The sequence below is a fragment of the uncultured Phyllobacterium sp. genome (genome assembly GCF_902479695.1).
Lineage (GTDB): Bacteria > Pseudomonadota > Alphaproteobacteria > Rhizobiales > Rhizobiaceae > Phyllobacterium > Phyllobacterium calauticae.
On sequence record NZ_CABSQF010000003.1, the window covers coordinates 113962 to 170468 of the forward strand.

The 56507-nt window shown below is 58.1% G+C and carries 57 protein-coding genes and 1 riboswitch (2 of these 58 only partly in view); of the genes, 31 read left to right on the forward strand and 26 right to left on the reverse strand.

Annotated features, from left to right (window positions below):
• Positions 1–280 carry the 5' end (the start) of a prephenate dehydratase gene (locus RDL77_RS02970; protein WP_288191752.1) on the reverse strand. It extends 584 nt beyond the left edge of the window, so the window shows 280 of its 864 coding nt (coding positions 1–280); its start codon is at positions 278–280; its stop codon lies beyond the left edge, outside the window.
• Positions 281–282: 2 nt separating this feature from the next.
• Entirely contained in the window at positions 283–1035 is a 753-nt protein-coding gene (locus RDL77_RS02975) for a 3-deoxy-manno-octulosonate cytidylyltransferase (protein ID WP_288191753.1), read from the reverse strand.
• Between the two features lie 165 nt (positions 1036–1200).
• Here RDL77_RS02975 and RDL77_RS02980 point away from each other — a divergent pair, with 165 nt between their 5' ends.
• The 8 genes from RDL77_RS02980 to RDL77_RS03015 all read left to right on the forward strand — a co-directional run bounded on the left by RDL77_RS02980 (position 1201) and on the right by RDL77_RS03015 (position 11396).
• Positions 1201–1839, forward strand: a complete 639-nt coding sequence (locus tag RDL77_RS02980) for a cytochrome c family protein (protein ID WP_223611997.1) — start codon at positions 1201–1203, stop codon at positions 1837–1839.
• Between the two features lie 200 nt (positions 1840–2039).
• Positions 2040–3881, forward strand: coding sequence for an extracellular solute-binding protein (locus tag RDL77_RS02985; RefSeq protein ID WP_288191824.1), 1842 nt, complete (start codon positions 2040–2042; stop codon positions 3879–3881).
• Positions 3881–5755 carry an extracellular solute-binding protein gene (locus RDL77_RS02990; RefSeq protein ID WP_374042653.1) on the forward strand — a complete coding sequence of 625 codons (1875 nt, stop codon included), beginning with the start codon at positions 3881–3883 and terminating at the stop codon, positions 5753–5755. The genes RDL77_RS02985 and RDL77_RS02990 overlap by 1 nt, the downstream gene beginning before the upstream one ends.
• Before the next feature lie 27 nt (positions 5756–5782).
• Positions 5783–6886, forward strand: coding sequence for a microcin C ABC transporter permease YejB (locus tag RDL77_RS02995; protein WP_223612000.1), 1104 nt, complete (start codon positions 5783–5785; stop codon positions 6884–6886).
• Positions 6886–8031 carry an ABC transporter permease gene (locus RDL77_RS03000; protein ID WP_288191757.1) on the forward strand — a complete coding sequence of 382 codons (1146 nt, stop codon included), beginning with the start codon at positions 6886–6888 and terminating at the stop codon, positions 8029–8031. Before RDL77_RS02995 ends, RDL77_RS03000 begins: the two co-directional genes overlap by 1 nt.
• Positions 8028–9659: an ABC transporter ATP-binding protein gene (locus tag RDL77_RS03005; RefSeq protein ID WP_223612003.1), complete on the forward strand. Its 1632-nt coding sequence runs from the start codon at positions 8028–8030 to the stop codon at positions 9657–9659. The genes RDL77_RS03000 and RDL77_RS03005 overlap by 4 nt, the downstream gene beginning before the upstream one ends.
• Positions 9656–10612, forward strand: coding sequence for a glyoxylate/hydroxypyruvate reductase A (locus RDL77_RS03010; protein ID WP_288191759.1), 957 nt, complete (start codon positions 9656–9658; stop codon positions 10610–10612). The genes RDL77_RS03005 and RDL77_RS03010 overlap by 4 nt, the downstream gene beginning before the upstream one ends.
• Positions 10613–10660: 48 nt before the next feature.
• Positions 10661–10823: riboswitch (FMN riboswitch) on the forward strand.
• Between the two features lie 81 nt (positions 10824–10904).
• Positions 10905–11396, forward strand: coding sequence for a 6,7-dimethyl-8-ribityllumazine synthase (locus tag RDL77_RS03015; RefSeq protein WP_223612007.1), 492 nt, complete (start codon positions 10905–10907; stop codon positions 11394–11396).
• 55 nt (positions 11397–11451) lie between these two features.
• On the opposite strand, the gene RDL77_RS03020 is transcribed toward RDL77_RS03015, so the two are convergent.
• The 3 genes from RDL77_RS03020 to RDL77_RS03030 all read right to left on the reverse strand — a co-directional run bounded on the left by RDL77_RS03020 (position 11452) and on the right by RDL77_RS03030 (position 14186).
• Positions 11452–12318 carry an NlpC/P60 family protein gene (locus RDL77_RS03020; protein ID WP_288191825.1) on the reverse strand — a complete coding sequence of 289 codons (867 nt, stop codon included), beginning with the start codon at positions 12316–12318 and terminating at the stop codon, positions 11452–11454.
• Positions 12306–12656: a MarR family transcriptional regulator gene (locus tag RDL77_RS03025; RefSeq protein ID WP_105736645.1), complete on the reverse strand. Its 351-nt coding sequence runs from the start codon at positions 12654–12656 to the stop codon at positions 12306–12308. Before RDL77_RS03025 ends, RDL77_RS03020 begins: the two co-directional genes overlap by 13 nt.
• A 156-nt stretch (positions 12657–12812) precedes the next feature.
• On the reverse strand, positions 12813–14186 hold the full coding sequence (locus RDL77_RS03030) for a M17 family metallopeptidase (protein WP_288191760.1): 1374 nt from the start codon (positions 14184–14186) through the stop codon (positions 12813–12815).
• 216 nt (positions 14187–14402) lie between these two features.
• Between RDL77_RS03030 and RDL77_RS03035 the strand changes: the two genes are divergently transcribed.
• Complete coding sequence (locus tag RDL77_RS03035) at positions 14403–15161, forward strand: tetratricopeptide repeat protein (RefSeq protein ID WP_308526356.1); 759 nt, start codon at positions 14403–14405, stop codon at positions 15159–15161.
• 76 nt (positions 15162–15237) lie between these two features.
• Here the strand turns inward: RDL77_RS03035 and RDL77_RS03040 are convergent, their stop codons facing one another.
• The 9 genes from RDL77_RS03040 to RDL77_RS03080 form a co-directional block, all read right to left on the reverse strand.
• Positions 15238–16266: a type II secretion system F family protein gene (locus RDL77_RS03040; protein ID WP_223612010.1), complete on the reverse strand. Its 1029-nt coding sequence runs from the start codon at positions 16264–16266 to the stop codon at positions 15238–15240.
• A 14-nt stretch (positions 16267–16280) separates the two neighbouring features.
• Positions 16281–17294, reverse strand: a complete 1014-nt coding sequence (locus tag RDL77_RS03045; RefSeq protein ID WP_223612011.1) for a type II secretion system F family protein — start codon at positions 17292–17294, stop codon at positions 16281–16283.
• A 27-nt stretch (positions 17295–17321) separates the two neighbouring features.
• Positions 17322–18800: a CpaF family protein gene (locus RDL77_RS03050; RefSeq protein ID WP_223612013.1), complete on the reverse strand. Its 1479-nt coding sequence runs from the start codon at positions 18798–18800 to the stop codon at positions 17322–17324.
• Between the two features lie 18 nt (positions 18801–18818).
• Positions 18819–20102 (reverse strand): CpaE family protein, encoded by a 1284-nt coding sequence (locus tag RDL77_RS03055; protein WP_223612014.1) that lies wholly within the window; start codon positions 20100–20102, stop codon positions 18819–18821.
• 40 nt (positions 20103–20142) lie between these two features.
• Positions 20143–20796: a CpaD family pilus assembly lipoprotein gene (locus RDL77_RS03060; protein ID WP_288191762.1), complete on the reverse strand. Its 654-nt coding sequence runs from the start codon at positions 20794–20796 to the stop codon at positions 20143–20145.
• Positions 20797–20837: 41 nt separating this feature from the next.
• Positions 20838–22373 (reverse strand): type II and III secretion system protein family protein, encoded by a 1536-nt coding sequence (locus RDL77_RS03065; protein WP_223612017.1) that lies wholly within the window; start codon positions 22371–22373, stop codon positions 20838–20840.
• 25 nt (positions 22374–22398) lie between these two features.
• A complete protein-coding gene (gene cpaB, locus RDL77_RS03070) occupies positions 22399–23199 on the reverse strand; it encodes a Flp pilus assembly protein CpaB (RefSeq protein ID WP_223612019.1) in 801 nt (266 codons plus the stop codon).
• 186 nt (positions 23200–23385) lie between these two features.
• Positions 23386–23910, reverse strand: coding sequence for a prepilin peptidase (locus RDL77_RS03075; RefSeq protein ID WP_223612020.1), 525 nt, complete (start codon positions 23908–23910; stop codon positions 23386–23388).
• Positions 23911–23976: 66 nt separating this feature from the next.
• Positions 23977–24186: a Flp family type IVb pilin gene (locus RDL77_RS03080; protein ID WP_223612022.1), complete on the reverse strand. Its 210-nt coding sequence runs from the start codon at positions 24184–24186 to the stop codon at positions 23977–23979.
• 321 nt (positions 24187–24507) lie between these two features.
• Between RDL77_RS03080 and RDL77_RS03085 the strand changes: the two genes are divergently transcribed.
• Together RDL77_RS03085 and RDL77_RS03090 are read left to right on the forward strand one after the other, a co-directional pair.
• Positions 24508–24906 carry a pilus assembly protein N-terminal domain-containing protein gene (locus RDL77_RS03085; RefSeq protein ID WP_223612024.1) on the forward strand — a complete coding sequence of 133 codons (399 nt, stop codon included), beginning with the start codon at positions 24508–24510 and terminating at the stop codon, positions 24904–24906.
• Between the two features lie 138 nt (positions 24907–25044).
• The gene (locus RDL77_RS03090) at positions 25045–25644 is read left to right on the forward strand and encodes a TadE/TadG family type IV pilus assembly protein (RefSeq protein WP_288191763.1); all 600 of its coding nucleotides are present in this window, start codon (positions 25045–25047) and stop codon (positions 25642–25644) included.
• 19 nt (positions 25645–25663) lie between these two features.
• Here RDL77_RS03090 and RDL77_RS03095 read toward each other — a convergent pair whose 3' ends face one another.
• On the reverse strand, positions 25664–25819 hold the full coding sequence (locus RDL77_RS03095; RefSeq protein WP_288191764.1) for a hypothetical protein: 156 nt from the start codon (positions 25817–25819) through the stop codon (positions 25664–25666).
• Between RDL77_RS03095 and RDL77_RS03100 the strand changes: the two genes are divergently transcribed.
• The 13 genes from RDL77_RS03100 (at position 25818) to RDL77_RS03160 (ending at position 38611) form a co-directional block, all read left to right on the forward strand.
• The gene (locus RDL77_RS03100) at positions 25818–26315 is read left to right on the forward strand and encodes a hypothetical protein (RefSeq protein WP_288191765.1); all 498 of its coding nucleotides are present in this window, start codon (positions 25818–25820) and stop codon (positions 26313–26315) included. The genes RDL77_RS03095 and RDL77_RS03100 overlap by 2 nt on opposite strands.
• A gap of 98 nt (positions 26316–26413) precedes the next feature.
• Complete coding sequence (locus RDL77_RS03105) at positions 26414–27649, forward strand: phosphopentomutase (RefSeq protein WP_223612028.1); 1236 nt, start codon at positions 26414–26416, stop codon at positions 27647–27649.
• The gene (gene mutM / locus RDL77_RS03110) at positions 27642–28535 is read left to right on the forward strand and encodes a bifunctional DNA-formamidopyrimidine glycosylase/DNA-(apurinic or apyrimidinic site) lyase (protein ID WP_288191766.1); all 894 of its coding nucleotides are present in this window, start codon (positions 27642–27644) and stop codon (positions 28533–28535) included. The genes RDL77_RS03105 and mutM overlap by 8 nt, the downstream gene beginning before the upstream one ends.
• A gap of 13 nt (positions 28536–28548) precedes the next feature.
• Positions 28549–29322, forward strand: coding sequence for an enoyl-CoA hydratase (locus RDL77_RS03115; protein ID WP_288191767.1), 774 nt, complete (start codon positions 28549–28551; stop codon positions 29320–29322).
• 156 nt (positions 29323–29478) lie between these two features.
• A complete protein-coding gene (gene rpsT, locus RDL77_RS03120; protein ID WP_105736677.1) occupies positions 29479–29745 on the forward strand; it encodes a 30S ribosomal protein S20 in 267 nt (88 codons plus the stop codon).
• Between the two features lie 865 nt (positions 29746–30610).
• On the forward strand, positions 30611–32161 hold the full coding sequence (gene dnaA, locus RDL77_RS03125; RefSeq protein WP_374042655.1) for a chromosomal replication initiator protein DnaA: 1551 nt from the start codon (positions 30611–30613) through the stop codon (positions 32159–32161).
• Between the two features lie 186 nt (positions 32162–32347).
• Positions 32348–33466 carry a DNA polymerase III subunit beta gene (dnaN, locus tag RDL77_RS03130; RefSeq protein WP_223612033.1) on the forward strand — a complete coding sequence of 373 codons (1119 nt, stop codon included), beginning with the start codon at positions 32348–32350 and terminating at the stop codon, positions 33464–33466.
• 20 nt (positions 33467–33486) lie between these two features.
• Positions 33487–34650, forward strand: coding sequence for a DNA replication/repair protein RecF (gene recF, locus RDL77_RS03135; protein WP_288191768.1), 1164 nt, complete (start codon positions 33487–33489; stop codon positions 34648–34650).
• Positions 34651–34790: 140 nt separating this feature from the next.
• A complete protein-coding gene (locus RDL77_RS03140) occupies positions 34791–35495 on the forward strand; it encodes a glutathione S-transferase N-terminal domain-containing protein (RefSeq protein WP_288191769.1) in 705 nt (234 codons plus the stop codon).
• A 281-nt stretch (positions 35496–35776) separates the two neighbouring features.
• Entirely contained in the window at positions 35777–36091 is a 315-nt protein-coding gene (gene sugE / locus RDL77_RS03145) for a quaternary ammonium compound efflux SMR transporter SugE (protein WP_105736796.1), read from the forward strand.
• Between the two features lie 49 nt (positions 36092–36140).
• Complete coding sequence (locus RDL77_RS03150; RefSeq protein WP_288191770.1) at positions 36141–36923, forward strand: molybdopterin-synthase adenylyltransferase MoeB; 783 nt, start codon at positions 36141–36143, stop codon at positions 36921–36923.
• A 21-nt stretch (positions 36924–36944) separates the two neighbouring features.
• Entirely contained in the window at positions 36945–38201 is a 1257-nt protein-coding gene (locus RDL77_RS03155; RefSeq protein ID WP_288191771.1) for an aconitase X catalytic domain-containing protein, read from the forward strand.
• Complete coding sequence (locus RDL77_RS03160; RefSeq protein WP_288191772.1) at positions 38198–38611, forward strand: aconitase X swivel domain-containing protein; 414 nt, start codon at positions 38198–38200, stop codon at positions 38609–38611. The genes RDL77_RS03155 and RDL77_RS03160 overlap by 4 nt, the downstream gene beginning before the upstream one ends.
• A 26-nt stretch (positions 38612–38637) precedes the next feature.
• On the opposite strand, the gene RDL77_RS03165 is transcribed toward RDL77_RS03160, so the two are convergent.
• Positions 38638–39639 carry a D-glycerate dehydrogenase gene (locus RDL77_RS03165; RefSeq protein ID WP_223612408.1) on the reverse strand — a complete coding sequence of 334 codons (1002 nt, stop codon included), beginning with the start codon at positions 39637–39639 and terminating at the stop codon, positions 38638–38640.
• A gap of 185 nt (positions 39640–39824) precedes the next feature.
• Between RDL77_RS03165 and RDL77_RS03170 the strand changes: the two genes are divergently transcribed.
• Positions 39825–40382 (forward strand): SH3 domain-containing protein, encoded by a 558-nt coding sequence (locus tag RDL77_RS03170; RefSeq protein WP_374042648.1) that lies wholly within the window; start codon positions 39825–39827, stop codon positions 40380–40382.
• 75 nt (positions 40383–40457) lie between these two features.
• Here the strand turns inward: RDL77_RS03170 and irrA are convergent, their stop codons facing one another.
• On the reverse strand, positions 40458–40889 hold the full coding sequence (gene irrA / locus RDL77_RS03175; RefSeq protein WP_105736688.1) for an iron response transcriptional regulator IrrA: 432 nt from the start codon (positions 40887–40889) through the stop codon (positions 40458–40460).
• 223 nt (positions 40890–41112) lie between these two features.
• On the opposite strand from irrA, the gene fabA reads away from it, so the two are divergent.
• From fabA to RDL77_RS03195, 4 genes are all read left to right on the forward strand, one after another.
• Positions 41113–41628 (forward strand): 3-hydroxyacyl-[acyl-carrier-protein] dehydratase FabA, encoded by a 516-nt coding sequence (fabA, locus tag RDL77_RS03180; RefSeq protein WP_223612043.1) that lies wholly within the window; start codon positions 41113–41115, stop codon positions 41626–41628.
• Positions 41629–41665: 37 nt separating this feature from the next.
• Entirely contained in the window at positions 41666–42895 is a 1230-nt protein-coding gene (fabB, locus tag RDL77_RS03185) for a beta-ketoacyl-ACP synthase I (RefSeq protein ID WP_288191773.1), read from the forward strand.
• A gap of 11 nt (positions 42896–42906) precedes the next feature.
• Positions 42907–43722: an enoyl-ACP reductase FabI gene (fabI, locus tag RDL77_RS03190; RefSeq protein WP_223612046.1), complete on the forward strand. Its 816-nt coding sequence runs from the start codon at positions 42907–42909 to the stop codon at positions 43720–43722.
• Positions 43723–43830: 108 nt separating this feature from the next.
• On the forward strand, positions 43831–44184 hold the full coding sequence (locus RDL77_RS03195) for a hypothetical protein (protein ID WP_288191774.1): 354 nt from the start codon (positions 43831–43833) through the stop codon (positions 44182–44184).
• On the opposite strand, the gene RDL77_RS03200 is transcribed toward RDL77_RS03195, so the two are convergent.
• The 3 genes from RDL77_RS03200 to rpsO all read right to left on the reverse strand — a co-directional run bounded on the left by RDL77_RS03200 (position 44185) and on the right by rpsO (position 47965).
• Entirely contained in the window at positions 44185–45204 is a 1020-nt protein-coding gene (locus RDL77_RS03200) for a class I SAM-dependent methyltransferase (protein ID WP_288191775.1), read from the reverse strand. It abuts the gene before it with no gap.
• A gap of 132 nt (positions 45205–45336) precedes the next feature.
• Entirely contained in the window at positions 45337–47481 is a 2145-nt protein-coding gene (gene pnp / locus RDL77_RS03205; protein ID WP_223612051.1) for a polyribonucleotide nucleotidyltransferase, read from the reverse strand.
• 214 nt (positions 47482–47695) lie between these two features.
• Positions 47696–47965: a 30S ribosomal protein S15 gene (gene rpsO, locus RDL77_RS03210; RefSeq protein WP_105736700.1), complete on the reverse strand. Its 270-nt coding sequence runs from the start codon at positions 47963–47965 to the stop codon at positions 47696–47698.
• Positions 47966–48272: 307 nt separating this feature from the next.
• Between rpsO and RDL77_RS03215 the strand changes: the two genes are divergently transcribed.
• Positions 48273–49040, forward strand: coding sequence for a class I SAM-dependent methyltransferase (locus RDL77_RS03215; protein ID WP_288191776.1), 768 nt, complete (start codon positions 48273–48275; stop codon positions 49038–49040).
• A 38-nt stretch (positions 49041–49078) separates the two neighbouring features.
• Positions 49079–49408 (forward strand): gamma-glutamylcyclotransferase family protein, encoded by a 330-nt coding sequence (locus RDL77_RS03220; protein ID WP_288191777.1) that lies wholly within the window; start codon positions 49079–49081, stop codon positions 49406–49408.
• A gap of 14 nt (positions 49409–49422) precedes the next feature.
• Here RDL77_RS03220 and truB read toward each other — a convergent pair whose 3' ends face one another.
• The 6 genes from truB to rimP form a co-directional block, all read right to left on the reverse strand.
• Complete coding sequence (gene truB / locus RDL77_RS03225; protein WP_288191778.1) at positions 49423–50397, reverse strand: tRNA pseudouridine(55) synthase TruB; 975 nt, start codon at positions 50395–50397, stop codon at positions 49423–49425.
• Positions 50398–50871 carry a 30S ribosome-binding factor RbfA gene (gene rbfA / locus RDL77_RS03230; RefSeq protein WP_223612059.1) on the reverse strand — a complete coding sequence of 158 codons (474 nt, stop codon included), beginning with the start codon at positions 50869–50871 and terminating at the stop codon, positions 50398–50400.
• 94 nt (positions 50872–50965) lie between these two features.
• A complete protein-coding gene (infB, locus tag RDL77_RS03235; RefSeq protein WP_288191779.1) occupies positions 50966–53737 on the reverse strand; it encodes a translation initiation factor IF-2 in 2772 nt (923 codons plus the stop codon).
• Positions 53734–54375, reverse strand: a complete 642-nt coding sequence (locus tag RDL77_RS03240) for an RNA-binding protein (RefSeq protein ID WP_374042649.1) — start codon at positions 54373–54375, stop codon at positions 53734–53736. The genes infB and RDL77_RS03240 overlap by 4 nt, the downstream gene beginning before the upstream one ends.
• Before the next feature lie 31 nt (positions 54376–54406).
• The gene (nusA, locus tag RDL77_RS03245) at positions 54407–56008 is read right to left on the reverse strand and encodes a transcription termination factor NusA (protein WP_223612061.1); all 1602 of its coding nucleotides are present in this window, start codon (positions 56006–56008) and stop codon (positions 54407–54409) included.
• 63 nt (positions 56009–56071) lie between these two features.
• Positions 56072–56507 carry the 3' portion of a ribosome maturation factor RimP gene (gene rimP, locus RDL77_RS03250; RefSeq protein ID WP_223612063.1) on the reverse strand. 227 nt of this gene lie beyond the right edge of the window, so the window shows 436 of its 663 coding nt (coding positions 228–663); the start codon falls outside the window, past its right edge; it ends in the stop codon at positions 56072–56074.

The following is a 56507-nucleotide window of genomic DNA, read 5'->3' on the forward strand; positions in this document are numbered from 1 at the left end:
CCGGAAGAACCATCAGCTGAAAATGGATCGGCAGAAAGTATTCGCCGACAATATGCAGGCGCGATTCCGGCAAGAGGTGGTGGATGTCCGCGACACGTCCGGCGATCGTGTTCTCGATCGGGATCATCGCCAGATCAGCCGCACCACTTTCAACCGCATTGAACGCATCCTCAAAGGTCGGGCATGGCAACGGCTCCATGTGCGGAAACATGTTGCGGCATGCGGTGTCGGAATTGGCACCCGGTTCGCCCTGAAAGGAGATGCGGTTGGTCTTGGCCATAATCAATTGCCCTTTATTGAAGTAAGAATGTCACGTGCCCGCTCAAGATCTTCCTGGGTATCCACACCCAGTGGCACCGAATCAACGATCTCGACATCGATGCGCATGCCGGCTTCCAGCGCGCGCAGCTGTTCCAGCCGTTCGCGCTGTTCGAGCGGCGACGGGCCAAGGCTGACGAATCGCTGCAGAGCTGCACGGCGATAGGCATATAGACCGATGTGGTGGTAGAGCGGGCCGTTGCCGTAGGGAGCCGTCGCACGCGTAAAGTAGAGCGCCCGCATTTTCCCGGTGCCGATATCTGACCCGACGATCTTCACCACATTCGGATTGGTCTTTTCATCTTCCCTGGTGATCTCAACACACAATGTGGCGATATCGGCGGGACCTTCACGCAGCGGCAGGAGCGCGCGTTTCACCAATTCCGGATCAATGGTCGGCAGGTCGCCCTGGACATTGACGATGGCATCAACAGTGCCTTCCGGATCAAGTGCCAGCAAGGCTTCATAGATGCGGTCCGAACCCGATTCATGGTCGCTGCGTGTCATGACCACTTCAAGCCCGTGGGCTTCGACCGCCACCTTCACCTCGGCGCTATCCGTGGCAACAACGGCACGGCCAAGGCCGGCCGCCAGGGCACGTTCAGCCACATGCACGATCATCGGCTTGCCGGCAATATCGGCCAATGGCTTGCCGGGCAAGCGTGTGGAGGCCATGCGGGCGGGAATCAGGGTCAATATTTTCATCGTCATAAGCACCCTACGGTGTCAAAAAGTCTCAGGCAGAACTGCCCTTATATGTGTTGCAAGTCTTGAGCAAAAGACCTAGTTTCCGCGCGATCACGAGGGGACTCTCGTCAAGTTGTGCAGCGGTCTGCATTGACCAGATAATGAGAACCTCCGCAAGAGGAGCAATGATCGACAATGGATTCGAGCGCATTCAACAAATATGCCATGGCGTTCCTGGCAACAGTTTTCGTTGTCATGACAGCGGGCATCCTTTCGGATTTCTTATTTGATTCCCGTGCGCCCGAAAAACCCGGCTTTATCATCCAGGCCGCCGAAGCCGGCGGTGAAGGTGAAGCCGGCGCGCCAGCCGCAGCAGCTGCGGCCGTGCCGATCGCAACCCTGCTCGCATCGGCGGACGCAACGCGCGGTGAAGCGATTTTCAAGCGCTGCCAGGCTTGCCATACCGGCGAAAAGGGCGGCGCGAACAAGGTCGGCCCGAACCTCTGGGACATTGTCGACCGTCCCATGGCCACGCATGAAGGCTTCAGCTATTCCGGCGCCATCAAGGATTTCTCCAAGGGCGGCAAGGAACTCTGGACATTCGACCATCTCAATCACTTCCTGACCTCGCCCAAGGGCTATATCAAGGGCACTGCCATGGGCTTTGCCGGTGACAAGAAGGACAATGAACGCGCAGACCTGATCGCTTACCTGCGCACGCTCTCCGACAGTCCAAAGCCGCTGCCTGCTGCCGATGCCGCGCCAGCCGGCGGTGAAAAGCCAGCCGATGCAGCAAAGCCTGCAGATGGCGCTGCGCCGGCACCGACAAAATAAGTCAGCCGTCAATTCCAAGGGAAAGCCGGGTCCTGTGCCCGGCTTTTTTGTATCCGTCAGCCTGATCCTATCAAGACTGCGTGTTTTTTTGCCGAAGGTCTGTTCTCCGCCGCATTTTCTCTTAGACTGACCAAAAAAGAGAACCGTGGAGATCTGATTTGCAATTCCGTCCGCTCGTTGCCAGCCTCGCGCTCCTTGCCATGACAGCCGTGTTTCCCCTATCGAATGCACGGGCTGCGGATGCTGAATGGCGGACGGCGGTCAGCGCTCTGGGCAAGCCGAAATACGGGCCGGACTTCAAGCATTTTGATTTTGTGAATCCCGATGCGCCCAAAGGCGGAACCTTGAATCAAATTGCTCAAGGTTCATTTGACAGCCTCAACCCCTTCGTCGTCCAGGGAACGTCTGCGGCGGGGCTTCCGGGCGGAACTATCCTGGGTGGATATCTCTACGATACGCTTCTCAGCCGGGCGCTTGATGAGCCGGCAACAAATTACGGTCTTCTCGCAGAAGCAGTTGCTTACCCAGATGATTTTTCCTGGGTAAAGTTCCGCCTCAACCCCGCTGCAAAATGGCATGATGGACAACCCATCACCGTCGATGACGTCATCTGGTCGTTCGATACCCTGAAAGCGCAAAGCCCGATTTACAACAAGTATTATCATGATGTGACAAAGGCCGAGAAGACCGGGGACCGAGAGGTTACCTTCACGTTTGCGAGCGGCGGGAACCGTGAGTTGCCCAGCATTGTCGGCGAGTTTCCCGTCCTGCCAAAGCATTGGTGGGAAGGCACCGATCAATCCGGAAAGAAGCGCGACATCACCAAGCCCACGACGGAAATCCCCCTGGGCTCGGCTGCCTACAAAATCGAAAGCGTCGACTTCGGCAAGACCATCGTATGGAGCCGGGTAGCCGATTACTGGGGCAAGGATCTCCCCACCAATGTCGGGCGCAACAATTTCGATCTTATTCGCTATGAATATTTCCGGGACGCAAACGCCATGTGGGAAGCCTTCAAGAAGGGGGGATTCCAGGATTACCGCGGCGAGCCGAGCATCGGCCGCTGGATGCGTGGCTATGATTTCCCGGCATTCACCCGGGGTGATGTCGTCAAGGCCGTGTATCCACAGCGGTCGTCTGGTCGCATGCAAGGATTTCTCCTGAACACACGCCGCGACAAATTCAAGGATATCAAGGTACGCGAAGCCTTGAATTTCGCCTTCGACTTTGAATCCATGAGCAAGAATGCATTTTTCGGTCAATACAAGCGAATAGACAGTTATTTCTCCGGCACGGAACTCGCATCAAGCGGCGTCCCGACAGGCAAAGAGCTGGAGATACTTCAAGCGGTTAAAGGTGAAGTACCGGAAGGGGTTTTCAACGAGGAATTCAAGAACCCGGTTTCTGATACGCCGCAGGCGCAACGCGATAATTTGCGCAAGGCCGTCACGCTTTTGCGGGAGGCTGGTTATGATCAGAAAAATGGAAAGCTCGTCAATACAGCGACTGGTCAACCTCTGACCATCGAATTTCTGGCGGACGATCCGGGCAATGAGCGTACGATCGGACCGTTCATGACGAATCTGCGTAAGCTAGGCATAGATGCGCAAATACGAGCTGTCGATGCTGCCCAGTACGCGGCCAGGGTCAATGATTATGATTTTGACGTGATGGCAATCGCCGGGATCGGGCAAACGCTGTCGCCAGGCAACGAGCAACGCGATTTCTGGGGATCCAGCACCGCAGACACGCCTGGCGGGCGCAATTACATGGGCATCAAAAACCCGGCCATCGACAAGCTGATCGACAGGGTCATCTTTGCCAAGGACCGCGAAGAGCTTGTTGCGGCAACCCATGCGCTCGACCGGGTCCTGCTGTGGAATTACTATGTTGTTCCGCAGTGGTATGACGACAGGGTCAAGATCGCCTACTGGAACAAGTTCGGCATGCCTGAAAAACAACCGGATTATATCGGTGTCGACCCGCTTTCCTGGTGGATTGACCCTGCCAAGGAACAAGCTCTGAAAGCCCACGCGCAATGATGGCCGGGCGTCTCAATCGCCGCGATCTGCTGAAATACTCCAGTGCAGCGGCTTTGTCCGCCCTCACTCCGCGTCTGGCACTGGCGGATGTGAAGACGGATGTTCCGCTGCATGGTCTTTCCGCCTTTGGCGAGCTCAAATATCCGAAGGATTTCACGCATTTCGAATACACCAATCCCGATGCGCCGAAGGGTGGTACATTCTGCTTCTCGCCGCCGACATGGTATTTCAACCAGTCGACGCAGACATTCAACACGCTGAACGGTTTCGGGGCACGCGGCGATGCACCGCCACGTGTGGAATTGTGCTTTGATTCCTTGATGACATCAGCGCTGGACGAGCCCGATTCCATTTATGGCCTGGTTGCTGAAAGCGTTACGGTTTCCCCGGACAGGCGGACATTCATTTTCAAGTTGCGCCCGCAAGCGCGTTTTCACGACGGCTCCCCCCTGACGGCCCACGATGCGGTGTTCAGCTATGAGACGCTCAAGACAAAGGGGCATCCCGATCTCGTGGTGATGATGGCGGAGCTCACCGAAATTGTCGCCGAGGATGACCATACAGTGCGTCTGACCTTTTCCGGCAAGCATTCCGGTCGCGCCATTCTCGACATAGCGGCAGGGATACCGATCTTTTCCAAGGCGTGGTACGCCACGCGGGATTTCGGCGCATCGACACTGGAAGCGCCTCTCGGCTCGGGAGCCTATCGCGCGGGCATGATCCTTGCCGGTCAAACGATTGAATACGAGCGCGTTGCCGATTACTGGGCAAAGGATTTGCCGGTCCAGCGCGGCTCCAACCATTTTGACCGCATCCGCATCGAGTTCTTTCGCGACCGGCAACCGGATTTCGAATCCTTCAAGAAGGGCGATATTTACTGGCGCTCCGAATCCGTCGCGAAGACATGGGCGACCGAATACAATTTCCCGGCCATTCAGCAGAAGCGCGTCGTCAAACGTGAGTTCTCCAGCGAAAAGCGGCCGGTGATGCAGGCCTGGGCTCTGAATCAGCGCCGGGAACAGTTCCGCGATCCGAGTGTGCGCGAAGCCATCGCGTTGTGTTTTGATTTCGAATGGACCAGCAAGAACCTTTTTTACAATGTCTACAACCGGTCGCAATCGCTGTTTGAGAAATCGGAATTTCGCGCCGAAGGCAAACCTTCCGCCGAAGAGCTGGCCATTATGGAACCGCTGCGCGACAGGCTGCCGCCGGAGATTTTCGGCGATGCGGTCCTGCAACCCGTATCGGATGGTTCGGGCCGCGACAGAAACAATCTGCGCCGCGCGGTCGAATTGATCACCGCAGCGGGTTATACGCGGCAGAACGGCAAATTCGCCGATGCCGGCGGCAGACCACTCAACCTGGAAATGTTGATCCAGGCGGAAGTCTTCACACGCTCGTCGGCACCTTTCATCAACAATCTGAACGCCATCGGCATCAATGCCACCCTGCGACTGGTCGATCCGGCGCAGTATCAGGTCAGGCTGCAGGACTTTGATTTCGATATGATAGGCGCTGCCTACTCCCTTGGTTCCACGCCGACACAGGAGAGCCTGCAGGCCATCTTTGGATCCAAATCGGCTGCCATGCCCGGATCGACCAACTTCGCGGGTATTGCGGATCCGGCCATCGATGCGCTCATCCAGAAAGTCGGTGAGGTGAAGTCACGGGCAGAGCTGGTCACGATTATGCGTGTTTTGGATCGGCTCTTGCGTATAAGGCGTGACTGGATTCCAAATTGGTACAGTGCGAATCACCTCATCGCCTATTGGGATATGTTCGGCTTCAAGGAGCCCAAACCCGATTATGGCTTTCCGGTTGAAACGCTCTGGTGGCTTGACGAAGCAAAGGCAAAGGCAATTGGCAAGATTTAAAATGATATCTCCTGGAGCACCGTCTTAATGGGAGCCTATATTCTACGGCGTTTGCTTCTGATGATACCGACCCTGTTCGGAGTCCTGCTTGTCTGCTTCGTGATTGTACAGTTCGTCCCCGGCGGTCCGGTCCAGCGCATTATCGGCCAGCTCACCGGACAGGGCGGCAACGCGCTTGACCGCATCGGTGGCGGCGGTGCTGATTTTGGTCAGAGCCATGAATCGCTCGGCCTTGGTACGGCCAACTCGAAATATCGCGGCGCTCAGGGCCTCGATCCCGCTTTCATAGCCAGCCTCGAAAAGCAGTTCGGCCTGGACAAGCCGCCGCTCGAGCGGTTCCGTATCCTGGTATGGAACTACCTGCGCTTCGATTTCGGCAACAGCTATTTCCGCGATATCAGCGTCGTGCAGCTCATCAAGGAGAAACTGCCGGTCTCGATATCGCTGGGCCTGTGGATGACACTGATATCCTATGCCATTTCCATTCCGCTCGGCATTCGCAAGGCCATCAAGGACGGTTCTGCCTTCGACGTGTGGACCAGCGCCGTTGTCGTGGTTGGCTATGCGATACCGGGATTCCTCTTCGGCATCATGCTGATCGTGTTTTTTGCCGGCGGCTCCTTCTTCGACTGGTTCCCGCTGCGCGGTTTGACGTCCAACAATTTCGCCGAACTCTCGTTCTTCGGCAAGATCGTCGACTATGCCTGGCACATTGCCCTGCCGCTGACGGCCATGCTGCTGTCGGCCTTCGCCACGACGACCCTTCTGACCAAGAATTCGTTCCTCGATGAAATCCGCAAGCAATATGTCACCACGGCGCGGGCCAAGGGCCTGACCGAGCGCAAGATTCTCTATGGACATGTGTTCCGCAACGCCATGCTCATCGTTATTGCCGGTTTTCCCAGTGCCTTCATTTCGATCTTCTTCACCGGTCAGCTGCTGATCGAGGCGATTTTCTCGCTGGATGGACTGGGGTTGCTTGGCTATGAATCGATCATCAATCGCGACTATCCGGTGGTGATCGCCACGGTCTATATTTTCGCCCTTGTCGGCGTCGTCGTCAGTCTCCTGTCTGATCTTCTCTATACATGGATCGACCCGCGCATCGACTTCGAGCGGAGGGACGTCTGATGACCGATACAAGCATTGGCACCCAGCCCTCACCCGTTGCCGTTCGCCGCCCGCGCCTGTCGCCGCTCAATGCCCGGCGCTGGCAGAACTTCAAGGCCAACCGCCGCGGCTGGTGGGCCTTGTGGCTGTTCCTGTTCCTGTTCATTGGATCGCTGTTCGGCGAGTTCATTGCCAACGACCGGCCGATCCTTGTTTCCTACAAGGGGGAGATCCTCTTTCCCGTTCTCGTCGACTATCCGGAGGAGAAGTTCAACGGCTTTTATGCGGTGACCGACTATCGCGATCCGGTAATCCAGGATGAGATCAATACCAATGGCTGGGCCATCTGGCCGCCGATCCGCTATTCCTACCGCACCGTCAACAACGAGCTTCCCGATACGGCGCCGTCAAAACCGTTCTGGCTCTATACGCCGGAGGAGCGATGTGCCCGCTATCCGCAGGGTGTGAACGACGCCAACTGCACGTTCGGCAATATGAACATTCTGGGCACGGATGATCAGGCGCGCGACGTGTTTGCCCGGGCGCTCTATGGTTTCCGCATTTCCGTGCTGTTCGGACTGATCCTGACGGCAGCGTCTGCGGTTATCGGGGTGACGGCCGGCGCCATGCAGGGCTATTTCGGCGGCTGGCTCGATCTTCTGGCACAGCGCTTCATTGAAATCTGGTCTTCGGTGCCCACGCTCTACCTTCTCCTGATCATGGCTTCGATCCTGCCGCCCGGCTTCTGGATCCTGCTGTGCATCATGCTGCTGTTCTCGTGGGTGCATTTTGTCGGGATCGTTCGCGCTGAATTCCTGCGGGCCCGCAATTTCGAATATGTGAATGCCGCGCGTGCACTTGGCGTGCGTGACCGGACAATCATGTTCCGTCACCTTCTGCCCAACGCCATGGTGACCACGCTCACCTTCCTGCCCTTCATCCTCAACGGATCGATCACGACGCTCACCTCGCTCGATTTTCTCGGTTTCGGCCTGCCGCCGGGCTCTGCCTCGCTCGGCGAACTCCTGGCCCAGGGCAAGAACAACCTGCAGGCGCCATGGCTTGGCCTGACCGGTTTCGTCGTCATCTCGCTGATGCTGTCGCTGCTGATCTTCGTCGGTGAGGCAACCCGTGACGCATTCGATCCGCGCAAGGCTTTCAAATGAGTGCGTCCCCCCTCCTTTCCGTCCGTGATCTCTCGGTTGCCTTTACCCAGAACGGCCGCCAGTCGATTGCCGTCGATCATATCTCGTTCGACATCGCTCAGGGCGAGACGGTTGCGCTTGTCGGCGAATCCGGTTCCGGGAAATCGGTCTCGGCCCTGTCGATCCTGAAGCTTCTGCCCTACCCGCCGGCCTCGCACCCCTCCGGCCAGATCCTGTTCAACGGGCAGGACCTTCTGGACAGCGACGAGAACGATCTGCGGCGTGTGCGCGGCAACGACATCACCATGATCTTCCAGGAGCCGATGACCTCGCTCAATCCGCTCCATACGATCGAGAAGCAGATTGTCGAAGTTCTTAAACTGCACCAGGGCATGGCTGACAAACCGGCGAGGCAACGCACGCTTGCGCTTCTGCACGAAGTGGGCATCCGCGAACCGGAAAAGCGCCTCGATGCCTATCCGCACCAGCTCTCCGGCGGCCAGCGTCAGCGTGTGATGATTGCCATGGCGCTCGCCAACAAGCCGAAGCTGCTGATTGCCGATGAGCCGACCACAGCGCTCGATGTGACCGTGCAGGCACAGATCCTGCAACTGCTTGCCGACCTCAAGAAGGCACAGGGCATGTCCATGCTGTTCATCACGCATGACCTCGGCATCGTCCGCAAGATTGCCGACCGTGTCTGTGTCATGACCAAGGGTAAAATCGTCGAGACCGGCCCCACCAGGCAGATTTTCGACAATCCGCAGCATGAATATACGCGCCATCTGCTTGCCGCCGAACCCAAAGGCAATCCCCCCTCCGCTGATCTGTCCGCCGCGCCCGTCATGCGCGGCGAGCAGGTGAAGGTCTGGTTCCCGATCAAGCAGGGTTTCCTGCGGCGGACTGTCGATCATGTGAAGGCGGTCGATGGCATCGATGTGACCATCCGCGCCGGACAGACGCTCGGGGTTGTCGGCGAATCCGGCTCGGGCAAAACCACGCTCGGGCTTGCGTTGTCGCGCATGATTTCCTCCCAGGGGGTCATCCGCTTCGGCGAGAAGGACATCAACCAGTTCTCCTTCAAGCAGATGCGGCCGCTGCGCCGCGAGCTGCAGATCGTGTTCCAGGACCCGTTCGGCTCGCTGTCGCCGCGCATGTCGATTGCCGATATCGTGGCCGAGGGCCTTGCCGTGCACGAGCCGAAACTGTCGGCAGACGAGCGGGATGCACGCGTCGTTGCCGCACTGAAGGAGGTCAATCTCGATCCGGAGAACCGCTTCCGCTATCCGCATGAATTTTCCGGCGGCCAGCGCCAGCGCATTGCCATTGCCCGGGCCATGGTGCTCAACCCGCGCTTCGTCATGCTGGACGAGCCGACCTCGGCGCTCGACATGAGCGTGCAGGCACAGGTGGTCGACCTCTTGCGCGGATTGCAGCAAAAGCACAATCTGGCCTATCTTTTCATCAGCCATGATCTCAAGGTGGTGAAAGCGCTGGCCAATGACGTGCTTGTCATGCGCAATGGCAAAGCGGTTGAATATGGCCCGTCGGAGGAAATCTTCGCCAATCCGAAGAGCGATTATACAAAAGCACTGATGGCAGCGGCCTTCAGGATAGAAACGGCGGAACAGGGAGCAGTAAGCGAATGACCGGGACAAGCGACACGATTTTTCTGGCTGTAACGGGATGGGACCCGGAGGTCTGGCTATCGGAGTTTGCCAAGAACGCCCCGCAGCGCAAACTTGTCCTGAACACCGATACGGACAAGGAAAAGGTTCGCTACGCACTGGTGTGGAAACAGCGCCCCGGTTCCCTCGCGGACCTGCCGAACCTCGAAGTCATTTTCTCATTGGGCGCAGGTGTGGATCACGTCTTCCATGATGACAGGATTCCCGATGTGCCTATCGTGCGCATCGTATCCCCTGATCTGACGATGCGCATGACGGAATATGTGGTCTGGCAGGTGCTGGATCACCACCGCCTCGGCCTGCGCTACCGGCAGCAGCAGGCCGGCAAGGTCTGGCATGAGGACCGGCGCCAGCCGGCGGCGCATGAGGTCAATGTCGGCATTCTCGGCATGGGCGTGCTCGGCCGGGATGCGGCCTCGAAACTGCGAATGCTGGGATTCAAGGTCAGCGGCTGGAGCCGCCGTCCCCAGAGCGTCGAAGGCGTGACCAGCCATTTCGGCAATGATGGGCTGAAGGATTTCCTGAAGGATGCGGATATCATCGTTTCGTTGCTGCCGCTGACACCGGAGACCAAGGGTATCCTGTCGATGAGCCTTTTTGCCCAGATGAAGGCGGACGGGCCGCTCGGCGCGCCGATTCTCATCAATGCCGGTCGCGGCGGGCTGCAGAATGAGGCGGATATCCTGGCCGCGCTGGAACGTGGCATGTTGTCGGCTGTCACACTTGATGTGTTCAACAGGGAGCCCCTGCCGAAAGACAGCCCGTTATGGACGCATCCGCAGGTCATCATCACGCCGCATGCGGCCGCAAGCTCCAGCCCGTCGGCGCTGGTTCCGGAGATTGTCGCCCAGATCGAATCCTTCGAGCGCGGCGAGCCGCTTAAAAATATTGTCGACCGGAAAGCCCAGTATTAGAAAAATTTGGCTTTGACAGCCCAGAACCTTCGGATAGATTGCCCGCGCAAGTGTTCTCAGGGCGGGGTGCAATTCCCCACCGGCGGTAATCACTGGGTGTCGAAAGATGTCAGGTGCGAGCCCGCGAGCGCTTTCCGGTTTGCCGGAAAGGTCAGCAGATTTCGGTGCAATTCCGAAGCCGACGGTATAGTCCGGATGAAAGAGAACAACTGAAAGCAAGGGCTGCCTTTCCGGCAGTCCCTGACCGTTTTTGGTTGTGCCCTGATTCACGTCAACTCTTGAGGAGACCGACATGGATCAGTTCCAGAATAACAATACCCCACATTTCGCCCCGCGCATCGCCTTCATCCAGGCGCGATGGCATGCGGAAATCGTTGACCAGTGCCGTATCGGCTTTGAAGGCGAACTCAAAAGCCAGGGTGTCACTGCCGGGCGGTTTGACGTCTATGACGTGCCGGGATCGTTCGACATTCCCCTGCTGGCCAAGAAGCTCGCCGAAACCGGCCAGTACGACGCGATTGTCGCAACAGGTCTCGTCGTCGATGGCGGCATTTACCGGCACGATTTCGTCGCCGGAACTGTGGTCAATGCGCTTCTCACCGCCCAGATGGAAACCGGGGTTCCCATGCTGTCAGCCGTGCTGACACCGCATCATTTCCAGGAAACCGCCCAGCATATCGACTTCTTCACCGGGCATTTCCTGGTCAAAGGACAGGAAGCGGCGCGCGCTTGCCTGCAGATCATCCGCACATTCCAGCACGTGGCTGAGCTATCGGCGGCATAAGACGCAAGCGGAGAGCTTGTGGTTATCCCCCTCTGGCCCGCCAGAGGGGGTGAAATCAGAGCCGCCGTACCGCTGTCGGCTTGCCATAGAGATAGGCAATGCGTTCGATGGCATCGTGCAGAGGCTCAAGCGTCACGCTCATCGTATGACCGCTCGCGTGCAGCAGCATGGAATGGCTGGCCATCATCGCGGCATGGCCCTTCCAGAAAACAAAATCACCGCGCTTCAGATTGTTGTAATTTGCATCCGGCTCGATCGCATCGCCGATCGTATCAGCCTGCATGTCGGAGTCGCGCAAAACGGACTGGCCGGTCATCAGCAGTGACAACTGGACCAGACCGGAGCAATCAATTCCGAAACCGGACACGCCGCCCCACAGATAAGGCGTGTGCATCAGGGTCTCGGCAACCGCCACGTGATCGTCGGTGACTTCATCGATCGGAACGAGATGCTTGGCAATGATGGCCTCGCCGCTTGGCAGGATGCCGTAGAGCGTTCCACGGCGTTCCTCGCCGCCCTTTATCGTGACGAGCGATCCCATGGACAGTGCATTGGTTGGCGGGAACTTCAGGTCAGATCCCGGATAGACAAACGTGCGCGGCGCAATGACGATATGCGTCGGCTCGTCATAGCGCTTGTCCAGCGCCGTATCGACGACATAGCCGACATACCCATCCCGTTCGTTCTGGACCCAGCACCAGCCATTGCTGTCTTCGAACACCAGGACGTCATCGCCGAACAGGAACTGTGTGGTTACACCGGCATCGCCGCGCGCTGCGCCACGCACATCAACGACCGGATCGGCAATGCGCATGGGCTTGCCTTCCACGAAGTGTTCCGCCTCTACCTGCCCACGCAGGCTTTCGTCCGCCAGATCGGGACGGAACGCGTTCAACCGTTTATCCAATGTCACAGGGGTAATCCTCTTGCCTTGGCGATGACGAGATCGCCGAGCTTTTCAACATAGAGCGCACCTTTTACCGTTCTCTTGACGAGAACGTTGCGCTTGTCTTTTTCATCACGGTGCCGGTCCACCAATCCATAGCCACCCATTGTATCCAGCGCGCGGGTAATCACCGGCTTCGTCACCTTGAGCTTGGCAGCCATACCACGAATCGTGTGCGGCGGCGGCTCCAGATAAACCGTCAGCAGCACCGCCAATTGCCGCATCGTCAGGTCATGCGCATCATCCCGCACTTCGGAGACGGCAATTTCCTTCCACAATGTCAGCGCCTGAAACGGCTTCAACTCAATCTGCATGAACGGCTTCCGAGATCATTTCGGTTCCGTATCATTTTATTCCTCGCGGTGCGAAGTGCAAGCCGTCATAATCGGTCGGCGGCTTCTTGGCCGGGCGCAGGTGTATCCGACAGCATTCGATAAATTTGCCGCCGGACGCAGACTGACGAATCTCCGTTATTTCCCAGCGGGAAAACGCGCCTTCAACACATGGTAAAGCGCCCTGATGGCCTGCGCTTCCCCGCCAACGGGAGAATGCGGCTTCTCCACCGGGTTCCAGCCATAGATATCGAAATGACCCCAGATTCTGGTCTTCTCGACAAAGCGCTTCAGGAACAGTGCCGCTGTCACCGATCCGGCAAAGCCATCGGTCGTCACATTGTTGATGTCGGCCACGCGGGATGAAAGCCTTGCTTCGTAGGGCTGCCACAACGGCATGCGCCAGACGGGATCGGCCACGGCTTCGGACGCCTTGGCCACATCAGCCGCAAAGCTCTCATCGGTCGCATAAAAGGGCGGCACATCCGGACCAAGTGCAACACGCGCTGCGCCCGTCAGTGTCGCCATGTCGATCAGGATTTCCGGCTCTTCCTCATCGGCCAATGCCAGTGCATCGGCGAGGACAAGGCGTCCCTCCGCATCGGTATTGCCGATCTCGACGGTGATGCCCTTGCGGCTCGTCAGAATATCGCTCGGACGGAATGCGTTGGCCGAGATGGAGTTCTCCACCGCGGGAATGAGGACGCGCAAGCGGACCGGCAGTTTCGCATCCATGATGATGCTCGCAAGGGCCAGCACGTTGGCGGCGCCGCCCATGTCCTTCTTCATCAGAAGCATGCTGCTGGCAGGCTTGATATCAAGACCGCCGGTATCGAAGCAGACGCCCTTGCCCACCAGGGTTACCTTCGGAGCATCCTTCTTGCCCCATTCCAGATCGATCAGCCTCGGCTCCTCGCTTCCGGCACGGCCGACGGCATGGATCATCGGAAAATTCTTCTTGAGCAGCGCATCGCCCTTGATCACGCTGACAGACGCCTTGTGCTCATCGCCGACCTTGCGCACGGCAGCTTCCAGCGCCTCGGGGCCCATATCGTTGGTCGGCGTATTGATGAGGTCACGCGCGAGCGTCACCGCCCTCGCCTGCCGCTTCACATCGGCCTTATCAGCGCCTTCCGGCAGCATCAGCGCGATCTCCGCATCATCCTTCTTCGTGTACCGGGTGAACTTGTAACCACCGAGCAGGAAACCGAGAGCGGCCAGATCAGGCGCGCTGACAGGGCCTGCCAGATGCCAGGCGCCCTTCGGCAAAGCCTGCGCGAGTTTGCCTGCCGCCAGAGGATTGTCATCCTTGCCGGTCCCAAGCAATGCGCCGGCGATCTGGCCGTTTTCGCCGGGAACAATGAGTAGCCGGCCGGCCTGCCCTTCGAACCCGTTTGCCCTGGCCCAGGCAAGTGCTGCCGGATCAAGTCCAAGCGCTTCCAGCCCGCCCTTCGCCACGAACCAGACAGGCTTGCTATCCGATGATTTTTGTTTGGTGATTTCGGCAGGCATGATCGTTTGCTCCTGGTGTCAATTTTCTGCTTTTGCGCCGGCAAAGGCGACATCATTAACGGTCCGTTAGGGTTAACAGAATATTTCTTTCACATGGGATTGGTTAACGCACCAATGGATGTGCGCTGGGATCTGACGGGGCAAACTATGACAAGCGCAGGGATTATTCAACGCAACCGCAGGCTCATTTTTTCCGTAACCGTGGCTGCCCTTGCGATGAGCATTTCCGGTTGCGCCACCACCGACAAGACAACCACCGGCTCCATTGCGCCAGCGGCATCGACAGCAAGTCCCACGGGCAATTTTGATCATATGAACGCGCAGCAGCTTGCGCAGGCCTCCACCAGCCTGGGAGCGCGGTATCAAAGCAACCCGAAAGACAAAGCCACAGCCATGAATTTTGCTTCGGTGCTGCGCATGATGGGGCGAAACGATCAGGCGCTTGCAGTCATGCGCAGCCTTGCTATCGCCTATCCGAAGGACCGCGAGGTTCTGGCCGCGTACGGCAAGGCATTGGCAAGCAGCGGTGAATTCGAAGCGGCGCTTGACGCAGTTCGCCGCGCCCAGACGCCTGAATATCCGGATTGGAAACTGCTTTCCGCTGAAGCTGCGATCCTCGACCAGCTTGGCAAAACCGGCGAAGCCCGTGACATCTACAAGCAGGCCATGGACCTCAATCCGAACGAGGCATCGCTGCTTTCCAATCTCGGAATGTCGTATGTGCTGTCAGGCGAATTGAATACAGCCGAAACCTACATGCGCAGGGCGGTCAACGCACAGGGTGCCGACAGCCGCGTCCGGCAGAATCTGGCGCTCGTGGTCGGACTTCAAGGACGGTTTCCCGAAGCGGAAACGATTGCGAAGCAGGAGCTTTCGCCGCAACAGGCGGAAGCCAACGTCAAATATCTGCGGTCCATGCTCGCCCAGCAGAACTCCTGGACGATGCTCAAAGACAAGAAGAAGCCCAACAGCTGACAAAGCAGGAAAAAGGCCGCTCGGATCAGACGTCCTTTTCTCTCGGATTGCGGGCAGGCCTCAATCTTATTTGATCTTATTTAAGGGCCGTCCCGAAGAGCCCGCCCTGCGCCGAGACCTGGATCACAGCGGGCCCGAGAATAACGGCAAAAAGCACGGGCAGAAGAAACAGGATCATCGGAACCGTCAGTTTGGGCGGCAGGGCTGCCGCCTTCTTTTCCGCCGCGTTCAGCCTGGCTTCGCGGCTTTCATCAGACAAGACACGCAATGCGCCACCAATGGACGTACCATAGCGCTCCGACTGCGTCAGTGCCTGAACCACGGCCTTGACCGACTCAAGCCCCGTCCGCATGGCAAGGTTTTCGTAGGCCTGCCGCCGCTCGGGCAGGAAGGACAATTCGGCGTTCGTCAGGACGAACTCTTCCGCCAGGGCGGTCGACTGGACTCCGATCTCCTCGGAGACTTTTTTGAAGGCAGCTTCGATGGACATACCGGATTCAACGCAGATCAGCATGAGATCGAGCGAGTCCGGCCACGCCATCTGGATCGAATGTTTGCGCTTGCTGCCTGCGTTGCTCACATAAAGATTGGGCGCGTAAAAGCCGGCATAACCGCCGATGAGACAGACGAGTATTCGGACCATCGTCGGGTATTGGATCAGGCCATTCATGCCGAACACCCAAAAGGCAGTCAGGCTGAGTGTCAGGAATGGCAGACCGAAGCGCGCCGCCAAGAACAGATTCAAAGCATTCTGTCCGCGAAACCCGGCCGTTCGCAGGGATGCCAGTGTTTTTTCATCGGCAAGCGCCCGCTGCAGGTCCAGCTTTTCCACGAACTGGCGAACGCCCTGCCTCTGCACCATGCGCAGGCTACCCTGCGACGCGGCCTTATGGCGGCTGATACTTTCCGTGGCAAGGCGGGTTCGATCCTTGGCGCGCAACTGGTCACGCTCCAGTGCAACCGATTTCATCCGCGTCTTCAACACGGAAGTGCGAAGCTTTGGCAGGAAAACCGTTACCACCGTTGCAAAGGCTGAGATTGCAACAAGGGCGGTCCGGACCGTATCCGGATTGTCCTGCACGGCTTTGAGAAGGGAAGAGAACACCGCGCTTACTCCGCTCAGAACTTGAAGTTGATCATTTTGCGCATCACGGCGATGCCAATGGACATCCATATCCCGGCACATATTATGATCATGTTGCCCATATCGGTTGTGAACAGAACCATGATGTAGTGAGGACTGGACAAGTAGACGAGGCATGCAACCACGAAAGGCAAGGCGCCGATGATATAGGCGGACGCTTTGGCTTCCATCGACAGGGCCTGAACCTTTGCCTTCATTTTCTTCCGATCCCGCAGCACTCTGGAAAGATTGCCAAGTGCTTCCGACAAGTTACCGCCTGCCTGCGATTGAATCTGAATGACGATGCCGAAGAAGCTTGCTTCCGGACAGGGCATGTATTCCGACATCCGCATGGCCGCCTCCGGAATACTCACCCCAACCTGTTGCATATCCACAATCCGGCGAAACTCGGTGCGAACCGGTTCATGGGCTTCCTGCGCGATCAATCGAATACCGTCATTGAGTGGCAGACCGGATCGGATGGCGCGAACAATGACATCGATGGAATTGGGAAATTCATGCAGGAAAGCCGCCACGCGCCGCCGCCGCCTGAAATAGACGAATGCACGCGGCAACCCCAAGGCACCGATCAGGAAAAAGCCTGGCGCCAGATAAAGCGGGGCGCCGAAGAAGGTGCGGAGCACAACCAGCAGCAACCCGACGATGCCCGAGTAAATATAGAACCGCTTTACGGTCACCTTCATGCCCGCTTGTTGCAGCAGCATTTTCAGCGGCGGAGACTTGATGTTCTTGTCACGCAGTTTTTGCCGCTGGTCGATATCGTTCAGCGTGTCCTGTACCGACTTGCGGCGCCTTGTTGCTTCAACCTGCTTGTCCCTGGCTGTTGATTTGCTCAAACCGTCGATCGCGGCCAGCTTGACCGATTTCAGCCGTTCATCTGACTTTTTCTGCTGTTCAATGTTGTCGAAAACGAAGAAATAGGCGAGCGCCGCAACCGCAGTCGTTGCGAGCAACACGAAGGTGAGTTGTTCAAGATCAAGCCCGAACATGATGGGTCTCCCGCCGTGCGGTGTGCATCATGACTGCAATTCCATTGTATCGATGGCTTTGGCGAGCCTGTGCTCCTCATTGTAATAACGGGCACGATCCCAGAATTTCGGCCGGCTTATGCCAGTCGAGACATGTTTTCCAATGAGCCGGCCATTCGCATCTTCGCCCTCGATATCGTAAAGCATGAGGTCCTGCGTGATGATGACATCCCCTTCCATGCCGACAACTTCGGTCACATGCGTGATGCGGCGCGAACCGTCGCGCAGACGGGCGGCCTGAATGATGACATCGACAGAACCGACAATGATCTCCCGCACCGTGCGCTGAGGTAGGGCAAATCCACCCATGGCGATCATGGATTCCATGCGGTTGAGGCATTCCCGCGGGCTGTTGGCGTGGATGGTGCCCATCGACCCGTCATGACCGGTGTTCATGGCCGACAGAAGGTCGAACACCTCCGGTCCGCGGACTTCACCGACGATGATCCGTTCAGGACGCATGCGCAGGCAATTCTTGACCAGGTCACGCATGGTGATCTCACCTTCCCCCTCCAGATTGGCAGGGCGCGTTTCAAGGCGCACCACATGCGGCTGCTGGAGCTGAAGCTCGGCCGAATCCTCGCAGGTAATAATGCGCTCATCCCGGTCGATATAATTCGTCAGGCAGTTCAAAAGCGTGGTCTTGCCCGAGCCCGTGCCACCGGAAATAACAATATTGCAGCGCACGCGTCCGATAATCTGAAGCAGTTCGGCACCGGGTGGCGAGATCGCTCCCAGGCGCACCAACTGATCAAGGGTCAGTTTGTCTTTCTTGAACTTGCGGATTGTGAGAACCGGTCCATCGAGTGCAAGGGGCGGCGCAATGACATTCACGCGCGAGCCATCCGGAAGACGCGCATCGCATATGGGGCTGGATTCATCGACGCGGCGGCCAACCTGGCTGACAATGCGTTGGCAGATGTTCAGCAGTTGCTGGTTGTCGCGAAAACGGACCCCCGATTCCTGGACCTTGCCAAGGACTTCAATGTAGGTTTTGCGCGCCCCGTTGACCATGATGTCGGCGATATCGTCACGGGCAAGCAAGGGCTCCAGCGGACCATAGCCGAGAACATCATTGCAGATATCGTCGAGCAATTCTTCCTGCTCGGCAATCGACATGGCAAAATTCTTGATGGCGATGATATCGTTGACGATATCGCGAATTTCCTCACGCGCCACATCCGGATCGAGTTTGGACAGCTGGGAGAGATCGATCGTATCGATCAGGGCCGTAAAAACCTGCGATTTTGTATCGTAGTAGCTCTCGTTCTTTTCGCGCTGTGGTGCGGCCGGCTTTGGCGGCTGCTCGACAACCGCCAAACGCTTTACCTCAGCAATATCCCGAGGGAGCTTTGCCGGTTCCGCGGCGAGCGAGGCATGATTCGTGGGCAACGCCGTCTCAAGCGCAAGCGCCCGGAACTCCTGGACCGGGCGGCCTTCCCCCGTACTTCCGCGTTTGCCGAACATGGGTCTATTCCTTCAGTCTCATTTCTTGCGCTTCAGCTTGGACAAGACCGTGGAAAGCACCGGCTTCTTCTTGGCCTTCAGCTCCAGCCGTCCCGTCAGGATGTGGGCAATCTCATTGATGTTCTGGACAATTGCATTGGACGAATCGGTCTCCGCAAGCATCCGCCCATTGTTTGACGCGTTCCCGAACAATGCGGGTTCGAAAGGGATCACGCCGATCGGCGCAATCCCCAGCGGGCTGCAGAAATCTGCGGGTGCGATCTCCGGCCGTTTGGGAATGCCGACCTGATTGAGAATGAGACGCGGCGGCCCGTCATTGGGGCGAAGCTGTTTCAACGTGTCCAGCAGGTTCTTTGTGTTGCGCAAATTGGCCAGTTCCGGCGACGCTACAATCACGATCTCGTCCGCACGCGCCAGGGTTGTGCGGGTCCAGCCGTTCCACGTGTGCGGAATATCCAGAATCACATGCGGAACGGACCTTTGGGCCACATCAATCAGATGGGCAAAGGAATCCTCGCGGAAATCGAAGACGCGATCGAGGGTCGACGGCGCTGCAAGCAGTGACAGGTTTTCGGCGCATTGCGCCAGGAGCCGGTCGAGGTAAACATCATCGATGCGTTCGGGCGAGAATACCGCTTCCGCTATGCCTTGCGGCGGGTCCTGGTCAAAATTGATGTTGGCGGTGCCGTAAGGCAGATCCATATCGGCGATGACCACCTCGTTCTTGAACAGCGAGGAGATGCACCATGCGATATTATGCGCCATTGTCGAGGCGCCGACACCGCCCTTGGCGCCGATGAATGCGATGGAGCTTCCCAGCGGCTTTGCGTCGGGATCAACAAAGAGACCGCCAATCACACCAATGATATCGGCCAGATTGACCGGCGCGACCATATATTCAGAAATGCCGTTGCGGATCAGCTCGCGGTAAAGCCAAACATCGTTGTAATGTCCGATGACCACCACCTTGGTGCTTGGATCGCAAACCTCCGACAGGGCAGCGAGTTGTTCCAGCATGTCACGCGGGGCAGCCGATGATTCCAGAACGATCAGATTGGGTGTTGGCACGGTCTGAAAGAGTTCGACAGCCGTTGCTGTTCCGCCCATGTGAAGTTGTGCGTGGGTCTTCGCCATGCGGCGATCTTCGCTTGCACGCGATATCTGCTGCGCAACAGCGTCGCTTTCGCAAAATGCCTGTATCGAGATCCGGGGAATTGGCCGGAAGGCATGCAGCCCCGTACCGGCCGGCCGGCCCTCGGCATCCCCGAATTGATTGTCTGTTTCAAAGGCCAGCTGGCTCATTTTAGCATTCCGCGTTTTGTCGAAAGGTCTGTTTCAGCACCTAATATTGCACTTCCTGCGTGACGATCGGGGGCGGCTGTGTGGCATTTCTGTACGCATCGATAACCTTGCCGCGACGCTCTGCATCGATTGTCGTCGACGCCCTCGGCCCGAGAAGATCCGCTGGATTGGCTATCTGCGCCGCCAGATTGTTCTGGCTGGCACAGCCAAAGTTCGCATAGTGCTTGTTATCCGCTGTTTCGAGGAGATCCTTGGGCCACTGACCGCAAGGCCCGGTCGAGGCCGTCATTGCCGAGTAGGATAGGCGGATCGGCGCCGAATCAGCCGGGTCAGCCCGATACCGCTCGCTGGAAATATTGAACGGTTTTACCCCGCTCCTGCGCAACACAGCGACAATGTCATCGCGCAGGCGGCTCGCCGCGTGCTCGTTCGGCGTACCCGACGGCAGAAGTATGTGAATGACGCCCGAACCGTTGGCGTGATAATTGGTCAGAACATTCTGAACGATGCTGCGCTGGGTGATCGACAGCCTGTTGTCTGCATGGCCGACCGGAATATCGGCAACCTGCTCTTTTTCTGAGATGACAATAGGATGATTGGTCCGGTAATCGTCCGGGATGCTGCCGACGGTTGTACCGCGATCCGCACATCCCGCAAGCAGAGCAACAGTGAGAAGCGCAAGCACCGGTTTCATCGGTTTCAATTTCCTCAGGGCTGACATGGCAGGGTCCTTGCTCATTTGTAGATGTATCCGACAACACCCTCATACCGGCCGGTGGGCGGGGTGGCAGCTTTTGTCCCATAGACCCGGTTGACTTTTCCGAGGAACATCCCGGCCGCATCGCTGGCAAGATTGAGATTATCGTCGGGCCGGGCAAGGGCGCTACGGGCAACCGGCCGCACCAGATAGGGTGTGACGATGATGACAAGCTCAGTCTCGTTGCGCACGAATTCGCGGCTGCGGAACAGCGTGCCAAGGACGGGTATTTTGGAGAGCCCGGGAAGACCGGAAATAGCCTGTCTCGCATCATCCCGCATCAAGCCGGCAATCATCATGGATCCGCCGGAGGGAAGCTCCACGGTCGTGTCAGCCAGGCGTTTGCGAATGGAAATGACGTTGGTCGAAGGCTTTGTCTGACCGATACTCAGAGAAACCGACCCTTCCATGGTTGGTTCTGATACGGACGTACGCACTTTGAGACTGATACGCCCCGGAGAAAGAACCACGGGCACAAATTCAAGGCCGATGCCGTAATCGATCTTTCCAATGTTGTACGTGATTTTTCCCTTGTCATCGACATCGGAGCCATTGATCATGTTATATTCGCCGCCCACGCGGAACGTGGCTTTTTCACCCGAAATCGCCGTCAGCGTCGGTTCGGCCAGGGTTTTCATCACACCGGCCAGTTCCATGGCGTTGATATAGGAGTCGATCGTCGCACTGCCGATCGATATGGGAATGCTTGCGCCTGAACTGCTTAGCCCCTTGCCGACAAGGGAAGCCAAATTCTCCGAGCCGAACAGAATGCCGTCGGATTTCGTGGATCCGACCATGTTGACGCCCAGCTGCTTCATCACGGAACGGCTGACTTCCGCAACCGTGACCTTGAGCGTCACCTGATCTTCACCGGCAATCTGGATAAGGTTGACGATCTTGCTCTTCTGCCGCGCTTCGTTCTGGTCACCAATGATAACGCTGCTACTGCCATTGCCGCCGGCGGTGGCGGTCTGTTGATACTGGCCCGTGGTGGCTTCACCGCCGGTGACCAACAGGGTTGCCAGATCCGTGGCTCGCTTGGCATCGAGCGGCGTCTGCACCGTACCTGTCAGGATGACGTTGTCATTCAAGAGTTCGACCTTGATATCGGAATCCGGAATGTACTTCTTGAGACTGCCCTCAAGCCCGGCAACATCACGCTCGATTACCAGATCGAAACTGGCCAGCTGTTCGCCATTCGGTCCAAAAACGAAAACATTGGTCTGGCCGACCTGTTTTCCGAATAGATAAATACGGCGGGCCGTGCGGGTCACGGCATCAGCCACCGTCGGATTGGCGACAAGGATGTCGTAGGCGTCTGCCGGAAGATCGACCACCAATGACTTGTTGAGCGCAAGACTGATCCGCTTTGGCGCGCCTTGCCCCTGATTCAACTTGACCACATTGCTCTGCGCCACGGCGGCCGTCTGGATTGGCAAGGGAGCGATGCAGCAGCCGACTGCGACAAGTCCGGCTTTCCAAAACCGGTGCGCGCGATTGCCAGATCTACCCATTCTGAAAATTGCTCCGAAACCCATTTTATTTGCGCCCCAATATTTCAGTGACAGTCCCGGATTTGATCAGCTTGACGTTCCCGGCCCGGCCGGGTGAATTGACGAGATATTCCGCACCCGGCCCCGTCGGCTCCTGTGCATCCTGCAAGGACCGCAGGACCAATGTCATGCGGCTCGCCATTTGCTGGGCCACAGCCAATATCTCCGCTTGCTGCGGCGTCAGCTCGAGCGTTGCCGTGGAACCGACCTTGTTTTTCTGGCCTGTTTCGTCTTCCTGGATTGTCTGGTCGATGGCGAGAACCCGGACATTGCTCAGGATCGTCTCTGTGGCGAATTGCTTCTGCTCTCCATCGATCTGCCGGATCATGATCACGTCGACATAATCATTGGGCAGGATGAAACCGCCGGCCGACGTATCCGCGGCAATCTGCGTTGCCACGGCGCGCATTCCGGAAGGCAATTGCGCGGACATGAAACTCTGGCCCTTGCCGATCAGTTTTGCTTCCCGAATGGGTTCTCCCGGAAATATCTGCAGCCGGACGGTGGAACCGCGCAATTCTTCCTCGGCGTTGGGCCGTTCCGAGCGCTTGATGTAGCCATCGGCAAGGGCGGACACCGGCCAGGGCTGCCAACGCATCTGGTTTCGCATTTCGGCACCGACGCCGAGCCCATCCGTGGCAACCAGTACATCCTGCAATTCAATCTGTGGCAGGGGAACTGTTTCAACGACAACCGGTGCATCAGGCTTCATATTCGTCGCGATATAGCCAGCCGCACCGGCGGCTGTAATCGCCACGATGAGAATAACAACGCGTGCCTTTTGCATCGATGAACCCCAATAGACTTTTGTCTAATTTACCCAGGGTTGCACCTTGACTTGGCAATCGTGTAATTATGGTTAACAGTTTACTTAAAAGGACAAAAAACGACGCTCACCTGCGTCTGTTTGTGCCGTCTCCCACGAAGCGGCACCGTTTCAATGGCCGATCACCCCTTGGGCGACCGAAAGCCGTCAGGCATGGGCCAACCGGTCTATGACCCAGACGCACATGGGTGAGGATGGAAACATGATGAGACCGGCAGCGCCAAGGGCAACACCGTAGGGAACGCCTTCGTTCTTCTGTGCCAATCGCTGCATGAAATCCAAGCGACCTGAATACACAATGGCAAAGTGCGAGTTCCGATACTTGAGGATGGCCAGGGTAAGCGCGCCGCCGAGCAACGACATCACCAGCAGATAGCCGGCCAGATCCATGTTCCATCCCATCCAGACCGCTGTCGCGGTCATGAGCTTGGCATCACCACCACCCATCGTTCCCGTGGCAAACAGCAGGAATGTGAAGGCAAGCACGACAGCCCCGGCGACAAAATGCAGTCCGTAGATATCCCAAGGCATCCCGGTCATGGGCGCCAAAACGGCGAAGGCGACAAGCAGAATAAGCGATACACGATTTTGGATCGTCATCGACAAAAGATCCGATGTCCCTGCAAAGGCCATGGCGAAGGGGAAAACGATCAGTATTGCAGCTTCAATCATCGCGCCGTTCCTTCAAACCAAGGGGCAGAGCCATCCCGCATGTCACAATCCCCGCGTGCAAGACCCTCATTTGGTGACATTGCTCACCGTCGTGGCAAAGCCATCATAGGTTGCCTTTACAGCGGTTCCGAGCGTACCGGCGCCAGCAACGATGCCAATGGAGATGATACCGGCAATCAAAGCATATTCTATGGCTGTCGCACCCGACCTGTTCCGGGGAAAACCGGTGAATATATTATCGTCCGACTGAGCGAGGCGCTTTGCATTGAACATCATGATTTCCCCCCGCATGTCTGCAACCGCGCACGGTCGCCAACTCTGTAACGTGATGTCCTGAACAATATCCCCGGCGCATTGCTTTCAGCTTAAGAAAGACCGTTACGAAAGGATGAAGGAGAACGGTAAAATCCCCCGTTTCGAAAAGCCTTACCGCCGTGCCACCACGGGCAGAGCAGCCGTCACAATTATACTTAATGATAAGTTCACAGGTTTAAGGCTTCCTTCACCAATCATCGGCATCGTTCATTCAACGATTTTGCGAAGGGCACTCCCATGGTTCGATACAACGGCCAACGACGTTTCAGTCAGCATGCAACAATGATCGCACTTATGCTCGCTGCTGCCCTGTCCGGAAGCGTGCAAGCCCATGCTGACACGGGTATCCACGTGGTCATGAACCAGGCAACTGTGCTGAAGCTTGCGCGCCCCGCAGATACGGTTGTCGTTGGCGATCCTGAAATAGCGGATGCAGTTGTCAAGGATTCCCGAACCGTCGTCTTGACGGGGAAAGGCTTCGGCATGACCAATATCGTGATCATGGATGCTGAAGGCGGAGCAATCGTCGATGACCAGGTTCTCGTCAGCCGCAGTGTCGCCAACACTGTGCGCGTCTACCGGCGCGCCTTTGTGCAAACACTCTCCTGTTCTCCCTTTTGCGAGACATCCCAGAAAACGGCTGCGGAGAAGAAGTCAGACGCGGAAATTGGCGGGAACTGACCGGCCTGCCGCGGCGCTTGCATCACAGTTGAGAAAGCGTGAATTCACTCATCACAATTTGCACGTTCCTTCACACGAGATTCTAATATCTGCCTGATAGAGCTTTGTCCGTGGCGGGGAGACGGAGAAGGTCCAGTGATGATGCAGGAAGCTGTCAGAGGTGAAGAACGCGGAAACTCCGATTTGCCGGAAAGCACGCGCTTCGCAAGAAAAAGCTCACTGTTCACAGGTTTTCGCAAAGACAATCGCGGCAGTGTTGCCATTGAATTCGCCCTGATCGCCCTTCCCTTCTTTCTCCTGATCTTTGCCGTTGTCGAAGTTACCCTCAGCTTCACCGCCGAGCAGGTCATGTCGAACACGGTCGATGATATTGCGCGCCAGCTGCGCACCGGGCAATTGAGGACAACGGATGTCAGTGACGCCACAAAATTGAAGGCACTGATTTGTCCCCGCTTGCTCATGGCCGCCACGCCCTGCCCCGATCTGGTGGTCGACCTGCAGACCTATGCGACATTCAAAACCGTCCCCACGACAGTCCCGCTCACATCGAACAATGACGTCGATGTGAGCACCTTGAAAGTCAATCCGGGCGGTGCTGGCACGATCAATCAGCTGCGGATTTTCTATCGCTGGCCCATTCTGACGGATTTGATGAAAACCCGTATCGCAAGCATAAAGAGCCAGGGGAAAACCCTGCTGTTCTCCACCGCCACCTGGCAAAATGAACCGTACCTCTGATGCGTCGCCAAACAACCAATCACCTGTTTTCTTCCGCGAAGGCTCCCGCCATGCCGCCATTCAAAAGAATCCGTGAAAAAATGGCCGCTTCCAGGCGCATCCTGGCTGCGTTCGGCAAAGACCGCCGAGGTGTTGCCGCACTGGAATTTGCATTGATTGCGCCGGTGATGATCATGCTTCTTCTCGGAAGCATTGAAATCACCAACGGATTCGACGTGAACAAGAAGCTGGCGCGGGCCGGAGCGATGGTGGGCGATCTGGTGACACAGCAACAATCCATCACAAAGGAAAAGATCGCCGATATCATGGAAATCGGGACTTCCATCCTCTTGCCCTATTGGCGCGACCTGCCGACAATCACCATCACATCCATCAACGTGGACGTAAACGGCAACGCCACGGTTGCCTGGTCGCAGCGCAAACGGGACCAAACCATCTCAACGCCCTATGCCAAGGGCAGTACCATCACCATCGATCCCAACCTGAAGATTCCCACGTCAAACTTTGTGCGTGTTGAAACAAGCATTGCCTATATTCCGCTCGTTGCCTGGACAATGAAAGACACCGTCAACACATCCATAGGCACCAGCGGTCCAGGTATCATCATGGGCAAGATGATCTATGGCCGGATCCGTCAGGGAGCGACCGCCGTAGCCTGCACCAACTGCTGAATAGCCGGAGCCTGCCGCAACAACCGCCTGCGCATATGGTGTTTGTCATCAGCGTCAGTTTCACCTATCTGTGGATTCTGGTTCTGATGGAGTGAGGCATGTCTCGCGCTTTTCTTTTTGTGCTCGATTCTTTTGGCATAGGCGGTGCGCCGGATGCTGCAGCTTTCGGCGATGCAGGTTCAACGACATTCGGTCATATCATGGAAGCCTGCGCCGACGGGCGCGGCGACAAGGACGGCCTGCGCTCCGGCCCGCTCACTCTCCCGCATTTGAGTTCACTGGGCCTTGTTCATGCCGCCAATCTCGCTTCCGGTATCAATATCCCCGCACCGGCCGCCGATCCTGTCGGGCTGTGGGGTGCTGCCGAGGAAGTGTCGAATGGCAAGGACACCCCCTCCGGGCATTGGGAAATTGCCGGTGTACCGGTCACTTTCAATTGGGGTTACTTTCCCAGGACAATCCCGACATTTCCGGACACATTGATTGCCGAAGCTGTACGGCGCGCTGGTCTGCCGGGCATTCTGGGCAACAAGCATGCCTCCGGCACCGAGGTCATCGAGGAATATGGCGAAGAACATATTCGCAGCGGCAAGCCGATATTCTATACATCCACGGACTCCGTTATCCAGATCGCCGCGCACGAACAGCATTTCGGGTTGGATCGTCTCTATGATCTGTGCGTGCTTGTTCGTGAACTGGTGGACCCCCTGAACATCGGCCGGGTCATTGCCCGTCCGTTTGTCGGGGAAACCACGCAAACCTTCGAGCGCACAGGCAACCGGCGCGACTATTCGGTGCCGCCGCCGGAACCCACTTTGCTCGACAGACTGACGGAGGCGGGCCGTACTGTCATCGCCATCGGCAAGATCGGTGACATCTATGCGCACAAGGGGGTGTCCCAGGTGCGCAAGGCCAACGGCAATATGGCCTTGTTCGATGAGACGCTGATTGCCATGGACGACGCACAGGACGGCGATCTCGTCTTTACCAATTTTGTCGATTTCGACATGCTCTACGGACACCGCCGCGACGTGCCCGGCTATGCCGCCGCGCTTGAGGCCTTTGACCGGCGGCTGCCGGAGGCCATGGCGAAACTGCGACCCGGCGATCTCCTGATCCTGACCGCCGATCACGGCTGCGACCCGACCTTCAGGGGAACGGACCACACGCGTGAACGCGTTCCGGTTCTGTGCTTCGGGCCCGACCTGCCGCATGGATCTGTCGGCATCCGCACGACATTTGCCGATATTGGCGAGACAGTCGCAGCCCATCTTGCCATTGCGCCCGGCCCATACGGAAAAAGCTTCCTGCGGGGCACTGCATCCCATGCCTGAGCTTCCCGAAGTCGAAACCGTCCGCCGCGGATTGCAGCCTTTCATGGAGGGAGCAACCATTGCGCGTGTCGAGCAGCGCAGGGCAGATCTGCGCTTTCCTTTTCCGGACCGGTTTGCCGAACGGCTGACCGGACGCACGATCGACTCGCTCGAGCGCCGTGCGAAATACCTCATCATGCATATGGATGACGGACTGGGTCTGATCAGTCATCTCGGCATGTCCGGCTCCTATCGCATCGAACAGGACGGGGCAGACACGGCACCGGGTGTCTTCCATCATGACCGGTCAAGAAACACGACCCATGACCATGTGGTGATCCATGTGCAATCAAGAGACGGGATCAGAAGCCGGATCGTCTACAACGATCCGCGCCGTTTCGGCTTCATGCTGTTTGCCGAGCCAGGAGCGCTCAACACCCATAAATTCATACAAGACCTCGGTATCGAGCCGACAGGCAACCGGTTGGATGGCGCATTGCTGGCCAGGCTCTTCGCCGACAGGAATGCGCCGCTGAAGGCAGCCTTGCTCGACCAGAAGCTGATTGCAGGCCTCGGCAACATCTATGTCTGCGAAGCCCTGTGGCGGGCCGAATTATCACCCCGGCGATTGGCCGGATCCATTGCCGGGAAAAGCGGCGATCCAGACCCCATGGCGGATCGGCTTGCCACCTCCATTCGTTCCGTCATCGCCGATGCCATCGCGGCAGGCGGTTCCAGCCTGAAAGACTACCGGCAGGCGGACGGAGAACTCGGTTATTTCCAGCATTCATTTTCTGTCTACGACCGTGAAGGCGAGCCTTGCCCGCGTCCTGCCTGTGATGGCACGATAGCCCGCATCGTCCAAAGCGGGCGTTCGACGTTTTTCTGCCCGATCTGCCAGCATTAGGAGGAGTATCCGGATGGCCTACGAAAACATCATTGTGGAGACGCGTGAGAAAGTTGGTTTCATCCAGCTCAATCGTCCACAGGCGCTCAATGCACTCAACTCCGCCCTGCTCGGCGAACTCAGCACAGCGCTTGAAGCTTTCGACCGGGACAATGGTATCGGTGCCATCGTCATCACGGGCTCGGAAAAGGCCTTTGCCGCAGGCGCCGACATCAAGGAAATGCAGACATTGGATTTCGCCGATGCCTATCTCGGCGATTATTTCAGCGAGTGGGAGCGGGTCACGCGCCTGCGCAAGCCGCTGATCGCCGCTGTGGCCGGTTATGCGCTGGGCGGCGGCTGCGAGCTCGCCATGATGTGCGATTTCATCATCGCGGCCGATACCGCCAAATTCGGCCAGCCGGAGATCACCCTCGGCGTCATGCCCGGCATGGGCGGCTCACAGCGGCTGACGCGCTTTGTCGGCAAGTCCAAGGCGATGGATCTGTGCCTGACCGGGCGAATGATGGATGCGGCGGAAGCGGAGCGTTGCGGCCTTGTCTCGCGTGTTGTCCCGGCCGGCGATCTGGTGGAGGAAGCGTTGAAGGCTGCCCGGAAGATCGCCTCCTTCTCGCTGCCTGTCGCCATGATGACCAAGGAAACGGTCAACAGGGCCTATGAAACGACCCTTTCGGAAGGATTGAGATTTGAACGGCGTGTATTCCATTCCATGTTCGCGCTGGAAGACCAGAAGGAGGGGATGGCTGCCTTCGCGGAAAAACGCGCCCCGAATTTCAAGAATCGCTGAGGCCGAAATATCCACCGGCAAGGCGACGATTCCAAGTTGACGCAACCGGAAACGTGATCTATAAGCCCGACAACGTTTGGTGGCCCCTCGGCCACCCTATTATTTTGTGACGGCCGCGTTGATGCTGCCGAGTAGCTGACAGAAAAGAGAGGCATCATGGCCAACACTCCTTCGGCCAAGAAAGCGGCGCGTAAGATTGAAGCCCGCACCGAAGTAAACAAATCCCGCCGCTCACGCGTGCGCACCTTCCTTCGCAAGTTCGAAGATGCGGTGGCAAGCGGTGATCAGGCAGCCGCTTCCGTAGCCTTCAAGGCTGTTGAACCGGAAATGATGCGCGCTGCCACGAAGGGTGTCGTGCACAAGAATACGGCATCCCGGAAGGTTTCCCGTCTCGCACAGCGCCTTAAGGGCATGTCTGCCTAATCAGACACAAATAATCTATTTTAAACCCGGCTGGTCCTTAGCCGGGTTTTTTATTTGCCATTTTTTTGGGCATAAATTCGTTTCCGATGAAAAAGATTGTGGCATATCAAAACCCTGACATATGCTGGTCATAAATAGTTTCATACAAAAAGCGACAACCATCATTTCTTGTTTTATTTCAATAACTTACGGCAGGTAGCCATAATCGCCAGACCCTAGCCGGAAGAATCTGTCACCCCAGCCTATGTCAAGCGATAATTTAATATTTTTTTTTGATCGCGTGAGTCCGCAGTGCAGCAAAATCGGCATTCCAAAAAAGGCTTTGAATCCGAAGGCTTTTTCCCTGCCCAACCGGAGGTAGTTAAAAAAAACGCAAAAGCGTTAACCTTTAATTCACTAAAAAAGCGGCGCGCCTGCCCTTGCCCTCCCTGCAAAGGTTTTTGTAAGGTCCAGACATCGAAGGGGTGGGCAAAAACCCATTTAACAGGCTTATCAAATTAGTGGGTTCGGACGCAGATTTTTCGTTTGCGTAACGAGTACGTTTTTGTCGGGTATCCGGGTTGTACGACCTTGGATCGTTTCAGAAAAGAAGCAAGTTGGCAGCGCTGGCATCAGCCGGGCGTGAGTCTTTTTGCGCCAAAGTTGAAAGGGATGTGGACGTGGCGGTTTTTAGAATTTCGGTGCGAGATTGTTCAGACCTGTACTACGCGTCCCTGACCTTATCCAACAATTAGCTCCAGGAGATTGAAAGCCGGTCATAGGGGTGACCGGCTCTTGAGGACTGCAACCGGTCATGGACCGGTCCACATGCGAACACGGGCACTATCAAGCCCGAACAGATAAATATCAGGATGAGGCAATGACAATGACCAGCGGAATAATGGAAAACGGCACGAATGCAGCCATGGTCCCGCTCCATATGGACGAAGGGAAAAGTATGGTATCGGCCGGCAGCCAGGGCGAGACGATTTTCGAGAGGGTCAAGACCAAGCTCAAAGCCAAACTCGGAAATGAAGTTTACTCCAGCTGGTTCGGCCGCCTGAAGCTGGATGAGACATCCAAGAGCATTGTTCGCCTTTCCGTGCCGACCGCATTTCTTCGTTCCTGGATCAACAACCACTACTCCGACATGATCAACACGCTGTGGCATGAGGAGGATGAGCAGGTCCTGAAGGTGGAGATCGTTTTCCGCAGCGCCAGCCGCGCCAGCCGCCCCTCGCTTGAGGCAGAGCCTGCCTTGCGGGCCGACCAGCGTGCGATTGCCCGCGACAAGCCGGTTTTTCCCGTTGGCAGCACATCGCAGGACAAGAAGGCACCGGCACATTTTGCCGACCGTGCAACGGATCGCCCGGGACAGAACTCCGTGTTCGGTTCACCGCTGGATCCGCGCTACACTTTCGAGACATTTGTTGATGGCACGCCAAACCGGGTGGCCCTGGCTGCTGCGCGCACCATTGCGGATGCCGGCGCCAGTGCCGTTCGTTTCAATCCGCTGTTCATTCACGCCTCCGTCGGCCTCGGCAAGACGCATCTGCTGCAGGCCATCGCCGCCGATGCCCTGAAGCGCTCGGAGCGCGCCCGCGTGGTGTACCTGACTGCCGAATATTTCATGTGGCGTTTCGCAACGGCTATTCGCGACAACAACGCGCTGTCGTTCAAGGAACAGCTGCGCGATATCGATCTCCTGATCATCGATGACATGCAGTTCCTGCAGGGCAAATCGATCCAGCACGAATTCTGCCATCTGATCAATACGCTGCTCGACAGTGCCAAGCAGGTCGTGGTTGCCGCTGACCGCCCGCCGTCAGAGCTGGAATCGCTCGATGCGCGCGTGCGTTCGCGTCTGCAGGGCGGTGTTGCCCTTGAAATGATTTCGCCGGACTATGCGATGCGCCTTGAGATTCTCAAGCGCCGCCTGGTTGCCGCCCAGCAGGAAGACCAGTCCCTGGATATTTCGCCGGAGATTCTCGATCACGTCGCCCAGTCCGTCACCGGAAGCGGCCGTGAGCTGGAAGGCGCTTTCAACCAGCTGCTGTTCCGCCAGACCTTCGAGCCGAACCTGTCGGTTGACCGCGTCGACGAACTGCTCAGCCATCTGATGCGCGGCGGTGAAGCCAAGCGTATCCGCATCGAAGAAATCCAGCGCATCGTTGCGCGCCATTACAACGTCTCCAAGCAGGACCTTCTGTCCAACCGGCGCACGCGCACCATCGTCAAGCCGCGCCAGATCGCCATGTATCTTGCCAAGATGCTCACACCCCGCTCGCTGCCGGAAATCGGTCGGCGTTTCGGCGGCCGTGACCACACAACCGTTCTGCATGCGGTGCGCAAGATCGAAGATATTGTCGGCAAGGACCAGAAACTGTCGCAGGAACTCGAGCTCCTGAAGCGCCTGATCAACGACCAGGCCCAATAAGGCTACTTCACCACTTATCAACAGAAAGCCTGCGGTATGGTGCGTTGCAGCCAGCCGCAGGCTTGCTTTTTAGGGTGACTTTCTGCCAATTTGCTTGACCTTGGGGGAACTTCGCCCTCTCGCCAGAAAAAGCGCCGCAGGCCCTCACGGGCTTTGGGTCGAATAAGACAGTGAGACCGGTTTATCATGCGTGTAACTCTTGAACGTTCCAATCTTCTGAAGTCGCTCAACCATGTTCATCGCGTGGTCGAACGACGCAACACCATTCCGATTCTTTCGAACGTTCTTCTGCATGCCGAGGGTGCAAGCCTTGCCCTCAAGGCCACGGACCTTGACCTTGAAGTCACCGAAGCCACTGCCGCGCAAATCGAACAATCCGGTGCCACCACCGTGCCGGCCCACCTGCTCTATGACATCGTCCGCAAGCTGCCCGACGGCGCGGAAGTGATGCTGGCAACCAATGCCGACGGCAATTCCATGACGGTGACCTCGGGCCGGTCGAATTTCCGCCTGCAGTGCCTGCCGCAATCGGATTTCCCCGAACTGACCGCAGGATCCTTCACACACACATTCCGCATCACATCCACGGCGTTGAAAAGCCTGATCGAACGGACGCAATTCGCCATCTCCACGGAAGAAACCCGCTATTACCTCAATGGCATCTATTTCCATGCCATCGAGAGCGAGGGTTCGCTGAAGCTGCGCGCCGTGGCCACGGACGGACATCGTCTGGCCCGCGCCGAGCTGGAAGCGCCTTCCGGCGCGGAAGGCATGCCCGGCATCATCATTCCGCGCAAGACCGTTGCCGAGCTGCAGAAGCTTGTCGACGATCCCGACATTGCCGTGACCATCGAACTGTCGGACACAAAGATCCGCTTCACCATCGGCTCGGTGGTTCTGACCTCCAAGCTGATTGACGGCACATTCCCGGACTATCAGCGCGTCATCCCATCCGGCAACGACAAGAAACTGACCATCGACCGCCAGAGCTTCGCGTCTGCCGTTGACCGTGTCTCGACGATTTCGAGCGAGCGCGGCCGCGCCGTCAAGCTGACGATTGCCGATGGCCAGCTGACATTGACAGTCAACAATCCGGATTCGGGCAGCGCCACGGACGAGCTTGCGGCTGATTATGACTCCGATCCGATCGAGATCGGCTTCAATGCCAAATATCTCCTCGACATCACTGCCCAGCTTTCCGGCACGGAAGCGATCTTCATGCTGGCCGACGCCGGCTCGCCGACACTGGTGCGTGATACAGGCGATGCGAATGCGCTCTACGTGCTCATGCCGATGCGGGTTTGACGCAAACGGACAATCCCGCTGTGACCGATGATCCCAGAACGGACGCGGGCAAACCGGCCCGCGTTTCGATCAGCCGGTTGAAGCTTGCGCATTTCCGCAATTACGAAAACCTGTCATTGCGGCTCGGCCCGTCGCATGTGGTGCTGACCGGCGAGAACGGGTCGGGCAAGACCAATCTGCTGGAAGCCGTCTCGTTTCTTTCTCCCGGCCGCGGTTTGCGCCGCGCCACCTATACGGATGTCACCCGCAATGACGCGCCCGATGGTTTTGCCATCCATGCGGCCATCGAGACCGAGGAGGGCTCCGTGGATGTCGGTACCGGACTTGCAGGCAATGCACCGGGCGATACGGCGCGGCGGGTGCGCATCAATGGTGTCACCGCATCCAGTGCCGACGACCTCCTGGAATATTCCCGCATCCTCTGGCTGGTGCCTTCGATGGACGGCCTCTTTACCGGCGCGGCCGGGGACCGGCGGCGTTTTCTCGACCGGATGGTGCTGGCCATCGATCCGGCGCATGGCCGCCGTGTGCTCGACTATGAGAAGGCCATGCGCAGCCGCAACCGCCTGCTGACGGAAGAGCGCAGCAACGGCGCCTGGCTTGACGCCATTGAAACTCCCATGGCGGAGCTCGGCATCGCGATTGCCGCTGCCCGGGCCGAGCTCATGCGCCTGATCAACGGCATGATCGAGCGGCTGCCGGACGACAGTCCCTTCCCCAAGGCCGACTGCATCCTCGACGGCGAGTTGGAAGCACGCATCGGTATCGAATCGGCAACAGACGTTGAGGAGGCCTTTCGCCGAGCACTGCACGACGGACGCAGCCGTGACCGGGCGGCGGGACGCACATTGGATGGTCCGCACCGCTCCGACCTGCTGGTACGCCACCGGCCCAAGGCCATGCCTGCCGAACTCTGTTCCACCGGCGAGCAGAAAGCCCTGCTCATCGGCCTTATCCTGTCGCACGCGCGCCTCACGGGAGAACTGGCGGGCATGGCACCCATCCTGCTTCTGGACGAGATCGCCGCCCATCTTGATGAAGGCCGCCGCGCCGCCCTTTTTGACATCATCGAAGACCTTGGCGGACAGGCCTTCATGACGGGTACTGACCGCTCGCTGTTTTCCAGCCTAGCCGGCCGCGCGCAGTTTTTTGACGTGTCGCACGGAGAAGTGCACGCCGGATAGAGCGGGTGATGGCAAGCCCGCCTGCGGCCGTGTTAGCATGCCGGAGAATCGAATTCTTTCTGCAACAATCCCGTGAAACAAGGCCTCCATGGACACAGGGCTGTTATGGCCCGGTGCCTTGATCCAACAAAGGAATTCCCATGTCTGATCTTTCTGCCTTCCCTGTTACCAAGCGCTGGCCGGCACAGCATCCCGACCGCCTTCAGCTCTATTCGCTGCCGACACCCAATGGCGTGAAGGTATCCATCATGCTTGAAGAGCTTGGGCTGCCATATGAGACCCATCTCGTTGATATCGGCAAGAATGAAAGTTGGACGCCGGAATACCTGTCACTGAACCCCAACGGCAAGATTCCCGCGATCATCGATCCGGATGGTCCGGGCGGCAAGCCTCTGCCGCTGTTTGAATCCGGCGCGATCCTGCTCTATCTCGCCGAGAAAACCGGCAAATTCCTGCCTGCTGATCCGGCCCGGCGCTACGAGACCATCCAGTGGGTGTTCTTCCAGATGGCTGCCATTGGCCCAATGTTCGGTCAGGTCGGCTTTTTCCATAAGTTTGCCGGCCGGGAGTATGAGGACAAACGTCCGCTTGAGCGCTATGTGACTGAATCGAAACGTCTGCTCGGCGTGCTCGAAACGCACCTTGAAGGCCGTCAGTGGATCATGGATGACGACTACACCATCGCCGATATCGCCACGCTTGGCTGGGTGCGCAACCTGGTTGGCTTCTACGGTGCGGGCGAACTGGTCGACTATACCAGCCTGAAGAATGTCCCGGCGTGGCTCGAGCGCGGGCTTGCACGCCCAGCGGTGCAGCGCGGTCTTGATATACCCAAGCGCCCATAGGCGCCCGACTGCTCCGATTCCTTGTTATGAACCTCTGAACGCCGCCGCTTTGGCGGCGTTTGCCTGCGCCCCGGCTGGAGTGTGGTATCCGGGGTATTGTTGGAGATGATCTTCGTTCATTCCGCTTGATGTTAAACACCAAAATTACTCAGCGGCCGGAAACTTGCCCCGGCAATTCCGCCAGCCTAGATAGAACTCTGGAGGACGACCTCCTCGCGGCCGTAAAAGGCTGCGTCTGAACACAAGCCGGGGCGGCCCGCACATGGAAAAGGATGGTCGTCATGGCCTGGATTTATCTCGTCGTCGCAGGACTCTTTGAAATCGGCTGGGCCATCGGGCTCAAGTACACCGACGGTTTTACCCGGTTGACGCCGTCGGTACTGACCGGCGCCAGCATGGTGATCAGCGTTCTCGTGCTGGGCCTTGCCCTGCGTGAGCTGCCCGTGGGCAGCGCCTATGCCGTCTGGACCGGTATCGGCACGGTCGGTACCGCGCTGCTCGGCATGTATCTTTTCGGAGAACCGGCAACGGTCATCCGTCTCGTCTGCATCGGCCTGATCGTCTCCGGCATTGCCGGGTTGAAATTTCTTGCCTGAGACAAATCGGATGCTGCATTCGGGGTCCATCTTGTTCTAATGTAGCGCCATGAGCGACCCTGAAAACCCTGCCTTCACCTCCACTGAACTTGAACGCTATGCCCGTCACATCATCCTGGCGGAGATCGGCGGTCCCGGCCAGCAGAAGCTCAAGCGCGCCCGCGTGCTTGTCGTGGGCGCTGGCGGACTGGGCGCGCCGGTGCTGCAGTATCTGGCGGCCGCAGGCGTCGGTACGCTTGGCATTGTCGATGATGACCGGGTTTCGCTGTCCAATCTGCAGCGGCAGGTCATACACGACACCGACCTCGTCGGCTCGCCCAAGGTCGAAAGCGCCGTCCGCGCCATTGCCGCGATCAATCCGCATGTTACGGTCGAAGCCCATGAAACGCGCATTGCACACGATAACGCCGCCGATCTCATCAGCCGTTATCACATCGTCGTCGACGGCTCGGACAATTTCGACACACGCTATCTGCTTGCCGATGCCTGTGCAGCGGGAAAACGCCCGCTGGTTTCCGCAGCGCTCGGACGGTTCGACGGCTCCCTGACAACGCTCAAACCCTATGAACGGAATGGCAAGGGCGAACAGAACCCGTCCTATCGCGATCTCTTCCCTTCCCCGCCGCCGCCAGGTCTCGTGCCTGCCTGCGCTGAAGCCGGTGTTCTCGGCGTGCTCCCCGGTGTTATCGGCAGCCTGCAGGCCACCGAAGTCATCAAGCTGATCACCGGTATCGGCGAGCCGCTGATCGGCAGGCTGCTGCTTTACGATGCATTGAGCTCGCGCTTCGAGACGATCAGGTACAAGGCAAACACCGCCGGAGCTGCGGCGTGAGCGGACAGAAGGCCCTTCGCCATGGCGCTTGAGCTGACTGCGGAGCAAAGGGCAATCGCCAATGGTGCACGCGGCGAGGGCGCGGCGATGGCTCTGCGCATTGTCGCGGCGACAGCCCGCTTGATGGGCGCCCCGTCGCTCATTCCCATTGCCTCAGCCCATATCGACGGCGCGCTCTATCACGGGGATTCCGGCACGCTGTTTGCCGAGAAGCTCGTGGAAGGCGGGGCAAGGGTTGCCGTGAGAGCCACGCTCAATGTCGGCTCACTTGACCTGACCGGCTGTTCGAAGAACCGGCTGGAGCCGCATGAGCGCGGCATGGCCCGGCGGATGATGGATGCCTACCGGACGCTCGGCTGCGAACCGACATGGACATGCGCGCCCTATCAGGCCGGGCACCGTCCCGCCTATGGCAGCGACGTCGCCTGGGGCGAATCCAATGCGGTGGTCTTCTGCAATTCCGTCTTCGGCGCGCGGACCAACCGCAATGGCGACTTTCTCGATATCGCCTGCGCCATTGCAGGCTACGCCCCGTACTACGGATTTCATCTCCCGGAAAACCGCCGGGCCAGAATCGTCTTCGATGTATCGGGGCTGGACGCGGAGTTCCTGGCATCCGAGGCCGCGTGGCCGATCCTTGGCAGTCTTTACGGGCGGGAAATGGGCGATGCCGTGGGTGTTGTCACCGGTATCGAACATCATCCCGGAGAAGATGCGCTGAAAGCTTTTGGCGCAGCAGCGGCCTCCGCCGGTGCCGTCGGGCTTTTCCACGTGGCCGGCGTTACGCCCGAAGCGCCGGACCTTGCGACCGCCCTGCATCATCGGGCGCCGGAAACAGTGATCAAAGTCACCACCGACATGATCGGAGATTCCCGGCGCAGGCTGTCCACAGCGGCCGGCGCCGAATCCATCCATGCCGTGGCTATCGGCAGCCCGCATCTTTCCGGCGCCGAGTTTGATCGCCTGGAGCGGCTGATCGCCGGGCGTCATCTCCATGTTCCGCTCTATGCCTGCACAGGCCGCCATGCCCTCGCCGCGCTCGAAAGCAGCGGCAAACGCCTGATACTGGAACAGAGCGGCGTCATTATCGTCGCCGATACCTGTGTCGTCGTCACGCCCATCCTGCCCGATATCGACAATGCCGTGCTGATGACCAATTCGGGAAAGTTTGCCCATTATGCGCCGGGGAATACGGGTTATGGCGTTATTTACGGCTCCATGGCCGAATGTGTGGAAAGTGCCGTTACCGGGCACCCAGTGTTTGGAGCCACCGAATGAACCGGTTTCAAACAGAAATTCTTGTGCAAGGCCAGCCAGCTCTGGCAGAGGCGCTGGTTTTGACAGCCCCCATCAGCTTCTGGGGCGGCGTCAATCCCAAGACCGGACGGATCGCCGACGTGCGCCATCCCCAGCACGGCATCGCCATCACCGGCAAGGTTCTGTGCCTACCGGGAACCATCGGGTCATCATCGGCGGCAGCCGTGCTTCTGGAACTCGTTTCTGCCGGTCTCGCACCCGCAGCCATCATCCTGCATGAGCCCGACGCCATTCTCCTCCTGGGCCTGATTGTCGCGCAGGAGATGGGCCACGCAACGCCCATGGCTGTCAAACTCGACCGCAGGGAGTTTACCCACCTGATCGATCAAACGCTCGCGATTGATGTTGTCGGGATGGTCAGCGTTCAATAATTCGCGTTGTTGCCAGCGACACCGGCTTAAACGAGGTTGGGCAAAACCCGGTCCGGCGGACGATGCCCGTCAATGAAGGTGCGGATATTGATGATCACTTTCTCGCCCATGTCGATGCGGCCTTCCAGCGTTGCCGAACCCATATGCGGCAGGATGACGACCTTGCCCGCCTTGGCCAACTTACGGAGCTTTGAATTGACTGCCGGCTCGTGTTCGAAGACATCAAGCGCCGCGCCGGAGAGCTTTCCGGTTTCCAGCTGGGCGATCAGCGCCTGCTCATCGATGATCTGGCCGCGCGCCGTGTTGACGATGAAAGCGGAAGGCTGCATCAGCGCCAGCCGCCGCGCCGAGAGCAAATGGAACGTGGCGGGCGTGGACGGACAGTTGACTGAGATGATGTCCATTCGGGCCAGCATCTGATCGAGACTGTCCCAATAGGTTGCTTCCAGTTCGACTTCTGTCCTGGGACTGACCGGCTTGCGGTTGTGATAATGGATCGACAGGCCAAAAGCCTTGGCGCGGCGGGCAACGGCAGTGCCGATACGGCCCATGCCGACAATGCCGAGGCGCTTGCCCCAGATACGCCGCCCAAGCATCCAGGTCGGGCCCCAGCCCTCCCATTTGCCGTCATCGAGAAGAATGGATGCGCCTTCCACCAAGCGCCGCGGCACAGCCAGCATCAGGGCCATAGTCATGTCGGCGGTGTCTTCGCTCAGGACATTGGGGGTATTGGTGACAGTGATGCCGCGCTTGGCGGCGGCAGGAACGTCGATATTGTCAACGCCATTGCCGAAATTGGCGATAAGCTTGAGATTCGGACCGGCTGCATTGATGATCTCTTCATCGATACGGTCGGTAACCGTGGGCACGAGAACATTGGCTTGCTGGACGGCCTCGATCAGTTCCGCCTTTGACAACCGCCGGTCATCGACATTCAACCGCGCTTCGAAGAGTTCACGCATGCGCGTCTCAACGGAATCGGGCAGTTTTCGGGTGATGACGACCAGAGGCTTTTTGTTAACCAATATTCCCCTCCCTTTTTCCGATGATATTGAGACCTCTTTAACCAAGTCATTGCAAACTGCAATTGCTCTTGAGCTCCGATACTTGTCTATCAAGGCGGCGCGTCAAAGACAAAGAAAAATAGGGATCGTTCCTTGTTCAACCGCATAATTGCCGGAAAAGAGCTCAGAACGATGAAGGACTGATTTTGTTGGGCATCTCATTTATTCGTTCTTTCACACTGACCGCCGGTATTGCGTCGGCCCTTTCCCTCGCCGTTCCCGCGGCGATTCCCGGCATTGCCACGGCCTATGCCGCCCAACAGGTTGGCCCCAGCGGCCTGCCATTGCCGCGTTTTGTCAGCCTGAAACCCGGCCGCGTCAATTTGCGCGTCGGACCGGGACGCGACTACGCCGTGACGTGGCTGTTTCTGAAATCGGGCCTGCCGGTGGAAATCGTCCAGGAATATGACAACTGGCGGCGCATTCGCGATTCCGAGGGAACGGAAGGCTGGGTCTATCAGTCCCTCCTCTCCGGCAAGCGCACCGCGATGACAGCCCCGTGGCAGCGTGACAAGGACAATGTCATGCTGAATGTCTATCGCAGCGCCGATGACAAGGCGGGCATCGTGGCGCAGGTGCAGCCCGGCGTTCTGGCAACCCTCAAGATGTGCAATGGGGATTGGTGCCGGCTGATATTCAGCGGCGCCAGCGGCTGGATGCGCCAATCGGATATCTGGGGTGCCTATCCCGGCGAGAAGTTTGATTAATCCATAGAATCCGAGCGGGCTTGCCTCACATGCCCGTCAGACTGCACAATCCGTCATCATTGATATGCGATTGGATCAGCCGCGTTTTTTGCGCAGGCGGATGATGATGTCCACGTTGACGATTTCCATGCCTTCCGGCACCGGCGGAAGATGGCCGACCATGGCCGAGCCATCCGGAATATCGATCACCTGATTTTCGCCTTCGACAAAAAAGTGATGGTGATCGGAAACGTTGGTATCGAAATAGGTTTTTGCGCCTTCGACGGCGAGGATGCGCAACATGCCTGCCTGGGTGAACTGGTGCAGGGTATTGTAGACCGTCGCAAGGGAAACAGGCACATTGGCGCCGAGCGCCTCTTCATGCAGTTCTTCCGCCGAAAGATGACGATCGCCCTTGGCAAAGATCAGACTGGCAAGCGCTACACGCTGACGGGTGGGACGCAAACCCGCAAAGCGCAGGCGCTCTTGCAAGGGTACGTCGGCATCAATCTCATAAGAAATATGCATGGCCCGTCTGCCACTCCGTTAAATGATATCAAAAGTCTCACCATAGACTGTTGTCTATCGTGTTACATCATTGATATATGCCGTCTTGCGAAATCGATCAATAGGCCGCAATTCAGCCATTCCGTTAGGGATAAGCCAACAGACCGTTTTCAGCGAGAAACACTCTGTGATAGGGTCCGCCCGCGCAAAAGCGCCAGCACTGAAGCAATTGATGGGAGACAGAATGCCAGAACAGAAATCAAGCTACGGGTACGAAGAGCTCCTTACGTGTGCCCGCGGAGAGATGTTCGGTCAGGGCAATGCCCAGTTGCCAGCTCCACCCATGCTGATGTTTGATCGCATTACCGAGATTTCCGAGACCGGCGGCGAAAACGGCAAGGGCTATATCCGTGCTGAATTCGACATCAAGCCGGACCTGTGGTTCTTCCCGTGTCACTTCATTGGCGATCCCGTCATGCCGGGCTGCCTTGGTCTCGACGCCATGTGGCAGCTGACCGGCTTTTATCTGGGCTGGCTCGGCGAGCCCGGCAAAGGCCGCGCGCTGTCGACCGGCGAGGTCAAGTTCACCGGCATGGTCACCCCGAAAACCAAGATTGTCGAGTATGGCATCGACTTCAAGCGCGTCATGCGCGGTCGTCTGGTGCTGGGCATTGCGGACGGCTGGCTAAAAGCCGACGGCGAAACTATCTATAAGGCAACCGACCTGCGGGTTGGCCTATTCAAGGAAAGCGCTGCCTGACCCTATCGGTCAGCGCAGCACCTTCAAGGAGATCGCAATGCGGCGAGTGGTTGTGACGGGGATGGGTATCGTGTCCTCTATCGGAAATAACGTGCAGGAGGTGCTGGAATCCCTGCGTGCAGCGAAATCGGGTATTGTCTTCGCGGAAGACTATGCAAAATACGGTTTCCGCAGTCAGGTGCACGGCGCTCCCACGCTTGATCCGGCAACGCTGGTCGACCGGCGCGCCATGCGCTTCCATGGCGGGGGAACCGCATGGAATCACGTGGCCATGGACCAGGCCATCGCCGATGCCGGTCTCGACGAGAGCCAGATTTCCAACGAGCGCACCGGTATCATCATGGGTTCCGGCGGTTCATCCACCCGCACCATCGTCGAAGCTGCCGATAAAACCCGCGAATCGGGTTCATCCAAGAAAGTCGGCCCGTTTGCCGTGCCGAAAGCCATGTCTTCGACCGCATCGGCAACGCTTGCCACATGGTTCAAGATCAAGGGTGTCAACTATTCCATTTCATCGGCCTGCGCGACGTCCAATCACTGCGTCGGCAATGCCTTCGAGATGATCCAGTATGGCAAGCAGGACATGATGTTTGCCGGCGGCTGCGAAGATCTCGACTGGACGCTTTCCGTGCTTTTCGACGGCATGGGCGCCATGTCCTCCAAGTTCAACGACCGGCCTTCGGTTGCATCGCGCGCCTATGACAAGAACCGCGACGGTTTCGTCATCTCCGGCGGCGCGGGCGTGCTGGTTCTGGAAGAGCTGGAACATGCCAAGGCGCGCGGCGCCAAGATTTACGGCGAAATCGTCGGTTATGGCGTGACATCGGACGGTGCCGACATGGTTGCGCCAAGCGGTGAAGGCGCCGCCCGCTGCATGCGGATGGCCATCGAGCATGTGAAGGGCAAGGTGGATTACATCAATCCGCACGCCACATCGACACCGGTTGGCGATCTCAAGGAGATCGAAGCCATTCGCGAAGTGTTCGGCACGGCGGAAGCCGGCTGCCCGCCGATCTCGGCGACAAAATCACTGACCGGGCACTCGCAGGGTGCCACCGGCGTGCACGAATCAATCTATTCGCTTTTGATGATGAACCACAATTTCATCGCCGAGAGCGCCAATATAGAAGAACTCGATCCGGCATTCGAGGACATGCCTATTGTGCGCAAGCGGATCGACAATGCCAAACTGGATACGGTGCTGACCAATTCCTTCGGATTTGGTGGCACCAATGCAACGCTGGTGTTCCAGCGTTTCCAGGGTTGAGAGGGAAGAATATGGGTGAACTGATGAAAGGCAAACGCGGTCTCATTATGGGGGTCGCGAACAGCCATTCCATTGCCTGGGGCATTGCCAAGGAACTGGCCGACAACGGCGCTGAACTCGCCTTCACCTATCAGGGCGATGCCTTCGGCAAGCGCGTTGCACCGCTCGCGGAACAACTCGGCTCCAAGCTGCTGCTTCCCTGTGATGTCGAGGATATCGCAACCGTCGACGCCGTGTTCGAGACCCTGGAAAAGGAATGGGGCACGCTTGATTTCGTCGTGCATGCCATCGGCTTTTCCGACAAGTCGCAGCTCAAGGGCCGCTATGCCGATGTAACCACGCGCGACAATTTCAGCCGCACCATGGTGATATCAGCCTATTCCTTCACGGAAGTGGCGCAGCGTGCTTCGAAACTGATGACGAATGGCGGCTCCATCCTGACGCTGACCTATGGCGGCTCGACCCGCGTCATGCCGAACTACAACGTCATGGGCGTGGCCAAGGCTGCCCTTGAAGCCATGGTGCGCTATCTCGCCGCCGATTACGGCCCGGAAAGCATCCGCGTCAACGCGATCTCCGCCGGTCCGGTCCGCACGCTGGCTGGCGCCGGCATCGGCGACGCACGCGCCATGTTCTCCTACCAGAAGCGCAACGCGCCGCTGCGCCGCACCGTCGATATCGACGATGTCGGCCGCTCGGCGCTCTATCTTCTCTCGGATATGTCGAGCGGCGTGACCGGCGAAATCCACTATGTGGATTCCGGCTACAACATCGTATCGATGCCAACGCTCGAAGAACTGAAGAAATCCGACGACGGTAAGGAATAAACCCTCCTGCCAGAATTGACAGCAGTCCCGTGAGACCAGGCTTGGTTTTGCGGGATTTTTGTTGAAAGTGGGCCTCCCTTTTTCGTCAGGAATGTCAGGAGACCCACCATGCGCCTCGTTGAAACGCTTATCTACAGCCTGCGCCCGGGAACAGGAGCCGAATTCCACAAACTGGTGTGCGACGAAAGCCTGCCCATACACCAGTCCATCGATATGGACGTGGTCGACTTCGGCCAATCGGAGCATCACCCCGATGCCTATTTCCTCGTGCGCGCCTATGACAATCTCGACCACCTCAACGCTTCGCAGGAAGCGCTCTATTCCAGCGATACCTGGCGCAGGGGTCCACGTCCCGCCATTTTGCAACGGATCATCGTCAGCCTCAAATCCATGGCGTGGATGAGCGAGGCGGCCATCGAAGAAACGAGGCTGTGCGGTATCCGGCGCCGGCGATTGAACTGACTATTTTTTCGCTTCGATGATCTTGTAACCGGCAGTGTCCTCGATCGGCAGGACGGAGCGGAACAGTGCCTTCAGGCCCGCCTCGTAGGGCATCTGGCGGTTGGCGACGAGCAGCAGTCTGCCGCCCGGCTTCAGCCGCTTGGCGGCCGCCGCAATGAAACCCTGCCCCATGGTCGGGTCGGCACTGCGTCCCGCATGGAATGGCGGGTTCATGACGATCGTGTCGTAAATCTCGGCGATGGTTTCGCCATTGACGTCGTGCCAGTGGAATGACAACGGCAGCTCGGTTGCTCCGGCAAGGTTCAGCTTTGCCGCTTCGAGTGCTTCAAAATCCGCCTCATAGACTGCCAGCGATTTCAGCTTTTCCGGATGTTTCAGGACTTCGCTGGCAAGATAACCCCAACCGGCGCCGAAATCGGCGACATGGCCGCTGATGCGTCCGGCAAAATGCTTCACCAGCAGCGCCGATCCCTTGTCGATGGCCGTGTGGGAAAACATGCCGGGTGCGGTGGTAAAGCGCGCGTCGACCAGCGTCGGTTCAGCCACAAGCGCCTCCACCTGTGCCTCATCGACAGCCTCGGGCCGGGTAAACCAGAAAGCCACCGCATGGTGCTTGGACAGCCGGTCGGTGACCGGCGCAAATTTCTCGACTGTCTTGCGGAAACTGTCGATACCAAGTTTCTTGTCGCCGCCCACCACGATCAGGCCGCCCGCTTCGACATGGCGCAAAGCCTGCGCCAGCCATGCCTCATTGCGCCCACGATGCTTGCCAAGAAGGATCAGCGCGCCCTTGAAGCTTTCCTTGCCCTCAAGACGGGAGACCGCCTGGAAGCCCGCTTTTTGCAAGGCGTTGTAATCCGGCCTGAATGGTTGAAGAGCTGTCAGGACATCTTTCCACGCAGGATCGATATCTCGCTCCACCTCGGCGCCAAGAAACAGCCATGCGCTGCCTGCGCCGGGAACCGGCAATATCCCGTCTTCAAAGGGCAGAAAGAGCGTCTTGAGTGCGCCGTTGGCCATGGCAATGTCCATCCATCAATAGGTCTGTCTGAAGCGGAATTGACTGGAATGGCAACCTTCCATGCCAATCGAACCCCGCCAAGAAAAAAGCGCGCCACGGGGGCGCGCTTTCATCACGTCAAAGCAAGAGGCTTATTCAGCGTCTTCTTCAGCCTGCTTCTTTTCCTGAACGATTTCCTTGCCGGTTTCCTGGTCGACAACCTTCATCGACAGGCGAACCTTGCCACGTTCGTCAAAGCCCATGAGCTTGACCCAGACCTTCTGGCCTTCCTTGACCACATCGGAGGTCTTGGCAACGCGCTCGGAAGCGAGCTGGGAAATATGGACCAGACCATCGCGCGGACCGAAGAAATTGACGAATGCGCCGAAGTCTGCGGTCTTGACGACCGTACCTTCATAGATTTCGCCGACTTCAGGCTCAGCAACGATCGAATGAATCCACTTGCGGGCGGCTTCGATTTCCTTGGCAGAGGAGGACGCGATCTTGACCGTGCCATCGTCTTCGATGTTGATCTTCGCACCGGTCTTTTCGACGATTTCACGAATGACCTTGCCGCCAGAACCGATAACGTCACGGATCTTGTCGGTCGGGATGTTCATGACTTCGATGCGCGGTGCAAATTCGCCGAGTTCCGAACGGCCTTCGGTGATGGCCTTGGCCATTTCGCCGAGGATGTGCAGACGGCCGTCCTTTGCCTGACCCAGAGCAACCTTCATGATCTCTTCGGTGATACCGTCGATCTTGATGTCCATCTGCAGGGCAGTGATACCGCTTTCAGTACCGGCAACCTTGAAATCCATGTCGCCGAGGTGATCTTCGTCGCCGAGGATGTCGGACAGAACAGCGAACTTCTCGCCTTCGAGAATCAGGCCCATGGCAATACCAGCAACCGGACGGAGCAGCGGAACGCCGGCATCCATCAGGGCAAGCGATGTGCCGCAGACAGTCGCCATTGAGGACGAGCCGTTGGATTCGGTGATTTCCGAAACCGTGCGCAGCGTGTAGGGGAACTGTTCCTTGGCAGGCAGAACCGGATGGATAGCGCGCCAGGCGAGCTTGCCATGACCGATTTCACGACGGCCGGGCGAACCCATGCGACCTGTTTCACCGACCGAATAGGGCGGGAAATTGTAGTGAAGCATGAAGGTTTCTTTGTACATGCCGGTCAGCGAGTCGACATACTGTTCGTCTTCGCCGGTGCCGAGCGTTGCAACAACGATGGCCTGTGTTTCACCGCGGGTGAACAGGGCCGAACCGTGGGTGCGCGGCAGAAGGCCGACTTCCGATACGATCGGACGAACCGTCGAGAGGTCGCGTCCGTCGATACGGCCGCCCGTGTCGAGGATGTTCCAGCGAACGATCTTCGCCTGAACCGACTTGAACACGGTTGCGATCTGTTCGGCGGAGAATTCCGGCTCTTCAACACCTTCCGGGAAGAAGTGTGCCTTGACCTTTGCCTTGGCCGCATCAACAGCGGCATAACGCTGCTGCTTGTCGGTGATCTTGTAGGCAGCGCGCAGATCGGCTTCACAAACCTTGAGAACCGCAGCTTCAACAGCAGAAAGATCTTCTGCCTGGAAATCGCGTGGCTCTTTTGCAGCAACTTCAGCAAGCTTGATGATCGCGTCGATAACCGGCTGGAAGCTCTTGTGACCAAACATCACGGCGCCGAGCATGACGTCTTCAGCCAATTCCTTGGCTTCCGATTCAACCATCAGAACGGCTTCGCCTGTACCGGCAACAACGAGATCGAGGCTCGACTCGACCATTTCATCGATGGTTGGGTTCAGCTTGTATTCGCCGCCGATGTAGCCGACGCGTGCGCCGCCGATCGGACCCATGAATGGAACACCGGACAGTGTCAGCGCTGCGGAAGCACCGATGAGCGAAACGATGTCAGGATTGTTTTCGAGGTCGTGCTGGATAACCGTCAGGACAACCTGTGTGTCGTTCTTGTAGCCATCGGCAAAGAGCGGGCGGATCGGACGGTCGATCAGGCGCGAAACCAGTGTTTCGTTTTCGCTCGGACGGCCTTCACGCTTGAAGTAGCCGCCTGGAATCTTGCCGGCCGCGTAGGTCTTTTCCTGGTAGTTTACGGTCAGCGGAAAGAAATCCTGACCTGGCTTTGGTTCCTTGGCGGAAACAATGGTGGCGAGAACGACGGTTTCGCCGTAGGTGGCGAGAACTGCGCCGTCAGCCTGGCGGGCAATCTTGCCCGTTTCCAGAATGAGCGGACGACCGCCCCATTCGATTTCAACTTTGTGTTGATTAAACATATCTTGTCCTTCAGTGGGGAAATACGCGCATCCCTTTGATGCAGCATGTTTCGCCCGTTTCGTTTCAGACCAATCACGGGCAAGACAACGTGCAACTCGTATGGCCGAGTTGCCTGCAATCCTGCCCCATGACCTGCCTCATGGTAGCGTTCATCCCTGTCGGGGATAAACAGAGACCGGCGGAGCGACTGAACGCACCCGCCGGTCCAATCCGTTAGCGGCGCAGGCCGAGCTTTTCGATCAGCGTCTGGTAGCGGCCTTCGTCTACACCCTTGAGGTAGTCAAGGAGACTGCGGCGCGTCGAGACGAGCTTGAGAAGACCACGGCGGGAATGGTTATCCTTCTTGTGGTCCTTGAAGTGCTCGGTCAGGTTGACAATGCGCTCTGTCAGAACTGCAACCTGGACTTCCGGGGAACCGGTGTCGCCTGGCTTCGTTGCGTATTCAGAGATCAGTGCCTGCTTGCGTTCAGCGGTAATCGACATCGTATGTCCTTTCTTTTGAAGGGAAAACGGGATGCCCACGGCCGGGATGTCGTCCAGCGGGGGCCGGTTAAAGCGGCAGGCAAAGCCTGTCGCTGCGGGCCGTATAGTCGAAAATGTGACAAATTACCAGCCGCAAATGATTCGACCGCTTTTCAGCTGTCGAACCGGGGGCAAAACGGTCATATACATTTTGCCATCTTATATTAGACGGGAACTGCGGCATGAGCATGGCATATCCCTGCCCGCCCCGATTCCGCCAATCCGCCTTTCCATACTGGTTGGCGGGCCAATGATCCGGAGTAAAATCATGAACACCATTCATCACGCCGCTGCCACGGGTTTTGCCGCTAAGGCCGACAGCTATGTCCTGGGCCGTCCGGACTATCCGCCGGCGCTCGATGCATGGCTGCGCGATGAACTGGATCTGGAGCCCGGAAAGACCGTTGTCGATCTCGGCGCCGGAACCGGCAAGTTTACGCGCCGGCTCATGACGACAGGCGCTGCGGTCATCGCCGTTGAACCCGTTGCCGAAATGCTGCAAAAACTCACCGATGAACATCCCGAGATTTCGGCCAAATCAGGCACGGCCGAATCGATCCCTCTTGCCGATGCATCCGTGGACGCGGTCGTCTGTGCGCAGGCATTCCACTGGTTTGCCACCAAAGCCGCACTCGCGGAAATCCACAGGGTCCTCAAACCCGGCGGCAGCGTGGGGCTGGTGTGGAACACGCGGGACGCGCGTATTCCCTGGGTGGCAAAACTCGCCGATATCTTTGCGCCCTACGAAGGCGACACGCCGCGGCACCATACCGGTGACTGGAAAAAACCTTTTCCCTTCAATGGCTTCAGCGCGTTGAGGGAACATCACTTTTCCAACAACCATACCGGTGCGCCAGAAGACGTCATCGTCAACCGGGTGCTGTCGACCAGCTTCATCGCCGCCCTGCCGCCGGAGAAACAGGAACGGGTTGCCGCCGACGTTCGCACCCTTATCGCAAACGAACCGACGCTCGCCGGAAAAGCGGAGGTCACCCTGCCCTACGACACCGCAGCCTACAGTTGCATCAAGGAATGATATTCGCCAATAAGGACGAAGCGCCAGAGGAGCACAGCATGAATGATACACCGGCGATCCATCTGTTTTCCTACGGAACCCTGCAGCAGGAGGGTGTCCAGCTGTCTTCCTTCGGCCGCCTTCTGCAAGGTACGCCGGATGCGATGCCAGGTTTCAGGCAATCGATGATCGAAATCACCGATCCCGATGTCATCCGTGCCAGCGGCAGCAATTTCCATCCCATCGTCGTGCCAAGCGGCGATTCCGGCGACGAGGTCGCGGGGACGGTTTTCAAGATCACGGCGAGCGAACTCGCAGCGGCGGACGCCTACGAAGTGTCCGATTACAAACGCATCGAAGTTCGGTTGAAATCAGGAACCGATGCCTGAGTTTACGTGAAAGCTTAAGCGGTGAAAACGCGCTTGGGCTTGAACTGCCCCTGTTCGATGAAGCCGATGGCAAGAAGCTTGCCCTTGCTCGTCACGCAGGCTTCGTCAGCCTCAACCGGCGCGTCGCGGCCACGCAGGATGACCGGGTTGCCCATGCGGATACGGTGCGCCTGATCGTCGGAGAGGGCGACCTGCGGCAGGCTCTCCAGCGCGGCGCCAGTATCGATCAGGAATGCATCCATCACCGAGAAACGCGCCTCGATGGCTTCGTAGGAACGGTCCTCGCCTTCCTCACCCTCGGCAGGCGCCGGCGGGTGGGCCGCTTCCAGTTCCTCGAGCGTGACGAAATCCTGTTCGTCAAAGGGAGCAACTTCAATGCGGCGCAGATCGGAGATATGACCATAACAACCGAGATCCCGCCCCATGTCCCGGGCGAGTGAGCGGACATAGGTGCCCTTGCCGCATTCGACTTCGAAAATCGCGGTGGATGCGTCGGGCTGTCCAATCAGTTCGAGCCGGTCGATTTCGACTTCACGCGAAGGGATTTCCACGTCTTCACCGCCGCGTGCCAAATCATAGGCGCGCTCGCCGGCAATCTTGATGGCGGAGAATTTTGGCGGAATCTGCTGAATCACACCGGTATATCTGGCAAGAATGGCCTTGATTGATGCCTCGTCCGGACGATGCTCCGATGTAACGGTGATCTCACCTTCCATATCGTCCGTGGTGCGTTCAGCCCCCCACGTGACCGTGAAGCGGTAAATCTTGGTGCCGTCCATGACATAGGGGACGGTCTTCGTCGCTTCGCCCAGCGCGATCGGCAGCATGCCGGATGCGAGGGGGTCGAGCGTGCCGGCATGTCCGGCTTTTTCAGCCTTGAACAGCCACTTGATCTTGGAGACGGCTTCGGTCGAGCCCATGCCCTTCGGCTTGTCAAAGATCAGCCAGCCGGATACGGGCCGGCCTTTTTTCTTGCGCTGTCTCGACATTCAATTGTTTCCGTTGCCGTCAGGGCCATGTCCCGGCACATCGCCGGGATTGGGATCGTCATGATCATCATCGTGATCGTGATGATCATCGAGATCGCGGGTCACCTCGGGCTTGCGCAGCAGCGCATCGATCTTGGCGTAGTTGTCAAAGCTCGAGTCGATGCGGAACCGGAATTCCGGCATGTATTTCATCTGCTTCAGATAGGCCGCTGCCCGGCCGCGGATGAATTTCGCATGCTGGTTCAGCGCGGCAATCACCGCATCGCTGTCTTTCGCGCCAATGGGCGAGACAAAGCAGGTGGCGATCTTGAGATCCGGCGACATGCGCACTTCAGAAATGGCGACAACGGCGTTTTCCAGCGTGTCATCACGCACGTCACCGCGCTGAAGCACCTGAGAAACCGCGTGACGCACCTGCTCACTGACGCGCAGCTGGCGTTGTGAGGGGCCGGACGATGAGGCAAAACGAGACATATTTATCGTATCCCAAGATACAGGAGATCGCCGGTTTTTGTTCCGGCGATCCTGTTATCGATGATTTAAACGCTGCCCTTGCAAGGGCTTGGCGTCAAAGTGTGCGGGTAATGTGTTCGACGCGGAACGCTTCGATCGTATCGCCTGCGCGAATATCGTCATAGTTCTCGAACGCCATACCGCATTCCTGACCCGCAGGCACTTCGGACACTTCGTCCTTGAAGCGCTTGAGCGTCTTGAGCTTGCCTTCGTGAATGACAACGTTGTCGCGGATAAGGCGTACGCCTGCACCACGTTCGACCTTGCCTTCCGTGACACGGCAACCCGCAACCTTGCCGACCTTGGTAATGTTGAAGACCTCGAGGATCTCCGCATTGCCGAGGAAGGTTTCGCGGCGTTCCGGCGACAGCAGGCCGGACATGGCTGCCTTCACGTCATCCACCAGATCGTAGATGATGTTGTAGTAGCGGATCTCGATGCCTTCACGCTCGGCCAGGTCACGTGCCTGCTTGTTGGCACGCACGTTGAAGCCGATGATCGCAGCATTGGAGGCCTCGGCAAGAGCAATATCGCTCTCGGTGATGCCGCCAGCGCCCGAATGGATGATGCGTGCCCGAACTTCGTCGGTTCCGAGCTTGTCCAACGCACCGGCAATGGCTTCGATGGAACCCTGCACGTCGCCCTTGATGAGCAGCGGGAATTCCTTCAGGCCGGTGACCTGCAACTGGCTCATCATCTGTTCGAGCGAGCCGCGCGAGCCAGCCTGACGTGCCACTGCCTTTTCACGGGCAAGACGCGTGCGGTATTCAGAAATCTCGCGGGCCTTGGCTTCGTTTTCCACCACGGCAAAGCGATCACCAGCCTGTGGCGGGCCCTGAAGACCCAGAACCTCGACCGGCGTTGCCGGACCGACTTCCTTGACCGTTTCACCGCGATCATTGACGAGGGCGCGGACACGGCCCCATTCGCTGCCGGCAACGATGATGTCACCCGGACGCAATGTGCCCTTCTGGACGAGAACGGTCGCAACCGAACCACGACCGCGGTCGAGCTTGGCTTCGATGACCACACCTTCGGCCGTCCGTGAAGGATCGGCTTTCAGGTCGAGAATTTCAGCCTGGAGCAGGATCGTTTCGAGCAGTTTGTCGAGACCGGCACCGGTTTTCGCCGACACTTCCACGTCGAGCGTTTCACCGCCCATCGATTCCACGAAGACTTCGTGCTGCAACAGGCCATTGCGGACCTTCTGCGGATCGGCGGACGGCTTGTCGATCTTGTTGATCGCCACGATGATCGGAACACCCGCTGCCTTGGCATGGTTGATCGATTCAATCGTCTGCGGCATCACGCTGTCGTCGGCGGCAACCACAAGGATAGCGATATCCGTGGCCTGTGCACCGCGTGCGCGCATCGCCGTAAAGGCGGCGTGACCGGGCGTATCGATGAACGTGATCTTGTGACCGTTCTGCTCGACCTGGTAGGCACCGATGTGCTGCGTGATGCCACCGGCTTCACCGGACACCACGTTGGCCTTGCGGATGGCGTCGAGCAGCGATGTCTTGCCGTGGTCGACGTGACCCATGATCGTGACAACAGGCGGACGGGATTCGAACGCACCTTCGTCGTCCTGCACGTTGAAGATACCTTCTTCAACGTCGGATTCCGCAACGCGGCGAACCGTATGACCGAATTCTTCGGCAATCAGCTGAGCCGTATCGGCGTCGATCAGATCGCCCGGCTTCATCATCTGGCCTTCCTTCATCAGGAACTTGATGACGTCAACCGAACGCTCGGCCATACGCTGTGCAAGTTCCTGAATGGTGATGGTCTCCGGCAGAATGACTTCGCGCGCGATTTTTTCGCGGGTGTCCTGCTGCATGCCGCGCTTGAACTTTTCCTGGCGGCGGCGCATCGCGGACAGCGAACGGCTGCGGCCCTCATCGTTCAGCGCCGTACCCAGGGTAAGCTTGCCGCGACGACGCTCGTCTTCGCCCTTGACAACCTTGGGTGTGCGCACTTCCGGCTTTGCCGGAGCGGCACTGCTGCCGCGGCGGGCACCCGCAGGACCACGACGTTCTTCTTCCTCGTCAGCGACGGGCTTGCGGACGGCACCCTTCGGCGCAGCGGTATCTTCAGCCGCTTTCGCGGTTTCAGGCTGGCGCTTGCGGGCTTCCTCTTCCGAACGCTGCTTGGCTTCGGCTTCCTTGCGCAGGCGCTCTTCTTCTTCGGCCTGGCGGCGGGCGGATTCTTCGCGCTCCTTGGCGCGCAAAGCATCTTCCTCCGCACGGCGGGCAGCTTCGACAGCCGCACGCGCACGATCTTCCGCATCACGAACTTTTGAACCCTCGAGTGCCTTGCGGCGGGCTTCAAGCTCGGCGGTCGACAATGTGTTCAGCACCATGCCCGAACGGTCGTTCGGACGCGATGAACGGTAGGGCTGCTGGGCAGGCCGCTGCGAATGCGCCGGAGCAGCGGGACGCGCGCTCGCGGATGCAGAAGCGGCAGGCGTGCTTGGCGCAGGAGCCGCCGGACGCGGCGCTGGCGCAGGAGCAGCACTTGATGTCGTTGCCTGTACGGGTGCAGGGGCCGGCTGGGGGGCCGCCGGGCGCACAACCGGTGCAGAAGGAGCAGGTGCCGCGGATGCTGGCGCCGGTGTTGCCGGTGCAGGCGCAGCAGGAGGCGTTACCTCCGGCTTCTGATCCGGAAGGCTAAACTTGCGCTTCTTGGTTTCAACGACAACAGACTTCGTGCGGCCATGACTGAAATTCTGACGCACAGTACTCTGTTCAACGCCAGGCCGCTTCAGGGTCAGGGTCTTTTTATTGACGCCAAGCGTCTTGTCGTCTGTCGATTTTGTATCGCTCATTCCGTTTCCGTTTCCTTCGCGGCAGATGCCGCTTTAGCGTCGGCCAGATCCGTACGGCCATCGCGAAAATGCTGTAGCAGCCAAGCTCGCTCGACGAACCCGGCAGCTGCCTTCCCCTTGAGTACGGCAGCATGTATCACATTTACCCCGCCTAGTGCCAAATCCATTTCACTGCTTTCAAACAATGAAAGGGCGGGAATTTCCGGTCCGCCGGCATAAACTACCGAACGGCGGGCCTGGTCAAGCTTGCGGATGCCATCTTCCGCTGCTTCACGGGCATGAAGAACCATCGCTGCGGTGCCGTTGCGGATAGCTGAGTCCACTTTTGCGGCCCCTGTTACCACAACACCGGCCTTGCGCGCCAACCCAAAACTGCCAAGCGCGAATTTTACCAGCATCTGCTCAACAACCAACCCGAAATCGTCCGGGACAGTCACATTGGTTTTCAATGCGCGCGGGAAGAGCTTTCGCTTGACCGCTTCATCAATATAACGCCGCTGGGCCTTCACCCAACACCCCCGCCCGGGAAGATTGCGCTTCAAATCAGCGACAACCGCCCCGTCCGGGCTTGCGACGAACCGGATCATGTCATCGACAGAACCGCCTTCGCGCGTGACAATGCATGTCCTGTCATTCATTTCCGGTTCCACGTACAAAGGCCTCTCGCTCTCAGCCAGCGACCTCTTCGTCCGGCACTTCATCCGTCTCAACAGCAACCAGATCGTCTTCGGTGATCCAGCCGGCCTTGAGGCGCGCTGTCAGAACCATCTGCTCCGCATCGGTACGGCTGACTTCGAAAGCCGAGAGAATGCCGGGATGGTTGATTGTCTCACCATCCTTGCGCTCACGCCAGCCGGTCAGTTCATCCACCGCATAACCGGCGAAATCTTCAATCGTCTTGACGCCGTCTTCGCCGACAGCAACCAGAATGGCATTCGTCATGCCAGGCAGATCGCGCAGTTCATCCGAAACACCCAATTCCTTGCGGCGGGCATCACGTTCAGCTTCGATGCGGCCGAGATATTCCTGGGCGCGCTGCTGGATTTCGCTTGCCGTCTCCTCATCGAAACCATCGATGGAGGAAATTTCATCGCCATCCACATAGGCGATTTCCTCGACGCTGGCAAAACCTTCCGATGCGAGAACCTGACCGACCATCTCGTCGACATCAAGCGCTTCCATGAACAGGTTGGAGCGTTCGACGAATTCCTTTTGGCGGCGTTCCGACTCTTCCTGCTCGGTGAGGATATCGATATCCCAGCCGGTCAGCTGCGATGCAAGGCGCACATTCTGGCCGCGACGACCGATTGCCAGGGATAGCTGGTCATCCGGAACCACAACTTCAATACGTTCCGCATCTTCATCAAGCACAACCTTGGAAACTTCCGCCGGCTGCAACGCATTGACGATGAAGGACGCCGGTTCAGGCGACCACGGAATGATGTCGATCTTCTCGCCCTGCAACTCGCCGACGACAGCCTGAACGCGCGAACCGCGCATACCGACGCAGGCACCGACAGGATCGATCGAGGAATCGCGGGAAATCACCGCAATCTTGGCGCGCGAGCCGGGATCACGGGCAACCGACTTGATTTCGATGATGCCGTCATAGATCTCAGGCACTTCCATGGTGAACAGCTTCGCCATGAACTGCGGATGAGTGCGGCTCAGGAAAATCTGCGGGCCGCGCTGTTCGCGGCGCACGTCATAGACATAGGCCCGAACGCGATCACCGTAGCGGAATGTCTCGCGCGGGATCAGTTCGTCGCGGCGGACAATGGCTTCACCACGACCGAGATCGACGATCACATTGCCGTATTCGACGCGCTTGACGCTGCCATTGATGATTTCGCCGACACGATCCTTGTATTCGTCATACTGGCGGTCACGCTCGGCTTCACGCACCTTCTGCACGATAACCTGCTTGGCGGACTGGGCGGCAATACGGCCGAAATCCATCGGCGGCAGCTGATCGGCAAGGAAATCGCCGGGCTGCGCATCGGGATTGCGGTCGCGCGCGGCATCCATGCTGATCTGCGTCACCGGATCTTCGACATCTTCGACAACTTCCAGCAGGCGCTGCAGCTTGATCTCGCCGGTCTTGGCATTGATATCGGCGCGGATATTGGTTTCCTGACCGTAACGCGAACGCGCGGCTTTCTGAATGGCATCGGCCATTGCCGCAATGACGATCTCGCGGTCAATCGACTTCTCGCGGGCCACCGCATCGGCGATCTGCAGAAGTTCTAGCCTGTTTGCACTGACTGCCATGTCTTTCTCCTTGAAGTTCCCCTTGGGGGTTCATCGCACCGCTTCTCCCGCGGCGTATGAAGATCAATCCTGTTTTGTCTGTTCCCGCTCAGCGGATTCGGCGTCGTCAGGCGATACAGCGCCCTCCTCGGGAATCCGGCCTTCGCGTAAGTCCTTGTCGCGGCGCAAGGCATCGCGAATGAGATCATCCGTCAAAATGAGCCGTGCATCCGAGATCAACTCGAATGGCACCTCGATCACCGGCTCATCACCATAACTCGCCTGATCGCTTTCTATCGTGACACTGTCATCGGTAACGGCAGCGATGCGGCCGCGAAATTTCTTGCGCCCGCTCAGAACCGCAGATGTATCAACCTTGACGACATGACCGGACCACGTGTTGAAATCCGACTTGCGCACCAGCGGGCGATCGATACCCGGCGACGATACTTCCAAGTGGTAATGACGGTCGATAGGGTCTTCCACATCGAGAACCGGCGACATCGTCCGGCTGACCAGT

What these genes read in the sequence shown, in the direction of transcription:
- RDL77_RS02980 (WP_223611997.1), top strand. Translation starts at nt 1,201, where the DNA reads ATGGATTCGAGCGCATTCAACAAATATGCCATGGCGTTCCTGGCAACA.
- RDL77_RS02985 (WP_288191824.1), top strand. Translation starts at nt 2,040, where the DNA reads ATGACAGCCGTGTTTCCCCTATCGAATGCACGGGCTGCGGATGCTGAA.
- RDL77_RS02990 (WP_374042653.1), top strand. Translation starts at nt 3,881, where the DNA reads ATGGCCGGGCGTCTCAATCGCCGCGATCTGCTGAAATACTCCAGTGCA.
- RDL77_RS02995 (WP_223612000.1), top strand. Translation starts at nt 5,783, where the DNA reads ATGGGAGCCTATATTCTACGGCGTTTGCTTCTGATGATACCGACCCTG.
- RDL77_RS03000 (WP_288191757.1), top strand. Translation starts at nt 6,886, where the DNA reads ATGACCGATACAAGCATTGGCACCCAGCCCTCACCCGTTGCCGTTCGC.
- RDL77_RS03005 (WP_223612003.1), top strand. Translation starts at nt 8,028, where the DNA reads ATGAGTGCGTCCCCCCTCCTTTCCGTCCGTGATCTCTCGGTTGCCTTT.
- RDL77_RS03010 (WP_288191759.1), top strand. Translation starts at nt 9,656, where the DNA reads ATGACCGGGACAAGCGACACGATTTTTCTGGCTGTAACGGGATGGGAC.
- RDL77_RS03015 (WP_223612007.1), top strand. Translation starts at nt 10,905, where the DNA reads ATGGATCAGTTCCAGAATAACAATACCCCACATTTCGCCCCGCGCATC.
- RDL77_RS03025 (WP_105736645.1), bottom strand. Translation starts at nt 12,656, where the DNA reads ATGCAGATTGAGTTGAAGCCGTTTCAGGCGCTGACATTGTGGAAGGAA.
- RDL77_RS03030 (WP_288191760.1), bottom strand. Translation starts at nt 14,186, where the DNA reads ATGCCTGCCGAAATCACCAAACAAAAATCATCGGATAGCAAGCCTGTC.
- RDL77_RS03035 (WP_308526356.1), top strand. Translation starts at nt 14,403, where the DNA reads ATGAGCATTTCCGGTTGCGCCACCACCGACAAGACAACCACCGGCTCC.
- RDL77_RS03045 (WP_223612011.1), bottom strand. Translation starts at nt 17,294, where the DNA reads ATGTTCGGGCTTGATCTTGAACAACTCACCTTCGTGTTGCTCGCAACG.
- RDL77_RS03050 (WP_223612013.1), bottom strand. Translation starts at nt 18,800, where the DNA reads ATGTTCGGCAAACGCGGAAGTACGGGGGAAGGCCGCCCGGTCCAGGAG.
- RDL77_RS03055 (WP_223612014.1), bottom strand. Translation starts at nt 20,102, where the DNA reads ATGAGCCAGCTGGCCTTTGAAACAGACAATCAATTCGGGGATGCCGAG.
- RDL77_RS03060 (WP_288191762.1), bottom strand. Translation starts at nt 20,796, where the DNA reads ATGAAACCGGTGCTTGCGCTTCTCACTGTTGCTCTGCTTGCGGGATGT.
- RDL77_RS03065 (WP_223612017.1), bottom strand. Translation starts at nt 22,373, where the DNA reads ATGGGTAGATCTGGCAATCGCGCGCACCGGTTTTGGAAAGCCGGACTT.
- cpaB (WP_223612019.1), bottom strand. Translation starts at nt 23,199, where the DNA reads ATGCAAAAGGCACGCGTTGTTATTCTCATCGTGGCGATTACAGCCGCC.
- RDL77_RS03075 (WP_223612020.1), bottom strand. Translation starts at nt 23,910, where the DNA reads ATGATTGAAGCTGCAATACTGATCGTTTTCCCCTTCGCCATGGCCTTT.
- RDL77_RS03080 (WP_223612022.1), bottom strand. Translation starts at nt 24,186, where the DNA reads ATGATGTTCAATGCAAAGCGCCTCGCTCAGTCGGACGATAATATATTC.
- RDL77_RS03085 (WP_223612024.1), top strand. Translation starts at nt 24,508, where the DNA reads ATGATCGCACTTATGCTCGCTGCTGCCCTGTCCGGAAGCGTGCAAGCC.
- RDL77_RS03090 (WP_288191763.1), top strand. Translation starts at nt 25,045, where the DNA reads ATGATGCAGGAAGCTGTCAGAGGTGAAGAACGCGGAAACTCCGATTTG.
- RDL77_RS03100 (WP_288191765.1), top strand. Translation starts at nt 25,818, where the DNA reads ATGCTTCTTCTCGGAAGCATTGAAATCACCAACGGATTCGACGTGAAC.
- RDL77_RS03095 (WP_288191764.1), bottom strand. Translation starts at nt 25,819, where the DNA reads ATGATCATCACCGGCGCAATCAATGCAAATTCCAGTGCGGCAACACCT.
- RDL77_RS03105 (WP_223612028.1), top strand. Translation starts at nt 26,414, where the DNA reads ATGTCTCGCGCTTTTCTTTTTGTGCTCGATTCTTTTGGCATAGGCGGT.
- mutM (WP_288191766.1), top strand. Translation starts at nt 27,642, where the DNA reads ATGCCTGAGCTTCCCGAAGTCGAAACCGTCCGCCGCGGATTGCAGCCT.
- RDL77_RS03115 (WP_288191767.1), top strand. Translation starts at nt 28,549, where the DNA reads ATGGCCTACGAAAACATCATTGTGGAGACGCGTGAGAAAGTTGGTTTC.
- rpsT (WP_105736677.1), top strand. Translation starts at nt 29,479, where the DNA reads ATGGCCAACACTCCTTCGGCCAAGAAAGCGGCGCGTAAGATTGAAGCC.
- dnaA (WP_374042655.1), top strand. Translation starts at nt 30,611, where the DNA reads ATGACCAGCGGAATAATGGAAAACGGCACGAATGCAGCCATGGTCCCG.
- dnaN (WP_223612033.1), top strand. Translation starts at nt 32,348, where the DNA reads ATGCGTGTAACTCTTGAACGTTCCAATCTTCTGAAGTCGCTCAACCAT.
- RDL77_RS03140 (WP_288191769.1), top strand. Translation starts at nt 34,791, where the DNA reads ATGTCTGATCTTTCTGCCTTCCCTGTTACCAAGCGCTGGCCGGCACAG.
- sugE (WP_105736796.1), top strand. Translation starts at nt 35,777, where the DNA reads ATGGCCTGGATTTATCTCGTCGTCGCAGGACTCTTTGAAATCGGCTGG.
- RDL77_RS03150 (WP_288191770.1), top strand. Translation starts at nt 36,141, where the DNA reads ATGAGCGACCCTGAAAACCCTGCCTTCACCTCCACTGAACTTGAACGC.
- RDL77_RS03155 (WP_288191771.1), top strand. Translation starts at nt 36,945, where the DNA reads ATGGCGCTTGAGCTGACTGCGGAGCAAAGGGCAATCGCCAATGGTGCA.
- RDL77_RS03160 (WP_288191772.1), top strand. Translation starts at nt 38,198, where the DNA reads ATGAACCGGTTTCAAACAGAAATTCTTGTGCAAGGCCAGCCAGCTCTG.
- irrA (WP_105736688.1), bottom strand. Translation starts at nt 40,889, where the DNA reads ATGCATATTTCTTATGAGATTGATGCCGACGTACCCTTGCAAGAGCGC.
- fabA (WP_223612043.1), top strand. Translation starts at nt 41,113, where the DNA reads ATGCCAGAACAGAAATCAAGCTACGGGTACGAAGAGCTCCTTACGTGT.
- fabB (WP_288191773.1), top strand. Translation starts at nt 41,666, where the DNA reads ATGCGGCGAGTGGTTGTGACGGGGATGGGTATCGTGTCCTCTATCGGA.
- fabI (WP_223612046.1), top strand. Translation starts at nt 42,907, where the DNA reads ATGGGTGAACTGATGAAAGGCAAACGCGGTCTCATTATGGGGGTCGCG.
- RDL77_RS03195 (WP_288191774.1), top strand. Translation starts at nt 43,831, where the DNA reads ATGCGCCTCGTTGAAACGCTTATCTACAGCCTGCGCCCGGGAACAGGA.
- RDL77_RS03200 (WP_288191775.1), bottom strand. Translation starts at nt 45,204, where the DNA reads ATGGCCAACGGCGCACTCAAGACGCTCTTTCTGCCCTTTGAAGACGGG.
- pnp (WP_223612051.1), bottom strand. Translation starts at nt 47,481, where the DNA reads ATGTTTAATCAACACAAAGTTGAAATCGAATGGGGCGGTCGTCCGCTC.
- rpsO (WP_105736700.1), bottom strand. Translation starts at nt 47,965, where the DNA reads ATGTCGATTACCGCTGAACGCAAGCAGGCACTGATCTCTGAATACGCA.
- RDL77_RS03215 (WP_288191776.1), top strand. Translation starts at nt 48,273, where the DNA reads ATGAACACCATTCATCACGCCGCTGCCACGGGTTTTGCCGCTAAGGCC.
- RDL77_RS03220 (WP_288191777.1), top strand. Translation starts at nt 49,079, where the DNA reads ATGAATGATACACCGGCGATCCATCTGTTTTCCTACGGAACCCTGCAG.
- truB (WP_288191778.1), bottom strand. Translation starts at nt 50,397, where the DNA reads ATGTCGAGACAGCGCAAGAAAAAAGGCCGGCCCGTATCCGGCTGGCTG.
- rbfA (WP_223612059.1), bottom strand. Translation starts at nt 50,871, where the DNA reads ATGTCTCGTTTTGCCTCATCGTCCGGCCCCTCACAACGCCAGCTGCGC.
- infB (WP_288191779.1), bottom strand. Translation starts at nt 53,737, where the DNA reads ATGAGCGATACAAAATCGACAGACGACAAGACGCTTGGCGTCAATAAA.
- RDL77_RS03240 (WP_374042649.1), bottom strand. Translation starts at nt 54,375, where the DNA reads ATGAATGACAGGACATGCATTGTCACGCGCGAAGGCGGTTCTGTCGAT.
- nusA (WP_223612061.1), bottom strand. Translation starts at nt 56,008, where the DNA reads ATGGCAGTCAGTGCAAACAGGCTAGAACTTCTGCAGATCGCCGATGCG.